This window comes from Hamadaea tsunoensis DSM 44101, assembly GCF_000428945.1.
Lineage (GTDB): Bacteria > Actinomycetota > Actinomycetes > Mycobacteriales > Micromonosporaceae > Hamadaea > Hamadaea tsunoensis.
Map to the genome: position 1 here is coordinate 59330 of NZ_KE386821.1, position 57671 is coordinate 117000.

General features: G+C 71.5%; 50 protein-coding genes and 1 pseudogene (1 of these 51 cut by a window edge). 27 read left to right on the forward strand and 24 right to left on the reverse strand.

All coding sequences use genetic code 11. The annotated features are described in order from the left end of the window. Together G401_RS51535 and G401_RS53910 are read right to left on the reverse strand one after the other, a co-directional pair. Positions 1 to 731, reverse strand: a pseudogene (locus tag G401_RS51535) (hypothetical protein); the annotation flags it as partial. A 57-nt stretch (positions 732 to 788) separates the two neighbouring features. Continuing rightward, on the reverse strand, positions 789 to 3287 hold the full coding sequence (locus G401_RS53910; RefSeq protein ID WP_157546795.1) for an ATP-binding protein: 2499 nt from the start codon (positions 3285 to 3287) through the stop codon (positions 789 to 791). 95 nt (positions 3288 to 3382) lie between these two features. On the opposite strand from G401_RS53910, the gene G401_RS0139335 reads away from it, so the two are divergent. Next, positions 3383 to 4669, forward strand: coding sequence for an alpha-hydroxy-acid oxidizing protein (locus G401_RS0139335; protein ID WP_027346796.1), 1287 nt, complete (start codon positions 3383 to 3385; stop codon positions 4667 to 4669). A 22-nt stretch (positions 4670 to 4691) separates the two neighbouring features. Further along, a complete protein-coding gene (locus tag G401_RS51545) occupies positions 4692 to 5747 on the forward strand; it encodes a glycoside hydrolase family 18 protein (protein ID WP_051367924.1) in 1056 nt (351 codons plus the stop codon). A gap of 31 nt (positions 5748 to 5778) precedes the next feature. On the opposite strand, the gene G401_RS51550 is transcribed toward G401_RS51545, so the two are convergent. Next, the gene (locus G401_RS51550) at positions 5779 to 7224 is read right to left on the reverse strand and encodes an FAD-dependent monooxygenase (RefSeq protein WP_034594520.1); all 1446 of its coding nucleotides are present in this window, start codon (positions 7222 to 7224) and stop codon (positions 5779 to 5781) included. A gap of 84 nt (positions 7225 to 7308) precedes the next feature. On the opposite strand from G401_RS51550, the gene G401_RS0139350 reads away from it, so the two are divergent. The 3 genes from G401_RS0139350 to G401_RS0139360 all read left to right on the forward strand — a co-directional run bounded on the left by G401_RS0139350 (position 7309) and on the right by G401_RS0139360 (position 9897). Then, positions 7309 to 7920 carry a TetR/AcrR family transcriptional regulator gene (locus G401_RS0139350; RefSeq protein ID WP_027346797.1) on the forward strand — a complete coding sequence of 204 codons (612 nt, stop codon included), beginning with the start codon at positions 7309 to 7311 and terminating at the stop codon, positions 7918 to 7920. 119 nt (positions 7921 to 8039) lie between these two features. Further along, entirely contained in the window at positions 8040 to 9251 is a 1212-nt protein-coding gene (locus tag G401_RS51555; protein ID WP_051367925.1) for an MFS transporter, read from the forward strand. Positions 9252 to 9477: 226 nt separating this feature from the next. Then, positions 9478 to 9897: a DUF6086 family protein gene (locus G401_RS0139360; protein WP_027346798.1), complete on the forward strand. Its 420-nt coding sequence runs from the start codon at positions 9478 to 9480 to the stop codon at positions 9895 to 9897. Between the two features lie 22 nt (positions 9898 to 9919). Here G401_RS0139360 and G401_RS0139365 read toward each other — a convergent pair whose 3' ends face one another. Beyond that, a complete protein-coding gene (locus tag G401_RS0139365; protein WP_027346799.1) occupies positions 9920 to 11428 on the reverse strand; it encodes a hypothetical protein in 1509 nt (502 codons plus the stop codon). A 139-nt stretch (positions 11429 to 11567) separates the two neighbouring features. Beyond that, positions 11568 to 12101, reverse strand: a complete 534-nt coding sequence (locus G401_RS0139370) for a membrane protein (protein ID WP_027346800.1) — start codon at positions 12099 to 12101, stop codon at positions 11568 to 11570. A 58-nt stretch (positions 12102 to 12159) separates the two neighbouring features. Here G401_RS0139370 and G401_RS0139375 point away from each other — a divergent pair, with 58 nt between their 5' ends. Together G401_RS0139375 and G401_RS0139380 are read left to right on the forward strand one after the other, a co-directional pair. Further along, complete coding sequence (locus tag G401_RS0139375) at positions 12160 to 12771, forward strand: TetR/AcrR family transcriptional regulator (RefSeq protein WP_027346801.1); 612 nt, start codon at positions 12160 to 12162, stop codon at positions 12769 to 12771. Positions 12772 to 12854: 83 nt separating this feature from the next. Beyond that, positions 12855 to 13160, forward strand: coding sequence for a LysR family transcriptional regulator (locus G401_RS0139380; protein WP_027346802.1), 306 nt, complete (start codon positions 12855 to 12857; stop codon positions 13158 to 13160). Here the strand turns inward: G401_RS0139380 and G401_RS58120 are convergent. From G401_RS58120 to G401_RS0139400, 4 genes are all read right to left on the reverse strand, one after another. Continuing rightward, positions 13153 to 14376 (reverse strand): SAM-dependent methyltransferase, encoded by a 1224-nt coding sequence (locus G401_RS58120; protein ID WP_245602072.1) that lies wholly within the window; start codon positions 14374 to 14376, stop codon positions 13153 to 13155. The genes G401_RS0139380 and G401_RS58120 overlap by 8 nt on opposite strands. Then, positions 14373 to 15254 carry an RNA polymerase sigma-70 factor gene (locus tag G401_RS0139390; protein ID WP_051367926.1) on the reverse strand — a complete coding sequence of 294 codons (882 nt, stop codon included), beginning with the start codon at positions 15252 to 15254 and terminating at the stop codon, positions 14373 to 14375. Before G401_RS0139390 ends, G401_RS58120 begins: the two co-directional genes overlap by 4 nt. Before the next feature lie 66 nt (positions 15255 to 15320). Further along, the gene (locus tag G401_RS0139395) at positions 15321 to 16064 is read right to left on the reverse strand and encodes an SDR family oxidoreductase (protein WP_027346805.1); all 744 of its coding nucleotides are present in this window, start codon (positions 16062 to 16064) and stop codon (positions 15321 to 15323) included. 47 nt (positions 16065 to 16111) lie between these two features. Then, positions 16112 to 17473, reverse strand: a complete 1362-nt coding sequence (locus G401_RS0139400; protein WP_027346806.1) for an NAD(P)/FAD-dependent oxidoreductase — start codon at positions 17471 to 17473, stop codon at positions 16112 to 16114. 135 nt (positions 17474 to 17608) lie between these two features. Between G401_RS0139400 and G401_RS0139405 the strand changes: the two genes are divergently transcribed. The 5 genes from G401_RS0139405 to G401_RS51565 all read left to right on the forward strand — a co-directional run bounded on the left by G401_RS0139405 (position 17609) and on the right by G401_RS51565 (position 21206). Continuing rightward, complete coding sequence (locus tag G401_RS0139405; protein WP_027346807.1) at positions 17609 to 18247, forward strand: TetR/AcrR family transcriptional regulator; 639 nt, start codon at positions 17609 to 17611, stop codon at positions 18245 to 18247. Continuing rightward, positions 18244 to 18876 carry a VC0807 family protein gene (locus tag G401_RS51560; RefSeq protein WP_051367927.1) on the forward strand — a complete coding sequence of 211 codons (633 nt, stop codon included), beginning with the start codon at positions 18244 to 18246 and terminating at the stop codon, positions 18874 to 18876. The genes G401_RS0139405 and G401_RS51560 overlap by 4 nt, the downstream gene beginning before the upstream one ends. 29 nt (positions 18877 to 18905) lie before the next feature. Next, positions 18906 to 19763: an alpha/beta fold hydrolase gene (locus tag G401_RS0139415; protein WP_027346808.1), complete on the forward strand. Its 858-nt coding sequence runs from the start codon at positions 18906 to 18908 to the stop codon at positions 19761 to 19763. A gap of 74 nt (positions 19764 to 19837) precedes the next feature. Next, entirely contained in the window at positions 19838 to 20443 is a 606-nt protein-coding gene (locus tag G401_RS0139420) for a TMEM175 family protein (protein WP_027346809.1), read from the forward strand. 70 nt (positions 20444 to 20513) lie between these two features. Continuing rightward, positions 20514 to 21206, forward strand: a complete 693-nt coding sequence (locus G401_RS51565; protein ID WP_157546796.1) for a hypothetical protein — start codon at positions 20514 to 20516, stop codon at positions 21204 to 21206. Here the strand turns inward: G401_RS51565 and G401_RS56520 are convergent. The 7 genes from G401_RS56520 to G401_RS0139480 all read right to left on the reverse strand — a co-directional run bounded on the left by G401_RS56520 (position 21152) and on the right by G401_RS0139480 (position 29374). Further along, positions 21152 to 21538: a hypothetical protein gene (locus G401_RS56520; protein ID WP_157546797.1), complete on the reverse strand. Its 387-nt coding sequence runs from the start codon at positions 21536 to 21538 to the stop codon at positions 21152 to 21154. The two genes, G401_RS51565 and G401_RS56520, sit on opposite strands and share 55 nt — an antisense overlap. 165 nt (positions 21539 to 21703) lie before the next feature. After that, complete coding sequence (locus tag G401_RS0139430; RefSeq protein WP_027346810.1) at positions 21704 to 22240, reverse strand: hypothetical protein; 537 nt, start codon at positions 22238 to 22240, stop codon at positions 21704 to 21706. Positions 22241 to 23166: 926 nt separating this feature from the next. Then, positions 23167 to 24336, reverse strand: coding sequence for an alpha/beta hydrolase family protein (locus G401_RS0139445; protein WP_051367929.1), 1170 nt, complete (start codon positions 24334 to 24336; stop codon positions 23167 to 23169). A gap of 168 nt (positions 24337 to 24504) precedes the next feature. Next, positions 24505 to 26001, reverse strand: coding sequence for a glycoside hydrolase family 36 protein (locus tag G401_RS0139450; protein ID WP_027346812.1), 1497 nt, complete (start codon positions 25999 to 26001; stop codon positions 24505 to 24507). Positions 26002 to 26109: 108 nt separating this feature from the next. Next, complete coding sequence (locus G401_RS51570; protein WP_211240965.1) at positions 26110 to 27441, reverse strand: ABC transporter substrate-binding protein; 1332 nt, start codon at positions 27439 to 27441, stop codon at positions 26110 to 26112. Positions 27442 to 27478: 37 nt separating this feature from the next. Next, positions 27479 to 28363 carry a carbohydrate ABC transporter permease gene (locus G401_RS0139475; protein WP_027346814.1) on the reverse strand — a complete coding sequence of 295 codons (885 nt, stop codon included), beginning with the start codon at positions 28361 to 28363 and terminating at the stop codon, positions 27479 to 27481. A gap of 12 nt (positions 28364 to 28375) precedes the next feature. After that, a complete protein-coding gene (locus G401_RS0139480; RefSeq protein WP_084558106.1) occupies positions 28376 to 29374 on the reverse strand; it encodes a carbohydrate ABC transporter permease in 999 nt (332 codons plus the stop codon). A gap of 200 nt (positions 29375 to 29574) precedes the next feature. Between G401_RS0139480 and G401_RS0139485 the strand changes: the two genes are divergently transcribed. The 3 genes from G401_RS0139485 to G401_RS0139495 all read left to right on the forward strand — a co-directional run bounded on the left by G401_RS0139485 (position 29575) and on the right by G401_RS0139495 (position 36653). Continuing rightward, entirely contained in the window at positions 29575 to 30972 is a 1398-nt protein-coding gene (locus G401_RS0139485; RefSeq protein WP_027346816.1) for a DUF4832 domain-containing protein, read from the forward strand. 61 nt (positions 30973 to 31033) lie between these two features. After that, positions 31034 to 34051: a fibronectin type III domain-containing protein gene (locus G401_RS58125; protein WP_084558108.1), complete on the forward strand. Its 3018-nt coding sequence runs from the start codon at positions 31034 to 31036 to the stop codon at positions 34049 to 34051. Between the two features lie 88 nt (positions 34052 to 34139). Further along, positions 34140 to 36653, forward strand: a complete 2514-nt coding sequence (locus tag G401_RS0139495) for a DUF4832 domain-containing protein (RefSeq protein ID WP_027346817.1) — start codon at positions 34140 to 34142, stop codon at positions 36651 to 36653. A gap of 232 nt (positions 36654 to 36885) precedes the next feature. On the opposite strand, the gene G401_RS0139500 is transcribed toward G401_RS0139495, so the two are convergent. Then, the gene (locus tag G401_RS0139500; protein WP_027346818.1) at positions 36886 to 38496 is read right to left on the reverse strand and encodes an MFS transporter; all 1611 of its coding nucleotides are present in this window, start codon (positions 38494 to 38496) and stop codon (positions 36886 to 36888) included. A gap of 165 nt (positions 38497 to 38661) precedes the next feature. Between G401_RS0139500 and G401_RS0139505 the strand changes: the two genes are divergently transcribed. Beyond that, positions 38662 to 39414: a TetR/AcrR family transcriptional regulator gene (locus G401_RS0139505; RefSeq protein ID WP_027346819.1), complete on the forward strand. Its 753-nt coding sequence runs from the start codon at positions 38662 to 38664 to the stop codon at positions 39412 to 39414. Positions 39415 to 39495: 81 nt separating this feature from the next. Further along, on the forward strand, positions 39496 to 40662 hold the full coding sequence (locus G401_RS0139510) for an ROK family transcriptional regulator (RefSeq protein ID WP_027346820.1): 1167 nt from the start codon (positions 39496 to 39498) through the stop codon (positions 40660 to 40662). A 29-nt stretch (positions 40663 to 40691) separates the two neighbouring features. Here the strand turns inward: G401_RS0139510 and G401_RS0139515 are convergent, their stop codons facing one another. Together G401_RS0139515 and G401_RS58130 are read right to left on the reverse strand one after the other, a co-directional pair. Then, positions 40692 to 41240, reverse strand: a complete 549-nt coding sequence (locus tag G401_RS0139515; RefSeq protein WP_027346821.1) for a hypothetical protein — start codon at positions 41238 to 41240, stop codon at positions 40692 to 40694. 25 nt (positions 41241 to 41265) lie between these two features. After that, positions 41266 to 41469 carry a hypothetical protein gene (locus G401_RS58130; protein WP_027346822.1) on the reverse strand — a complete coding sequence of 68 codons (204 nt, stop codon included), beginning with the start codon at positions 41467 to 41469 and terminating at the stop codon, positions 41266 to 41268. Between the two features lie 32 nt (positions 41470 to 41501). On the opposite strand from G401_RS58130, the gene G401_RS0139525 reads away from it, so the two are divergent. From G401_RS0139525 to G401_RS51585, 5 genes are read left to right on the forward strand one after another with little or no spacing between them, the layout of a single operon-like run. Next, entirely contained in the window at positions 41502 to 42425 is a 924-nt protein-coding gene (locus G401_RS0139525; RefSeq protein ID WP_027346823.1) for an STM4015 family protein, read from the forward strand. A gap of 12 nt (positions 42426 to 42437) precedes the next feature. Then, positions 42438 to 43508: an STM4014 family protein gene (locus G401_RS0139530; RefSeq protein WP_027346824.1), complete on the forward strand. Its 1071-nt coding sequence runs from the start codon at positions 42438 to 42440 to the stop codon at positions 43506 to 43508. Continuing rightward, complete coding sequence (locus G401_RS0139535) at positions 43505 to 44320, forward strand: STM4013/SEN3800 family hydrolase (RefSeq protein ID WP_245602073.1); 816 nt, start codon at positions 43505 to 43507, stop codon at positions 44318 to 44320. The genes G401_RS0139530 and G401_RS0139535 overlap by 4 nt, the downstream gene beginning before the upstream one ends. Then, positions 44320 to 45642, forward strand: a complete 1323-nt coding sequence (locus G401_RS0139540; RefSeq protein ID WP_034594525.1) for an STM4012 family radical SAM protein — start codon at positions 44320 to 44322, stop codon at positions 45640 to 45642. Before G401_RS0139535 ends, G401_RS0139540 begins: the two co-directional genes overlap by 1 nt. Continuing rightward, on the forward strand, positions 45639 to 46535 hold the full coding sequence (locus G401_RS51585; protein ID WP_051367930.1) for an STM4011 family radical SAM protein: 897 nt from the start codon (positions 45639 to 45641) through the stop codon (positions 46533 to 46535). Before G401_RS0139540 ends, G401_RS51585 begins: the two co-directional genes overlap by 4 nt. A 358-nt stretch (positions 46536 to 46893) precedes the next feature. Here the strand turns inward: G401_RS51585 and G401_RS0139550 are convergent, their stop codons facing one another. From G401_RS0139550 to G401_RS51590, 5 genes are all read right to left on the reverse strand, one after another. Continuing rightward, positions 46894 to 47388 carry an NUDIX domain-containing protein gene (locus G401_RS0139550; protein WP_027346827.1) on the reverse strand — a complete coding sequence of 165 codons (495 nt, stop codon included), beginning with the start codon at positions 47386 to 47388 and terminating at the stop codon, positions 46894 to 46896. An 86-nt stretch (positions 47389 to 47474) separates the two neighbouring features. Continuing rightward, entirely contained in the window at positions 47475 to 48614 is a 1140-nt protein-coding gene (locus G401_RS0139555; RefSeq protein WP_084558112.1) for a DUF6745 domain-containing protein, read from the reverse strand. Beyond that, positions 48614 to 48910 (reverse strand): hypothetical protein, encoded by a 297-nt coding sequence (locus tag G401_RS0139560; protein WP_245602074.1) that lies wholly within the window; start codon positions 48908 to 48910, stop codon positions 48614 to 48616. Before G401_RS0139560 ends, G401_RS0139555 begins: the two co-directional genes overlap by 1 nt. A 92-nt stretch (positions 48911 to 49002) precedes the next feature. After that, on the reverse strand, positions 49003 to 49824 hold the full coding sequence (locus G401_RS0139565) for an HAD family hydrolase (protein ID WP_027346830.1): 822 nt from the start codon (positions 49822 to 49824) through the stop codon (positions 49003 to 49005). 20 nt (positions 49825 to 49844) lie between these two features. Further along, positions 49845 to 52118 (reverse strand): MMPL family transporter, encoded by a 2274-nt coding sequence (locus G401_RS51590; RefSeq protein WP_051367931.1) that lies wholly within the window; start codon positions 52116 to 52118, stop codon positions 49845 to 49847. A 245-nt stretch (positions 52119 to 52363) separates the two neighbouring features. Between G401_RS51590 and G401_RS0139575 the strand changes: the two genes are divergently transcribed. The 5 genes from G401_RS0139575 to G401_RS0139595 form a co-directional block, all read left to right on the forward strand. Beyond that, a complete protein-coding gene (locus G401_RS0139575) occupies positions 52364 to 53527 on the forward strand; it encodes an ABC transporter substrate-binding protein (RefSeq protein ID WP_027346831.1) in 1164 nt (387 codons plus the stop codon). A 72-nt stretch (positions 53528 to 53599) separates the two neighbouring features. After that, entirely contained in the window at positions 53600 to 55417 is a 1818-nt protein-coding gene (locus G401_RS0139580; protein WP_027346832.1) for an ABC transporter permease, read from the forward strand. Continuing rightward, on the forward strand, positions 55414 to 56301 hold the full coding sequence (locus tag G401_RS56525; RefSeq protein ID WP_051367933.1) for an ABC transporter ATP-binding protein: 888 nt from the start codon (positions 55414 to 55416) through the stop codon (positions 56299 to 56301). The genes G401_RS0139580 and G401_RS56525 overlap by 4 nt, the downstream gene beginning before the upstream one ends. Further along, the gene (locus tag G401_RS56530) at positions 56298 to 57023 is read left to right on the forward strand and encodes an ABC transporter ATP-binding protein (protein ID WP_027346833.1); all 726 of its coding nucleotides are present in this window, start codon (positions 56298 to 56300) and stop codon (positions 57021 to 57023) included. The genes G401_RS56525 and G401_RS56530 overlap by 4 nt, the downstream gene beginning before the upstream one ends. After that, positions 57020 to 57671, forward strand: the 5' portion of a protein-coding gene (locus G401_RS0139595; protein WP_027346834.1) for a putative FMN-dependent luciferase-like monooxygenase. The gene runs 359 nt beyond the window's last position; the window shows 652 of its 1011 coding nt (coding positions 1-652); its start codon is at positions 57020 to 57022; its stop codon lies beyond the right edge, outside the window. The genes G401_RS56530 and G401_RS0139595 overlap by 4 nt, the downstream gene beginning before the upstream one ends.

Below are 57671 nucleotides of genomic sequence, written 5' to 3' on the forward strand. Positions count from 1 at the left end.
GTGGCCAGGATCGTGTTGAAGTTGAGCGTGGCCATCGCCTTCGGCACGAAGCCGATGGAGGCGCCGGACACCACGGCCCCGTGGGTACGCGTACCGGAGGAGGCGTCGACGACGCTGTAGGTGAGCCGCCCGTCGGACAGGACGCCGTAGATGGAGGCGCTGCCGGACAGGTCGTCGACGATGTTCTTGTACCGCAGCGCCTTGTACGCCGACGTCGGGTGGCTGGACAGCTCCGCCCAGCTGAACGAGGCGCCGGTGACCTTCGCCAGCGGTGTCGAGCCGAAGCTGTAGTACCAGAAGTGCGTCTTCGCCGAGTCCTCCCAGCCGCCGAAGAGGATCGTGTGCACGCCCGGGTCGTCGAGGATGTCGCCCGGCTTGAGGTCGCTGCGACTGATCGCGGTCGTGTACGTGGAGGTGTTCAGGCCGTCCGTGTTCGGGTCGGCGTTGAGGTGCCAGGACATGTCGACGTATCCGGAGCAGTCCTTGCGGTACTGGCGCTCGTGGGCGGCGTCCCAGGTCCAGCCCTGCTGGTTGTAGCCCATGTCGGAGTCGTTGCGGCGGTTGTACCAGTCGGTGGCGCGGGAGATCACCTCGGAGCGGGTGATCTGCCCGCCGCGGGTCGAGGAGGCATTCGCCGCCGGCGGCGCGGCCAGGGTGGCGCAGGTGGCTGCGGCGACGAGCAGTCCCAGCGCCGCGGCGATCGCCCGGCGGGGAAGGGGTGTCGGAGTCATGGATCGGAGTGTGGCTGTACATCGATGCGTGCGACAGTGACGATGTCTACATTTCACCTATACATTCACGCGCAGCGGCTGCCGCAGGGCGCGTACGTCGAGTCCCAGTTCGTTCAGGACGGCTGTGCAGGCGGCCTGGTGCTCGGCCGCGCCGGATTGGCCGAGTGCCGTGGCCGCCTCCGCGAGGCGGGCGTGCAGGCGGGCGGCCTCCAACGGCATCCGCAGCCGCTGCCAGGTCCGCAGCGACCGCCGGAACGGTTCGACGGCTTCGGCGGGCTGCCGGCGGGCCAGCGCCAGATCGCCCAGCGACCGCAGCGCGTACGCGGCACTCCCGGCGTCGGACAGCCGCTCGAAGGTCGCCAGCGATTGTCCGATGAGGATGCCTGCGGTGTCCCAGGCACCCCGGCGCACGGCGAGATCACCGAGGCGCAGCTCCGCGTACGCCTGGGCCGCCTCGTGCCCGGCCGCGTGTACCAGTGCGAGGGCTTCGGCGAACGCAGTCTCGGCGTCGGCGGTCCGGCCCGCGTCGGCGAGCACGTCGCCGTAGGTGAACAGCCGCAGCGCCATCATGACCGAGGCGCCGGCGGCCCGCTGGATCGCGATGGCCCGCGCGGCGAGCGGGAGTGCCTCCCCCGGCCGTCCGGATTCGAGCAGGGCGGTGGCGACGCACGTCAGCGCCGTCGACAGCAGCAGCGCGGAGGTGCCGTCGCAGACCCGCACGGCTTCCTCGCTGTCCCCGATCGCCCGGTCGAGCCGGCCGCGCCGCTTCGCGTACAGGCTGGATTGCATGAGCGCGCGCACGAGCAGATCACGGTCGCCGAGGGCGCGCGCGGCGACGAGCATCTCCGCGCTGAGGGCGGCCATCTCGGCGTCGAGGTCGTGCTCGATGAGGGCACTGAACAGGGTCTGGGACAGCCGCAGCCGCAGGCGGTGGTGACCGGTCTCCCGCACGGCGGCGAGCGCCTCGCGCAGGGTGCCCAGGTGGTCGTCGCGGTAGCCGCGCACGCGCAGGAAACCGGCGATGCGCAGGGCGAGCGCGGCCGCGAGGTCGGGGCGGTCCCGCCGGCAGGCGTGGCCGACGGCGGCGACGAGGGTGGCGCGCTCGGCCGCCAGCCAGTCCGACGGCACGGCGCGGGCGGTGGCGGCGGCAGGGCCGTCGATCTGGTGGTACGGCAGGTCGTTGCCGTACCCGTAGCCGTAGTCCGAGGCTTCGTCCGCCACGCCGGCCAGTGCGAGCCAGGCGTGCAGCAACCGGTCGCCGGTGTCGCTCAGTTCCTCGGCGGACTCCTCGGCGCGGGCGCGCTCGCGGCCGAACTCGGCGATCAGGTCGTGCAGCCGGTAGCGTTGCTGGCCGACCGCGTCGACGCCGGCCGGCTCGACGAGATGCAGGCTCACGAGCTCGTCGAAGAGCGGCTCGGCGGGTCCGGCCGACAGCTCGTCGGCGACCCACATCGGGAAGTCCGGTGCCCACTGGACCGCCAGGCGACGCAGCAGCCGCTGCTGCGGCGGGCTGAGCGAGTGGTAGCTCAGGCCGATGCTCGCCCGCACGTCGAGGTCGCCGACGGACAGCGCGTCCAGCCGTCCGTGCTCGGCCGTCAGCCGCCGCTCGAGTTCGGCGACCGTCCAATCGGGACGGACAGCCAGCCGGCCGGCGGCCACACAGAGCGCGAGCGGCGAGTACCCGCACGCGTCGACGACCCGCCCGGCGGCGGCCCGCTCGGCCGTGACCCGGTCCGGCCCGGCCAGCCGGCGCAGCAGCTCCAGCGCGTCGGACCGGGCCAGCGCCGGCACCGTCCACCGGGCCGCCCCGAGCAGGGCGCCCAGGTGGCGGCGCGAGGTCACGATCGCCGCGCCGGCGCCGTCCGGCGGCAGCAGCGGCCGCACCTGCTCCTCGCCCGCGGCGTCGTCCAGCACGAGCAGCAGCCGCCGCCCCGAGATCATGCTGCGGTACGCGCCGAGCCGCTCGTCGGGATCGTCGGGCACCTCGGACGGCGGCAGGCCGAGCGCGCGCAGGAACCGGCCCAGCACCGCCTGGGCGTCGGCCGGCTGCTCGTGCGCGCCGCGCAGGTCGGCGTACAGCTGGCCGTCGGGGAAGTCCTCGGCCGACCGGTGGCCGGCGGCCAGCGCGAGCGCGCTCTTGCCGATCCCGCCCGGGCCGACCAGCAGGACCGTCGATCGCGTACCCTCGCGCAGGGTCTCGACGATCTCGCCGGTCATCCGGTCGCGGCCGGTGAGCACGGTGGGCGGCGGCAGCTGTCGGGGCAGGACCCGCGTACGCGGGTCCCCGACGGGTGCTGGTGGCCGGTCGGGGGCCGGCGCGGACGGCCGGGCCGCGGCGGCGACCAGGACGGCCCGCTCGTCGTCGGCCAGGCCCAGTGCGTCGGCGATCCGGCTGACCGTGTACTGATGGGGGAACCGGCGGCTGCCGCGTTCCAGGGCGCCGACCGCCTGGCTGCTGATGGAGGCACGCTCGGCGAGCTGCTCCTGCGTCAGGCCGGCGGTACGGCGATGCTGGCGCAGCAGTACGCCGAACGGGAGCGACAAGAGCTGTTTCACCTCACACCAGACATCGCGGCGGACGCGTCGCAGTGAGGCCGATCGTAGCAACCTGGACAATTCACTGGGAGCTGTCCGTGCCGTCAGGAGGAGCCATGTCCGACCTCGCCCCGGGCCCCGGCCGCGTACGCCAGTCCCGGATCTACCGTGACGGCGTGCTGGGCTCGCGTCCGGCCGTGCCGACCGACTTCGCCGGCCTGGAACGCGCCGCCCGCAAGGCGTTGAGCGCGCAGGCGTGGGCCTATGTGGCGGGCGGCGCCGGCGAGGGCCGTACGATGCGCAACAACCGGGAGGCCTTCGACGGCTGGGCGATCGTGCCGCGGATGCTGCGCGGCGGCGGCGCGCGCGACCTGACGCGTACGGTCCTCGGCACGCCGCTGCCGGTGCCGTTCCTGCTCGCCCCGGTGGGGGCCGGCCAGCTCGTCGACGAGGACGCCGACCTGCACACCGCGCGGGCCGCGGCCGCCACCGGCGTCCCCTACGTCTTCACCAACCAGGCCGGTACGCCGCTGGAGCGGACCGCCGCGGCGATGGGCGACGCGGCCCGCTGGATGCAGCTGTACTGGAGCACGGACGAGGGACTGGTCGACAGCCTCATCCAGCGGGCCGAGAACGCCGGCGCCGGGGCGCTGGTCGTCACGCTGGACACGACCGTGCTCGGCTGGCGCCCGCAGGACCTGAACCTGGGCTCGCTGCCGTTCGCGCGGGGCCTGGGGATCGGCCAGTACACGTCCGACCCGCGCTTCACGGAACTGGTCGACGAGCGGGTACGCCGGGCGCGGCCGGGGGAGCGGCCGAAGGTCACCCTGGCCGCCATCCGCTCGCTGCTGTCGATCACCCGCCACCATCCGGGTTCGTTCCGGGCGAACCTGCGCTCGCCGAACCCGCGGGCGGCCGTGGAGACGTTCCTCGACATCTACTCCAACCCGCTGTTGAGCTGGGAGCACATCGCGACCCTGCGCGGGCGTACGCGGCTGCCGATCGTGCTGAAGGGGATCCTGCACCCGGACGACGCGCGGCGGGCGTTCGACCACGGCGTGGACGGCATCGTCGTCTCCAATCACGGCGGCCGCCAGGTCGACTCCGCCATCGCCTCGCTGGACGCGCTGGTCGGCGTACGCGACGCGGTCGGTCCGGACGCGACGGTCCTGATGGACAGCGGCATCCGGACGGGCGCCGACGTCTTCACGGCCCTCGCCCTGGGTGCCGACGCGGTGCTGCTCGGCCGCCCCTACATGTACGGGATGGCGGTCGCCGGGCAGCGCGGCGTGGAGGAGGTCATCGCCAACGTGGCGGCCGAACTGGACCTCACGATGGCCCTCGCCGGGGTGCGGAGCCTCGCCGAGATCACACGCGACCTGCTCGTGCCCCGCAGGCGATGATCGGCGGCGGTATCCTGCGCGCATGATCCTGGGCGCCTACCTTCCCGCCTACGGCGATCGAGCAGTGGCGGCTGGTGTCCGGGGCGCGGCTGCCGACCAGCTGACACACCTCTTCTACGCCTTCGCCACGATCCGGGACGGCCGGTTGCGCCTGCCGTCCCGCGCCTCCGACGAGCTGGCGGCCATCAGGCGGGCGTACCCGCACCTGCGGGTCATCCTGTCCGTCGGCGGCTGGGGCGCCGACGGCTTCTCCGACGCCGCCCTGACCGCGCGGACGCGTACGCACCTGGTCGACCAGTGCCTGGAGCTCGGCGCCGGCTTCGACGGCATCGACCTGGACTGGGAGTTCCCGGTCTCCGGCGGTCCCGCCGAGGTCACCCACCGCCCCGAGGACCGCCGCAACTGCACGCTGCTCGCCCGGGAACTGCGCGACCGCCTCGCCCCGGGCCGCGAGCTCACCGCGGCCCTCCCGGCCGGGCGGCTGCAGTCCGCCGGACCCTACGACCCGGCCGAGAGCTACGAACTCGCCCAACTGGCCGAGATCCTCGACTTCGTCAACCTCATGACCTACGACTTCGGCACCGGCTTCTCGCCGGTCGCCACGTTCAACGCGCCGCTGGCCGAGGTCGCCGACGACCCGCTCGACCCCGCCCTGCGGCCGTCGAACAACGTCGCCGGCGCGGTCGCGTACTACGAGCGGCACGGCGTACCGCGCGACCGGCTCGTGCTCGGCGTACCGTTCTACGGCCGCGGGTTCACCGTCGCCGCACCCGGCGACCAGGCCGGCCTGTTCCAGACCCAGACCGGCACCGTCGCCGTCGGCGACTGGCGCGACATCCGCCGCGACCTGCTGACCGACCCCGCCTGGGAACAGCACCGCCATCCCGTCGCCCGTTCACCGTGGCTCTACCACCGGGGTACGCGTACCTTCGTCAGCTTCGAGGACGCACAGTCCATTGAGGAGCGATCGGCGTACGCGGCGGGGCTCGGACTGCGCGGCGCGTTCATGTGGCACCTGGCGGGGGACGACGACGAGCACACGCTCCTGACGGCGATGACGCGCCCGTTCCGCGGCTGACCCGTCACCGGGCTTGTCGGGTTGCCGTGGATCAGACCGGGAACCAGTGGTCGACGGCGGTCCGCAACGCCTCGTGGTCCGGCACCGCGCCGGGCGCCGCCGCCCACGCGATCACACCGTCCGGTCGCACGAGGACGGATGACAGGCGCTCGTCGTCCGCCACGGCGGCCCGCACGGCCTTCACCCGGTCGCCGAGGCCCGACCCGTCGGCGGCGGGATGGATCAGCAGCGGCCGGCCGTCGGTGGTGAGCTGCTCCAACGGTGCCCCGCCGACCGTCAGCGGCGGGCAGTGCGTGCCGACCAGCGGATGCGCCCCGGAGTCCGGTACGGGATACCGGTGGCCGACGCCGGACAGCAGCCGAGCCAGGTACCGGTTCACCTCGGGCAGGTCCATGAGATCGCCCATGATGTCGCGCAGGGCGTCGACGTGCGCTCCCGGGGCCAGCAGCGCGGACTGCGCCCGGGTGTTGTGCAGGACGGCCGCGCCGACCGGATGCCGTTCGGCGGTATAGCTGTCCAGCAGCGCGTCGTCCGCGCCGCGTACCGTGGCGGCGAGTTTCCAGCCGAGGTTCACGGCGTCCGTCAGGCCGAGGTTGAGGCCCTGACCGCCGTTGGGGGAGTGCACGTGGGCGGCGTCGCCGGCGAGCACGGTGCGCCCTCGCCGGTACGCGTCGACCTGCCGGGCCTGGTCGGTGAACCGCAGCCCGCCCTGGAAGTCCTCGACGACGACGTCCACCCCGGTGACCCGGCGTACGCTCTCGCGTACCTCGTCGGCGGACAGCGCGCCGGACCGGTCGGCGGTGGGATCGGTGAAGTCGAAGGTGGCGACCACGCCCTCCTCGTGGAACAGCGTGCCGCCGGGCAGCCGGCCGGGCGGCGGCAGCTGATCGCGCTCGCGTACGCGGGCCTGGGCGTAGCGGACGGTCATCAGGGGCGCGGTGCCCGGGAAGCCGAATCCGGCGAGCTTGCGGATGGTGCTGTGGCCGCCGTCGCAGCCGGCCACGTGCCCGGCGGTGATCCGGCGGGTGCCGGTGGGCGTGTCGAGGGTGAGGGTGACCGAGTCGGGGTCCTCCGCCCAGCCGGTGACGGTGTGACCGAAGTGCACCTCGACCCCGAGTTCGGCCAGGTGTCCGCGGAGCAGCCGTTCCAGGGCGGGCTGGCCGATGAGCGCGCCGTGCCGGCCGGGGTCCGCCGTGTCGGGGTCGATCTTGTGAATCCAGGCGAAGTGCGTCCTGGTGGTGCCGTGCTCCCGGGCGAGCGCGGCCAGGCCCTTGTCGTGCTCGTGGTCCAGTGCCGGCCCGAGCCCCCGCCGGCGCAGCGCCTCGGCGGCCAGTACGCCGATGCCGCGGGCCTTCGGCTGCTCGCTGGGGGCGGGCAGCCGCTCCAGCACGATCGGCCGTACGCCGGCCAGGCAGAGCTCGGCGGCCAGCAGCAGGCCGACCGGTCCGGCCCCGGCGATGCCGACGTCGGTGTCCATGGCTCGTCTCCTCCCCAAGACGAGACCGTCTCGTCTTGATATGACCATAACGAGACGAGACGGTCTCGTCTAGAGTCGGGTAGTGTGGCGACCGTGACAGGTACGCCCTCGGCCGGCAAACGCCAGGCCATCCTCGATGCCGCCATCGAAGCCTTCCTACGCGCCGGGTACGCGGCCAGCGTCGACGACATCGCGGCCGCGGCCGGCGTGGGCAAGCAGACCGTCTACCGCCATTTCGGCGACAAGCAGGCGCTGTTCGTCGCCGCCGTCGCCGCCGCGCGGGACACCGCCGGCGTACCCGCGGCCGCCCTGCCGACGGGCACCGGCGACCCGATCGGCGACCTCACCCGCCTGGGCGACCGGATCCTGGCCTCCGCGCTGTCGCCCACGGTGGCGGCCCTGCACCGGCTGACCATCGCCGAACTCGTCCACCACCCGGAACTCGGCCGGGAATGGGGCGAAAGCGCCGCGCCGGTACTGGACGACGAGCTCACCGAGTACTTCCGGCGCTGCGACGCGACCGGCGCGCTGAGCGTCGCGGATCCCGCCCGGGCGGCACGGCAGTTCGCGTACCTGCTCATCACCGAGGGCCGGGTCGCCAGCGCCTACGGCACCCGCCCGCTGACAGCGGCCCGCCGCAAGGCGATCGCGCACGAGACCGCCGACCTTCTCGTACGCGCGCACCGGCCGGCCTGACCGGCCGTCTCGTGTGGATCGAGGCGTTCCGCGGCGCCTCGTGACCGTCGCCCTGCCCGGGTATCGTGCGAAGCTCCGGCGACACCGGCCGGCGCCATCGGGGGACGGGACCTTCGCGGATGAGAGACGAACGCAGGCGCTGGCTGATCCTCGTGGTCGGCCTGCTGGCCATGATCTCCGGCAGCACCTTCCAGTTCGGACTCGCGTACCTCATCCCCGCGCTGCGGCAGGACGGGTTCTCCCTGGAGATGGCCGGAGTCCTGGTCGCCTGCCCGACGGCGGGCGTACTGCTGACCTTGATCGCCTGGGGCGCGGCGGCGGACCGGTGGGGCGAACGCGTGGTCCTGTCCACCGGCCTCGGGTTCGCGGGCCTGGTGCTCATCGCCGCCCAGTGGGCACCCGGTACGGGAGGCCTCGCCGCGTGCCTCGCCCTCGCCGGTGTCGGCGGTGCCTCGGTCCTCGCGAGCGGCCGGCTGATCCTCGGCTGGTTCGCCCGGCACGAGCGCGCCCTGGCGATGAGCATCCGGCAGAGCGCCCAGCCGCTGGGTGTCGCGCTGGCCGCCGCGACCCTGCCCGCGCTCGCGACCGGCGGCCTCGACCGGCCGCTGCTGTTCCTCGGGGCGCTGCTGCTGCTGGCGGCGCTCGCGGCGCTGGTTCTCGTCCGTGACCCGGTACGGCAGGAAGCCGATCCGGGCCCGCAGGAGCCGGCCGTGTCGCCCTACCGCACGCCGATGCTGTGGCGCATCCACGCGGCCAGTGCGCTGCTGGCCATCCCGCAGGTCACCGTGACCACGTTCGCCATCGTGTTCCTCACCGACGCCCGCCACTGGTCGGCCCTTTCCGCCGGGCATCTGCTGGCCGGTGCGCAGGTCTGCGGCGCGCTCGGCCGGCTGGGGGCGGGGTACTGGTCGGACCGCACCGACAGCCGGCTGCGGCCGATGCGGATCATCGCCCTGGCCACCGGCGCGGGCATGCTGGTCCTGGCCGGCGCGGCCGCCGCCGGGTGGAGCCTGGCGGTACCGGTCCTGCTGGTGCTCAGCGTGATCGCGGTGACCACCAACAGCCTCGCCTTCACCGCGGTCGCCGAGCACGCGGGGCCCGCCTGGGCCGGCCGCGCCCTCGGCATCCAGACGACCGGGCAGAACAGCCTGGGTGCCGCCACCCCGCCGGTCCTGGCGCTGACGATCGGCCTCGCGGGCTTCGCCACGAGTTTCGCCGTGGTGGCCGCGCTGCCGCTCGTCGCCGCGCTGCTCGTACCGGTCGCGGCCGAACATGCCGCCACCCGGGACCGCACCGAGGCACCGGACCCGCAACCGGCCTCGGCTCGCTGACCCTGGGGCCAAGATCCCGCTTGGATCAGGTTTTCGCACGTAATCATGGCCCATGATTCGGGTGATTTCCCTGATCCAAACGGGATCTTGGGGCCATGGGCGGCACGGTGCGGTCGCGATCCGGGCGATCGCCGCAGGGGTGCGCTCACGCAGGCGTACGGAGAGCCGTAAGTTCGTCGGCTGTGGAACGTATCGGTCTCACCATGACAACCCGAGGCGGTCGCGTATGAGTCAGAACTTCCGGATCGGGCGCCGGATCCTGTGGAATCCGTCGAACCGCGTCGCCCGGCTGTTCCTGGACGTCGCGGCGGCCGCGGCCGGCATCGCGGAGAAGCCGGTCGGCCTGCGTGACACCGGCGCCGACGAGCACGAGGTCGATCTCGCGACCTTCGAGGCGTTCGTGAACGCGCTGGTCCGCACCTACCTGGGGTCGAACCATCCGATCCTGCGGGCCCTGCTGGAGGACTTTCTGGCGACGGCCCTGGTGCTGGTGAACCGGGCCGGTGGAACCGTGGGCGCCCTCGAGGAGGACCCGGTGCTGTCCGGCCGGGACGTGTCGGCCGGACCGCAGGGGATCGGGCCGCTCGGCGACGCCGCCCGGCTCCTCGGTCTGGCCGCCGAGTACGCCCGCGGGATGCCCGTCTGAGCCGCCCGGCGCATCGTTCCACTCAGGACGCTGGGTCGGCTGGTGGCACGATGTGGCCGCCGTTGACGGCGCGGGCCGCCCGCAGTTGCTGATCCCGGACCGCGTTCACGAGGGTCTTCTCCCGCTCGTGCCGCAGCTGCTTGCGTTGCTGGCGGCCGCGTGCGATCTGGCGCGAGATCGCCAGCACCACGAGCGGCAGCAGGCCGAGCAGCAGGGCGAGCAGGTATTCGTCGTGGTAAAGGCGCCAGTTGAGCATCGACTGGCCGGGATCGACGTCCTTGGCGCTGACCCCGAAGAACGCCAGCAGCGCACCCAGCGGTACGCCGACGATCGCGAACACGTTGAAGGCGACCTCGTTGCGGTGGTTGCGTACGTCGGAGTCGCGCTGGCTGCGGATGTCGATCGCGGTGATCTCCGACTGGATGCTGCCGCCGAGCTGCTCGAACATGCTGCTCAGGCGGCCGGCCTGCAGGTCGAGTTCGAGCACCTCGGTCAGCGCCGAGTGGTAGCTCTCGATACGCATCAGCGGGAACTCGACGCTGAAGGTGAGGTCGAACTCCAGGTTGCCGAGCAGGTCCACGAGGCGTTCGAGGTCGTCGCGGGTCTGGGTGTCGGGGTTCTTGGCCGGCTTCTTGCGCACCGGCGTCTCGTCGTCGGGCGTGTTGTCGCGCTGCTTGTCCCGCCGGAACCGGCGTACCTCGGAATAGGCCTGGTCCCAGATCTGGCGGAAGCGGGCGAGGGTGCCGACGATCTGGACGGTCGACAGGAAGACGCTGTCGCGCAGGGCACGGTCGTGGCCCTGGATGAGGCTGACGTTGGTGGTGACGATGCCGCGGTTCGGCCCGGTGTTGAGCTCGTCCGGCTCCTGGCGCTGGGTGAACTCCTGGCGGTAGCGCGGCTGGTCACGGTAGACCAGCGCGTCGATGACGTCCTCGTCGAGTTCGGGGCTACGGGGCAGGAACACGATCTGGTGCTGCTCGGTCACCTCGATGCGGGGCGGCGGGTCCAGCGGCGGGACGTCCGGCGCGCGCCAGGACCACCACCGCGGGCGGGACAGGGCGGCGGCCTGCCGGGCGGCGGTGTCGTAGTTCTCGGTGCCCATCGGGGCCATGGCGCTCAGGTAGTCCGTCAGCCCCCGGCCGCGGATGGTGAACCGCTGCGCGGTGAACTCGTCGAGCATCACGTCGGCCGGGCCGTGCACCTCGTTCAGGCGCTCGGTGCGGCACTCGACCGTCAGCGTGGCGACGACCTGGTCGGAGGGCAGCACGAACAGGGACGCGTACGCGGCCTCGACGGTGATCCCGGCCAGGTCCTCGTCGAAGGCGATCCGGTCGGGCGGGATCTCCTCGTTGGCGATCGGGCTGGGCAGCCGGGGGAGCAGGTCGCCGAAGTCCTCGCCGAACTGCTCCAGGCGGGTGCCGTGGAACTTGTCCTGCGACGGGGGTTCGATGTCGGCCGGGTAGCGCCACTTGGTCGCGTAGATGCCGACGACCTTCATCCGGTCCCCGCCGTCCGTCGCCGCACCCGTCATCGTTCCGCCTTCCCAGCCTTACCTGGGATTCAACAGCGGGTGACGGTCCGGCGGTGTCCGCCGGACCGTCCGTGACCGTGGGCTGATCAATTGATGTGTATCAACCATGCGTCCACAGTGTTCGGACGCGCGGACGGGATTACGGCTTCGCCTTGCGGGGCGACAGCGTGTAGCTGAACGAGACCACGAAGTCGATGACCAGGGCGATCGCCCAGCCGCCCATCGGGCCCCAGATCGGCAGGACCCGGTCGGAGTCGCCGACGAGCAGGGTGAACATCCCCATGATCGTCACGGCGATCGCGTACGCGAGGAGATGGCGCAGCCACTGCCGCCGCTCGTGGGCCGTGTGGGCCTGACCGTACTTCGGCGGCCGGACGGGGGCCGGACCGCCCGCGAACCGGTGGGCGAACCGGCTGTCGGCCCAGCGGACGATCTGGCCGCCGAAGGCGACCGACACTCCGATGTAGATGGCGGCGAGCCCGTGCGCCACGGTGGCCGTACCGCCGCGGCGCAGGTCGATGATCGATGCGGCCAGCAGCACCACGTCCACCAGCGGTACGCAGATCAGCAGCACCGTGCTGAGCGCCCTGGCCTTGAGCGGGTAGCGAGCGGCGAGTCCGGTCAGCAGCAGTACCCAGAAGCCGACCTCGCACGCGATGATCAGCGGAACCATGACGTCCTCCCCCTATTTAGCACGACCGTGTTTTAACACGACCGTGTCATAATAGCCCGTGCCCAAAATCGTCGACCACGAGCAGCGCCGCCGGGAGCTGGCCGCCGCCGTGTGGCAGGTGATCGTCCAGCACGGCGTGGCCGAGGTGTCGATCCGCACGGTCGCCACCGCCGCGGGCTGGTCGACGGGGTCGCTGCGGCATTACTTCGCCACCCGCGCGGAGCTGCTGGCCTTCGCCTGCGACCATGTCATCGACCAGGTGACGGAACGGATCCAGGCGCTGCCGGTGCCCACCGAGCCCGTCGCCGCGGTACGCACCGTGCTGCTGCAGACGATGCCGGTGGACGACGTACGGCGTACGGAGGCGTCGATCGCGTTCTCGTTCCTCGCCCTCGGCCTCGGCGATCCGGAACTGGCGCGGGTGCAGCGCCGGCACTTCAGCTCGATGTACGGGCTGTGCCTGCAGATGGTCGAAGGGCTGAGCGAGGTCGGCATCCTCGCCCCGGCGCCGGAGGACCTGTCCGCGCGGGCACACCGGCTGCACGCCGTCGTCGACGGGCTCAGCGTCCAGGCGATGGCCGGTCATCTCACGGTCGAGGCGATGATCGCGCAGCTCGACGCGTACCTGGCGCGGTTGACGATCATTCCGGCGCCGCCCGAGAACGGCTGATCCGCCCCGCGGTGTAGCGTCTCCTCACGTGTCCGACGCTGACGGACGCGCGGCTGCGGGGGTGGCGAGTGGATATTCAGCAGATGCGGTACGTGCTGGCGATCGCCCGGGCCGGCGGTCTGCGACCGGCCGCGGTCGGCCTGTACATCGCCCCGCAGACCCTGTCGGAGCAGGTCCTGCGCGTCGAGCGGATCATCGGCGGCACGCTGTTCGACCGTACGCGTACCGGGATGACGCCGACCCCGCTGGGTGAGACCTTCATCGAGCACGCCACGCGCGCGGTCGACGCCTTCGACCAGGCCGCAGCGGCGATCCGCGCGGCCGTGGCGGCGAGCGTGGCCGAGGCCGGGAGTGCTGTCGAGGCCGGCCGGGACCCGGCCGCTATCTGACCGCGACGCAGCCCCAGAACGCGTCCGGTACCGCTTCGGGGTCACCCTCCGGCCGCCATCGCGCCACCGGCACCACGCCCTCCGGTCCAGGGCGCCACCGCCCGAGCAGTGCCCCGAAATCGCGCGGGTCGCGCATGTGGAATCCGTCGCCCATCATGGCCAGTGCCTGCGGGTACGCCGTCAGTTCCGTCCCGTCGAAGTCGACGATGAGCAGGCTGCCTTCGGGTACGCCGGCGTACAGCATGTCCAGTGTGGAGCGGAGCTGGTCGTCGGTGAGGAATGCGGCCAGGCCGAGGAAGACGAGTCCGACCGGGCGGCTGCCCCAGCCGGGCAGGTGGGCGGCCGCCGTCCCGTCGGTGAGCAGGCCGGGGTCGGTGGCGTCGGCCCGCACGTAGTGGACCAGATCGGACCCGGCGACTAGGGCCGCCCCCTGGGCGACGATCTCCGGGTCGGCGTCGGTGTACAGCACGTGCGCCGCCGGCACGACCTCGTGCACGTTGCCGTGGCTGGGAATGCCCGCACCGAAGACGAGGAAGTCGCGTACGCCCTGATCGAACGCGTACGCGACGGTGCGGCCGAGGTAGCTGCGCAGCGACCGGAAGATCTCGGCGCACGGCCCGTACGCGCCCTCGAAGGCGTGCGCGGCGGCGACGTCGACGGGGAAGTGGTCCGTGCCCCCGAGCCAGTAGTCGATCATGCGGGCGGTGCTGGGAGCGCTGGGCTCGACGTCGGCCATGCCCGCCAGGTTACCTGTCCGGGGCGGGTGTTCCGGGCGATGCCAGCGATGCAGCTTGTCGGGATTCAGCACGAGCAGAACCCCGGTCACCTGTCCGTTGTGGACGCTGAGGCCGGCGACCCCGACCGCGTGGCCGGTCTGCCGCAGGACCACGCCGGGCCGGCCGTTCACGGCCTCGACGGTCGCCACGGTCTCGGCGCTCCCGGTGGTCTCGGCGCTCCCGGTGGTCTTGGCGCTTCCGATGGTCTCGGCGGTCGCGGTCGTCTCGGTGGGAGGCTCGGCCGCCGGGCCGGTCCGCAGGTCGGTGAGGAGGTCGGCGAGGACGCGGGCGACGACTGCCCGGCCGCGTGCGGGCGCGAGCGGCAGCGGCCGCCGCCCGCCGTGATCGCAGACCAGTACGGCGTCACCGGCGAGCACCGCCTCGAAGGCGGACGGATCGGCGGCGGCGCAGGCGGCGGCGAACCCGGCGTACGCGCTCATGGGCGTGAGCGCAGCTTGGCGGGGTTCATCATCCACTGGATCTGCCCGATGCCGTCGGCCGAGGCGTCGATCGTGACGACCGCGAACAGCCGGCCGTCCCGCCCCAGCAGGGCCGCCGGCCGGCCGTTGGCCTCACCCCAGCCGATCTCGACGCCGGACCAGAAACGGGCGGCGAACGCGTGGACGTACCTGGCCACCGTGGCCGCGCCGACGACCGGGATGCGGGAGGCACGGGCCGCGCCGCCGCCGTCGGCGTAGCTGACCACGTCGGCTGCGAACAGCTGCTCCAGGGCGGCCAGGTCGCCGTCGCGGGCCGCGGCCACGAACGCCGTCAGCAGCCTGCGCTGATCCGCCGGGGACACCGGGGTACGCCGCTGCGACGCCAGATGCTTGCGGGCCCGGCTCACGAGCTGCCGGGCGGCCGCCTCGCCGACCTGCACGATCTCGGCGATCTGCGGATACGGGTAGTCGAACGCCTCCCGCAGCACGTAGGCGGCCCGTTCGGTCGGGGTCAGCTTCTCCAGCAGGAGCAGCACGGCCAGGCTCAGCGCCTCACCCCGCTCGGCGCCGAGGTACGGGTCCGCGCTGGTGTCCACCGGTTCCGGCAGCCACGGCCCGATGTAGGTCTCGCGGCGTACGCGGGCGGACTGCAGGGCGTTGATGGCCAGCCGGGTCGTCACCGTGGCGAGGAACGCGGCCGGTTCGGCGACCGTCGAGCGGTCGTAGCCCTGCCATTTGATCCACACGTCCTGGAGCAGGTCCTCGGCCTCGGTGACGCTGCCCAGCATCCGGTACGCGATCCCGAACAGCCGGCCGCGTACGCGCGCGAAGACCTCGACGGCATCCGCCCCGGGGACGGCTTCGGGGCGGATGTCCATCGTGTCTCCTGTGTGGACTGAGCGTCTCGTGTGCGGACTGAACGGCTCGTGTGTGGACTGTGTGGGCTATTGAGCGGCGAGCCACTCGGCGTACGTGACGGTGCCCAGGGTCGCCTCGCCGATCGGGACCAGGTTGAGCTCGGTCAGCTCGGCGCCGAAGTACCGGGCGTGCTCGTCGGTCACCACCTGCCGGGGATCGTTCCAGGCCGACAGCGCCGACCGGAAGAACTCGTCCATGCGTACGCGTTGCGGCCCTGCGATATCCGTGCGGCCGTTCAGCGGTGCGCCGGCCGCCACGTCGGCCACCGCCCGGGCGACGTCCTCGCCGGCGATCGGCTGGAACTGCACGGGTGCGATCCGGACGACGTCGCCGTCGGTGGCGTTGTCGGCGATACCCCGGACGAACTCGAAGAACTGCGTCGCGTGCACCAGCGAGTACGGGATCTCCGAACTCTCGATGAGCTTCTCCTGGGCGATCTTGGCCCGGAAGTAGCCGCTGCCGGACAGCCGGTCCGTGCCGACGATCGACAGGGCGACGTGGTGGCCGACGCCGGCCGCCGCCTCGGCCGCCAGGAGGTTGCGCGTCGAGGTCTCGAAGAAGTTCAGGACGGCCGCGGCGTCGAAGTTCGCCGTGTTCGACACGTCGATCACCACCGAAGCGCCCGTCAGGGCGTCGGCCAGGCCTGCACCGGTCAGCGTGTCGACGCCGGTCGACGGTGAGGCGGCGACCATCTCGTGACCTGCCTCGCCGAGTCTCGCCACCAGTTTCGCACCGATCAGGCCGGAACCGCCGATGACCACGATTTTCATGACAAAGCCCTTCTGCCTCCGGGGTCCCGATGCGCCCCGGTCGCCAGCTATGACAGGGCAGCCGGGCCGGTTGTGACGGCTTCCGGCGACTTTTCCGCGGTCTGCCCGCCCGTGACGAACGCCTGCCGCGGGTGCTGCACCGACACCAGCGACACGATGTCCCGTCCGAAGAGCGCGGCGGTCAGCCAGACGGCGAGGACGCGTACCTTGCGCTCCCAGCTCGGCACGGCCAGGACGTGGTAGCCCCGGTGCATCAGCCAGGCCGGGAAGCCCTTGATCACGATCCGCTTGTACTGGAAGATCCCCCGGCCCAGCCCCAGCGTAGCGATCGTGCCCAGGCTGTGGTGCTCATACGGGCGTACCCTGCCGCCGCGCAGTTCGGCGATGATGTTGCGGGCGAGCAGCTTGCCCTGGCGTACCGCGTGCTGGGCGTTCGGCACCGTGGTGGCGCCGGGGGTGGCGGCCGCGAGGTCGGGGACGGCCGCGTCGTCACCGGCGGCCCAGGCGTCCGGGACCGGTTCGGCGTCGGTGCCGATCCGCAGGTCGGCCCGCACCACGATCAGACCGCGCTCGTCGACCGGCAGGTCGGTGTGGTTGCGTACGCCGGGGTTGGCGGCGTTGCCGACGGTCCACACGATCAGGTCGGAGTCGAACTCCTCGCCGGTCGACAGGACGACGTGCCCGCCCTTCGCCGAGACCATCTGCGCGTTCAGGTGTACGCGTCCGCCGCGCCGCTCCAGCGACCGCACGACCCAGGCGCCGGGCTTGTCGGTGACTTCGGGCAGGATCCGGTCGCGGGCCTCCACGAGGTGGAAGTCCAGCTCCGCCGGGTCGAGTTCGGGGTAGCGGCGTACCAGGGACTGAGCCAGCGACAGCAGCTCGCCGAAGCCTTCGACGCCCGAGAAGCCGCCGCCGACGAAGGTGGCGGTCAGCAGCCGGCGGCGCAGCGGCCCGGCGGGCAGCGCGGCCGCCCGGTCGAAGGCGGTCAGCAGCCGGTCGCGGATGGCGACGGCCTCTTCGACGTGCTTCATGCCGATCGCCTCGTCGGCCACGCCGGGCACGGCGAGCTTGCGGGTGACCGCGCCGGCGGTGAGCACGATGACGTCGTACGCGAGCGCGAACCGCGGGCCGTCGGGCGGCTGGACGGTGACCGAGCGGTGTGCGTGGTCGACGGCCGTGACCGACCCCGGCACGAGGGTGGTACGCCGCAGGTGGCGGCGCAGCGAGACGGCGGCGTGCCGGGCCTCGACCGAGCCGGCCAGCACCTCGGGCAGGAAAGGCTGGTAGGTCATGTAGGGGCGGGGGTCGACGACGACCACCCGGGCCTCGTCCCGCCGGAGCTTCTTCTCCAGCTTCCAGGCCGTGTAGAAGCCGGCGTAGCCACCGCCGACCACCAGGATCGTCCGCATGGGTTCCTCCGTTGTCTCAGTCACCTGCATAGACCGGACAGCGCAGCTGATTGTGACACCCGGCCGCCGAAGGTGACGCAGACCGCAGCGGTCCAGCGCTTGACGCTTGTTACTTGCATGAGTAACGTCTTACTCATGCAAGTAACTCCGCCGGTCGACGGCCAGAGCACCGCGAATGCGGCCCGTCGCGCGCAGATCGTCGAATCCGCGATCGAGTGCATCGCCGAGCTGGGCTATGCGAAGGCCTCCTTCGCCCAGATCGCCCAGCGGGCGGGCATCAGCAGCACCCGCCTGATCTCGTACCACTTCGCGGGCAAGGAAGACCTGATCAAGGCGGTCCTGCAGGAGGCGCTGCGGGCCGCCGCCGCGTACATGCGCCCGCGCCTTCAGGCCCAGACCAGCCCGTCGGCGACGTTGGCCGCCTACATCACGTCCAACCTGGAGTTCATCCAGGACCACCCGGCGCACATCCGGGCCGTCGTGGAGATCGCGGCGCACGCCCGCCCCGAGACCGGGCCGCCGATGATCGGGCCGGCCGATCCCGCGTCGCCGATCGCGCTGCTCGAACGGATGTTCCGGCAAGGGCAGGAGGCGGGCGAGTTCCGTGCCTTCGATCCGCACGTCATGGCCGTGACCCTGCGCGCGGCCATCGACACAGCCGTCCACGAGCAGGCCGCCCGCCCCGGCCTGGACCTGACCGCGTACGCGCACGAGCTTGTCACACTCTTCGACCTGGCCACCCGGAAAGACGGACACCCTGGAGGTACGCGATGAAGGCGCCGGTCAGCCGCCGGGCGCTCGCCGGCTCGGTGCTCCTCGACCTCGTCGCGCCGCTCGCCGTCTACTACGGGGCGCGTGCCCTGGGCGTCGGCCAGTGGGCGGCGCTGGCAGCCTCGGCGGTCATCCCGCTGGGCGTCGTGGTGTACCGGTTCGTCCAGCGCCGCCAGATCGAGTACTTCGCCCTGTTCATCGTCACGGCCGTGGCGCTCGGGCTGGTGCTGTCGGCGCTCACCGGCGACCCCCGCACGATCCTCGTGCGCGAGGCGTGGACCGGCATGCTCGGCGGTCTCGCCGGGCTGTGGCTGCTCGGCTCGCTCCTGCGTGGACGGCCGGCCCTGATGGTCCTGTTCCGCTCCTTCGTGCTCGCCAAGTCAGGCCCCGAAGGCCTGCGGACCTGGGCGGCCCGCTGGGACGACGAGCCGCGGTTCCGGCACGGCCTGCGGGTACTCACCGCCGTCTGGGGCGTGGCCTTCCTGCTCAGCGCGGTGCTGCAGCTGCTGTTCGCGTACGCGTTGCCGCTCGACGTCGCGCCCGCGGCCATGAACGGTGCGTGGCCGGTCATCGCCGTGCCGCTGTTCGTCTTCCATCTGACCTACACCAAGCGCCACAGCCTGCGGGCCTGACCGCGCCCTACCCCTGGGAGGAAGATCCGATGTCCCGCCCGACGTTCGTCTTCGTGCACGGCGCCAACGGCAGCGCCGGCGTGTGGAGCCCGGTCGTTGCGGAGCTGGTCGCGCTCGGGCACCGCGCCGTCGCGGTCGACCTGCCCGGCCACGGTCTCCAAGCCGGCTATCCGCCGTCCTACCAGACACCGCAGGACCTGACCGCCTTCGCCGCCGAGCCGTCCGCCATGGCCGGCGTCACCCTCGACGACACCGTCGACCACCTGACCAGCGTGGTACGCCGGGTCGCCGCACACGGGCCGGTGATCCTGATCGGCCAGAGCCTCGGCGGGATCAGCCTCACCGGGGTGGCCAATCGGGCGCCCGAGCTGGTGGAGCACCTGGTGTACGTGTCGGCGTTCTGCTGTGTCGAGCTGCCGACCGTGTACGACTATTACCTCACCCCCGAGGGAAGCCCGAGCGCCGTCCTCGCCGTCCCCAAGGTGGGCGATCCGGCACGGACGGGCGCTCTGCGTACCAACTGGCGTTCGGGCGATCCGGAATTCCTCGCCTCGGCCCGGCGCGCGTTCCTGGCCGACTCCACCGAGGAACACCTGCGCGCGCTCATCGCCGGCTGCCAGCCCGACGAGTCCGTGCTGCTGTCGTTCACCGACGCGCGCATCGATCCGGCGGCGTGGGGACGCGTACCGCACACCTTCGTCCGGCTCGCCCGGGACCAGGCGATCCCGCCGGCCCTGCAGGACAGGATGATCGCCGAGGCGGACCGGGCCGTGCCGCACAACCCGTTCCGCGTGCACACCCTGGAGTCGAGCCACCTCGGCTACCTGACCCGGCCGGCCGAGATCTCGTCGCTGCTGGCCCGGCTCGCCGACGGCAAGGACGCCTGAGCCCGGCGCGGCGGCCGCGATCGGGCATGATCTGCTGGTCCCCTCAGGGACGGCGACCGGAAGGGGTACTGGCGGTGCGGACGAGTCGGCTGGAGGCGTTCAGCGACGGGGTGCTGGCCATCATCATCACGATCATGGTGCTGGAACTGAAGGTCCCGCACGGGCACACGCTGTCCGATCTGGTGCACACGACCGGCGTCGGGCTGCTGACCTACGCGCTGAGCTTCATCTACGTCGGCATCTACTGGAACAACCACCATCACATGTTCCAGCTCGTCGATCGGGTCAGCGGCGGCGTCCTGTGGGCCAACCTCGGACTGCTGTTCTGCCTGTCCCTGCTGCCGTTCACCACCGGCTGGATGGACGAGTCCAGGTTCGAGCACACCCCGGTCATCATCTACGGCGTCAACCTGCTCGCCGCGGCGATCGCGTACTACGTACTCCAGACGACGATCATCCGCCAGCAGGGCCCCGAGTCGCTCCTGCGGCACGCCATCGGCCGCGACCTCAAGGGCAAGCTCTCCCCGATCTTCTACATCGTCGGGATCCTCAGCGCCGCGCTGATTCCCGGGTACGCGGGCGTGGCGATCGCGGTCGGCGTGTTCGTCGCGGCGGCGATCATGTGGATCGTCCCGGACCGCCGGATCGAAGGTGAGGTCCGCCAGGCCGACCAGCCCTGACGATCAAGCCGGGCCAAAAGATCGTTCCCGCGGTGGCGTGCGCGGGCCGTCGTGCGGGTATCGGCTTGCCATGAGAAAGGTGCTGCCCGTCGCCCTGTCCGTGGTGTTCCTCAGTGGCGGGTGCGGCCTGCCGTGGCTGCACGACGGTCCCGGTGACAACGGCGACCACGTGGTCACCGCCGACCGGGCCGGCCGCGACACCGCCACGCTCGCGGTGGTCAGCGGCGCCACCACCGTGACGGTGCGGGCGGCGGACCTGCACGGCGACCTCTTCCGGATCAGCACGCCCGACGACTCCGGCCTGGTCCCGTCGGTTGACGACGACCTCAACGTGCACCTGGCCGACCGGGGCGGTACCGGACCGAAGGCGCTCGACATCCTGCTGTCCGACGACGTGACCTGGGATCTGCGGTTCTCCGGCGGTGCGAACTCGACCCTCGTGGACCTCTCCGGCGGCCGGCTCGCCGCGGTCGACTTCGCCGCCGGGTCGAGCCGGATCGAGGCCGTCCTGCCGCACCCCGCCGGCCCGGTACGCGTACGCATGGGGGGCGGCGCCGGCGAGTTCGTCGTCCGGGCCCCCGACGGCGTCCCGGTACGCGTAGCCGCCGACGGCGGGGCGGCCTCGGTCGACATAGACGGCGAGCACCACACGGGGATCGCCGGCGGGACGGTGTTCGTGCCGGACGGGTGGGACGCCGCCCATGACCGCTACGACGTCCAGAACGAGGCCGGGGTCTCCACGTTCGAGCTCACCCGCGCCTGACCCTTATACGTCGGTTCGAACCAGCCAGGCGCGGACACCGCCGCCGCATACCTGTCGAGGTCGACCGGCCCGACGCCGGCGGCCAGCCGCAGCCCCTCCCAGTACGCGCCGTGAGCGTCGATGACCGCCCGCCCCTTCGCCGAGTCTGCCGGCTCGCCGAGGGCGACGAGGACACGCTGGGCCACCGCCTGGAAGTCCCGATACGGCACGGCGTTACAGGTCAGCGTGCTCTCGTTCCACTGCCAGCCGGGCAGCGGGTACGTGCGTCGTCGCGGGATGACGGGCGACCGTTGAGCCTGCCAGTCGGCAGAGGAGAACGGCCAGATCGTCAAGGGGCCAGGGCGATCTCGACCAGTGACCGTGCCGCGGCTGGACTCCTGGGCACCGCTTCACCGTGCCGGCCGACTCCGCCCTGGCCATCCATACTCCATCGAAACCGGCAGCTGAGCGAGTCGTATCAGCGTCGGTTCAGGGTTTGCACAGCCTTGTGACGGGGCCTACTTGATGATGGCTGCTTGCGCGCGGGTGAGTGCGACCTCCGCGAACGACAGGTGCGCGACCGGTCCAAGTGGGTTGACGTTGACCGGCATGGGCGTGATCTCGAGAGTATCGCCGTCCTCCGGACCGCTGGTGATCACGGCGGCGACCGGGCAGATGGCCAGCGCGCCGGCGACACAGACCCCCTGGAACGTCTCGGTGATCGCAGCGCCGTTGCCGAGGTGGTAGGTTAGCGTGCCCCCGCCGCTGAAGTTCGAGGTCGTCGTGGAGGCCGAGCCACTGAACTGGCCGACGATCGTCACCCGTGACACGCTCACAGCATCGGACCCGACGGTAAGGTTGACGTCGACGCAATTGGAGCCTTCCGAGTGCAGGTCTATGACCGTGCTCTTGGGTAGAGCGGTGAGCGCGGGACTGTAGTCCAGATCGCCGACCACGAGCGTGCAGTGACCGACCGGGCTCGCAGGATCGGCGTGCGCCGGTGAACTCGGAAAAGCGAGCAGGCCGATCGCCGTCACTGCGGTGGCGGCGATCATTCGAGACCTGAGCATTGTGATTTCCCTTCGCCTACGGCACACCATCGTGCCCTTGAGGCGCCTATGGTCGGTCCGCGCGCCTTCGAGGTGCTGCCGTCCGGCATCGGGTATCGATCAGAATGATCGATTCTCTATTTAGGAGGATGCACGTCACGCACACTGAGAGCGTGACGTGCATCCTCCTGCAGGTCGTGCGGCGGTAAGCCTGACGCGTCCCCGCCCCGGGTCAGTCGCGACCGGCGGTGGGATCATCGCCCATCGCGCTCGCGTCGAACGAGATCAGCTCCCAGGAGTGGCCATCCGGATCGTCGACGGCCCGGTTGTACAGCCACCCCAGGTCCTGCGCCGACCGCGGCTCGACCGCGCCGGCGGCCAGCGCCGCCCAAGGTCGGTTCGGGCGGCCGATACAGCAGCAAAGTACAGTAGCGCGCTCCCAACAGCCGTCGACGAGTTGGCCCCTGACGGCGTGAACTCGGCGTCCGTGTAGGTCAGGCATCGGCTTCCGGAGGCTTCAGCAGCGCCTGCTGTGCGTGTTCCATGTCGTGAGCCGCTTCAGCCGGATCTTCATCATCTTCAGACGGAGACGCTGCACGCCAAGACGAGTCGTCCTGTCGAGCGCCTTGCGATTTCGACCCGCTGAAGGTCGGAACTAGAACGGCGGTAAGGGCTTGATCTCGTCGAACGCAGCTAAGAAGCGTCTGTTGCCGAAACGGTCTCTTCTAGATCAAGGCGCCGCGCAAGCGCGGCGTGTACGCCCCAGAGACTTTGGACCGAATCCTCCGCACGATGACCGGACCGCCGGCGGCGACGGCGTCCAGGACGACAGAGCCGATGGCGCGCCTCTGGCAGGGGCGCTCGGCAACAGGATGGTGGCGACCGTGAGCCATCATCGACCTTCCGGGCCGAAATCCGTAGTTCGGGGCGCTTTACCTTCTCAGTTCGGGGTAGCGTCCGTCGAGCCGGTCGGGCGCCGGGCCGGACCGCAGCACGTGGTCGAGGAACGCCAGCACGCACCCGCCCGTGATCTCCAGCGCCCGGCGGCCGTCGATCGGGCCAAGCTGACCGAGCAGGTGCGTGATCGGCGGCAGCAGGAAGTACGCGGCATAGTCGGTGAAGTCGAAGTGCTCCGCGCCGTCGACGGCGTACCACCAGGACGGTCCGGTGGACGCGGCGGCCAGCCGGCGGGCGGCGGCCTCGATCTGGCGTTCGTCCGCGGAGGCGCCGGGCCGGCAGGTGCCGGTGAGGCAGCCGTTCTGGGAGCTGAGCAGCAGCATCGGCCGGTCGAGTCCGCCGGTGGCCACCGGACCGAAGGGCGTACCGTCGAGGTCCACGGCGCCCGCGCAGGCCGGATCATCGTGGCAGGCCTGCAACGACGAGGCCCCGCCGAGCGAGTGCCCGATGTAGGCGACCCGGCCGGTGTCGACGTGCCCCGCCAGTCGGTCGGCCGGGCCGAACTCCGCGACCTGCCGGGCGGCAAAGCGCGCGTCGGCCGACCACACCGCGACCAGATCGCCGCCGTCCTGATCGGTGAAGTCGCCCGGGTTCCCGGCCGGCGTACGGCCGATCACCGTGCCGTCGAGCACCGTGATGTTCGCGCTGTAGGTGGGCGTCACCCCGGCGACCACGTAGCCGTGCGACGCCAGCTCCTGCGCCAGCGTCGTGAACTCGGGCGCCGCCAGACCGAGCCCGGGTTCGAGGACCACCAGCGGAAACCGGCCGGCCGCGACCGGCGCCTCGTCGTACTCACCGGTCCGGATCCGGTCCAGCGGCCCGGCCAGGAAGCCCTGCTGCTGCATCCGGCTCCACAGACCCGGCGCGTACGCGGCCGTCGGCCCGGACGTCCCGGTGGCCGGATACCACAGCCACACCGACAGCGCCCGGCCCTGACGCGGCTGCGGGGCCAGCGCGTCGACCCGCGTCGGGTCGGTCCACTCCCTGATCGACCGGCCGACGGCGAACGGCCCGGTCGGCGCGGGCAGCGTACGCGGCTGTTCGCGGGCGATCCCGGCGACACTCACCAGCGTGCTCGCGAGCAGGACGAGGCCGGCGAGGACACCGGCCGACCAGCGCAGCCACCGACGGTTCACACGCACCATCCGACCACGGTAGGACGAAGAGGTACGCGTACCCGAATGAGGCTCAGCGGGTACTCAGTAAGTCGCGGACAGGATCCCAGGAGTCTGCGCGACGTTGGGCTGACCCGCGCGACTGGGCCGTGCCTGGTGGCGCCGGATCGTCCGGCGCCACCACCAGTCGGCCCCGAGTCACGAGATCGGGTAGAGCTGCCCGGCGTTGTGCACGGTGGCGGAGAAGTCCACCTTCCTGCCGTCCACTGTGTACACGTACCGGTCGAGGCGGCGGATCTCCGGCCGGTGTTCGAGGTACGCGGTCATCGCCTGGATCTCGGTCGGCGTCAGCCAGTGCGGCGGGTCGGAGATCGCCCGGAAGCCGCAGATGTCGGCGAGGTCGCGCAGCAGGTCGGCCTGCTGGTCGGTGAGCAGGTTCAGCCGGCTGCGGAAGTAGACGACGTCGGGGTCGATCTCGATCAGCCGGGCCTGCCACAGCCGGTGGACGGCGTTGACGACGGCGTTGCGGGCCATCGCGTCCGACGGGTCGGTGGAGGCGTAGTTGTCCCACATCGGCGCCACGTCCGGCCCGGTACGCAGCCCGTCGAGGATGCCGAGCGACGGCAGCAGCATCCCGCCGCTGCCGAGCAGGTAGACGTCGTCGCCGGCGGCCGCCCGGATGAGTTCGAGGCCCTCCCGGTACGCCTGCTCGCGCCCGTACCCGTCGGGGCGTACGCCGGGCGCGGCGGCGGCGTTGATGAAGTCCAGTTTCAGGTAGCGGAATCCCCAGTCGTGCACCACCCGGCGGATGGTCTCGGCGACGTGCTCGCGCGCCTCCGGCCGGGCCATGTCGAGGGCGTAGTACGGGCCGCCCCAGTTGTTCCCGGCGACGGCCGGGTCGCCGTTCCCGTCGCGCAGCAGCAGCTCCGGCCGTCGCCGGGCGATCCGCGAGTGCGGCAGTGCGATGAAGGGCGCGACCCACAGGCCCGGGACGAAGCCGGCGTCGGCGATCCGGGTGGCCAGTTCGGTCATGCCGCCGGGGAACTTGGCGTTGGGGTGCCAGTCGCCGACGAGTTCCTCCCAGCCGTCGTCGACCTGCACGACGTCGAACGGCAGCCCGCGCAGGTCGGCCACGTCCTTGGTGAGGTGGTCCTCGCTGACCGTCTCGTAGTAGGCGTACCAGCTGCACCAGACGTTGCCGGCCCGGCGGTGGGTACGCCCGAGCCGCTCGCCGAGCAGCCGCGCGTAGTCGGCGAACACCTGCTCCTCCGGCCCGTACGCGAGGAACCAGTCGGCGCCGCCGGACTCGTACCAGCCGGCGAGGGTGTCCTGGTCGGCGACCAGCCGGGGGACGTCGAGGCCGAGCGCGCCGAGCAGGAGCACCTGGCCGTGCTCGTCGCTGAGGGCGGCGACCGCGGAGGAGTGGTGCCGGTTCGGGTCGTCCCACTGCGGGTCGTCGGCGGTGACGAGGCGGTCGGGGTTGGCGATGCGCAGCGGCGGTTCGGACAGCCGGCGCCAGCCGCAGGGGCTCCACGAGTTCCAGCCGTGCCGGTAGAACAGCGCGTCGCCCATGCCGTGCAGGACGGCCACCCGGCCCGGCGGCAGCAGCAGCCCTCCCTCGGTCGGCTGCGGGGCGCCCGGCCCGGTCAGTTCGACCGCCAGGGTCCGGCCAGCCACCTCGACGAGCGTTGCCATGCTTCTCCTTTGGTAAGAGGTGCGGCGGGGCGCGTACGCCCCGCCGCACGACAGGTTGTGCGGGGTCGTGCTACTTGAACAGCGCGTTGACCTGGTCGTTGGCCTTCTTCAACGTGTCACCGGCGCCGGCCTGGCCGAGGACGACCGACTGGATCGCGTCTTGGATGGCCTGGCTGACCTCGTTGCCGTGGTCGGTGATGGGCAGGAAGAAGGTGCCGCCGGACGCCTTGGCCTCATCGGTGAAGACGTGCACGTCCTGGCCCTTGGCCTGGTGGGCGGCCAGCGCCTTGTCGGTCGCCGAGCTGATCGCCGGGAAGACGACCGCGTTGGCGGCCACCAGGTCCTGGCAGTCGGTGGAGCCGAGGAACTTGACCCACTTCCACGCCTCCTCCTGGTGCTTGGTGCCGGCGTAGATGGCGTCGGACAGCCCGTTGATGGCGGACTTGCGGCCCTGCGGACCGGTCGGCAGCGGGGCGAAGGACCGGTCGGCAGCGGGGCGAACGCGTACTTCTGCTTGGCGCCGGAGCCGAGGTAGGAGTTGATGGTCCAGGAGCCGACGATCGTGAGGGCGCCCTGGCCGGCGTCCATCACGGCGTCCCGGCTGAGGGTCGACTGCTTGTCGAACTTGGGCGCGTAGCCCTTGTCGATCAGGTGCGTGAACCAGGTGATGGTGTCGGCGAGCTTGGGGTCGTCGAAGTTGTAGTGCGTGCCCCACGGGTTCTTGTCGAGGTAGGTGAACCCGTTGCTGACGGCCAGGTCGCCCCAGCCGTTCTGGCCCTGGGAGCCGTCGCCCCACTCGGGCAGGAAGCCGTAGACCTTCACGTGGGCCTTGTCGAAGGCGGGGTCGAGACCGTTGTGGCCCTTGGCGTCCACGGTCGCGGCCGCGACGGCCTGCTCGAAGCTGCCGCCGTCGGTCGGGTTCCAGGTCAGGTTGGCGAGGTCCACGCCGGTCTTGGGGGCGAGCGCGGTGTTGTAGACGATCGCCATCGTGTCCCAGTCCTTCGGCAGGCCGTAGCGCTTGCCGTCCTTCACGAACAGGTCCGCGAGCCCGGCCTGGTACTGGTTCAGGTCGACCTTGTCCCGGTCGATGAACGGCTGGATGTCGAGGATCTGGCTGCTGGACACGAACTGCGGGTAGTACGAGGCGTGGTCGGTCCACACGTCGGGGGCGTCACCGGAGGCGAGCTGCGTGGTGAGGTTCTGCCAGTACTGCCCCCACGCCGTCTGGGTGAGCTTGACGGTGATGTTCGGGTTGGCCGTGTGGAACGCGTCCGCGCAGGCCTGGTACGACGCCTTCTGGTTGTCGTCCCAGAGCCAGTAGTTCAGGGTCACGGCTCCGCCCGAGCCGCCGTCCTTCGAGTCGTCGGAGCAGGCCGCAAGGGTGGTAGCGCCGAGCACGACGGCGAGCAGCGTCGCTGCCGTCTTGTGTCGTCGGTTCATCGGTGTCCTTTCCAAGGGGTGTATCCGGGCGTGCGGGTCACTTGATGCCGGTGAAGTTGAGGGACTGCACCAGCCGCTTGCCGAGGAAGATCAGCAGGATCAGCACAGGGACGACGGACAGGGTGGAGGCGGCCATCAGGCCGGTCCAGTCCGGTTGGGTGTTGGGGGATTGCTGCAGGAACACGCCCAGGGCCACGGTCAGCACCCGGGTCTTCTCCTCCCGGCCGACGAGCAGCGGCCAGAGGAAGTCTTTCCAGGCCCACACCGTGGTGGTCAGGCCGATGGTGATCAGCGGGCCGCGGGTCATCGGCATGACGACCCGCCAGAACAGCCCCCACTGGCCCACGCCGTCGAGGACGGCGGCCTCCTCGACCTCGGCCGGGACCGACAGGAAGAACTGGCGCAGGAAGAACACCGCGAACGGGGTCATCAGCAGGGAGGGCGCGGCCATGCCGAGGAAGGTGTTCATCAGGTCGAGGTTCTTCACCAGGGTGAAGTTGGGCAGCAGGGTGAAGATCGGCGGCACCATGAGGGCGCCGACGAGGATGCCGAACAGCAGGTCGCGGCCGGGGAAGCGGAGCCGGGCGAAGGCGTACCCGGCCATGGCGCAGAAGAACGTCTGCACGCCGGCGATCAGGCCGCAGTAGATCACCGAGTTGAGGGTGTAGCGCAGGAAGTCGATCTGCGCGCCCGAGCCGCCGGCCGCGCGCGCCTCCTCCGCGCTGACCAGCCCGAGTACGCGTTCGAAGTTGATCAGCGTCGGGTGCTGCGGGAACAGCCGGCCGTTGTCGGCGAAGAGGTCGTTCGCCGGGGTCAGGGCGGTACGCACCATCCAGAGGAACGGGAAGATCGTGATGATGATCGAGAAGCCGAGCGCGCACCAGGCCAGCAGCCGGCCAGGGGTCATCGTGGGGCGGTTCATGGCGGTGTTCTCCTAGCCCAGGTCGGAGCGGGAGGCGCGTAGCAGGCGCATCTGGACGAAGGTGAGGATGCCGAGGATCACGACGAGGACCATCGCGGCGGCCGAGGCGTACCCCATGTGGAAGTACGTGAATGCCTGCTGGTAGATGTAGTAGTAGATGACCCGCGTGGCGCCGACCGGGCCGCCCTTGGAGGTCACCGCGACCGTGTCGAAGATCTGGAACGAGCCGATCATCGACACGACCAGCACCAGGGCGATGATCGGGCGCAGCAGCGGCAGCGTGACGTTGCGGAACATCCGCAGCTCGCCGGCGCCGTCGAGGGCGGCGCTGTCGTAGAGGTGCTGCGGGGTCTGCAGCATGCCCGCGTAGAACAGCAGGGCCGTGTAGCCGGTGTACGCCCAGGTGTTGACCAGCGCGACCGACGGCATCGCCCAGCTCGGCGAGGTGAAGAAGCCGATGTTGTCCAGCCCGACCGCGGTGAGCAGGTGGTTGACGAAGCCGAGGTTGGCGTCGAGGAGGAACAGCCAGAGCAGGCCGACGGTCACGTTGGGCACGAGCCACGGCACGAGGAGCATGGCGCGGACCCAGACCGACCTGGTCAGCCGGTGCATCAGGGCGGCCAGGCCGAGCGCCAGCACCGTCTGCGACCCGATGTTGATCAGCACGTAGTACGCGGTGACCTTGAGCGAGTCCCAGAACTGGGGGTCGTGCACGAGCTTCGTGTAGTTGTCGGCGCCCACGAACGACGGCGTGTTGAGCAGCGAGTAGTCCGTGACCGAGAACCACACGCCGCGAATCGTCGGGTAGACGTAGAACAGCGCGAAGCCGATCAGCACGGGGAGCAGGAACAACGGCGCCACCCGCCGGTCGTCCCGCTTGCGGCGCGCGGCCGCGCCGGCGGGCTGGGAACGGGGGCCGGACCGGCCGCCGCCGGGGAGGTCGGGCCGGCCGCGGCCGGACGCGGCCGTCGCCACGTTCGTGCCGGGGGTGCCCTGCGGCTGGGTCAACATGATCGAAACCTGTCTGTGATTGGGCTCTTGCCTTCGTCGAAGACTCGCCCTAATAATGCAATGGCTCAGCGAAACTTTGTCAACACCTCATCGTCTCAAGTCGGAAACGGTCCGGACTGGACCGGCTCTGACGATCCGTGTATGCCCAGCTCCGCTAGCACATGCCTGTCTCAAGTCCAGCTCTGGAGGTCCGGCACAGCATGGGTACCTCGACGCGAAAGCGCGGCCTCGCCGTGCTCGTCGCACTCCTCGCCACCGTGGCGGCCGGCGTACCGGCGACCCCGGCGGCAGCCCAGCAAGCCCCTTGGCGGCCGGTGCCGCCGGGACCCGCCCCGGTCGTCAACCCGCTCACCGGCTTCATCCCGTACGCCGGGAGCTACAGCACGTTCCCGTACTCGATGGAGTGGTTCTACCTGCCGGTCAACGCGGTCATGTCCGGCCCGGACCGGCTCGACTGGTCCGCCGTGGAAAGTCAGCTGAACGCGATCGCCGCCCGCGGGCACCAGGCCGCGTTCCGCTTCTACCTGGACTATCCGGGCAAGCCGTCCGGCGTACCGCGGTTCCTGCTCGACGGCGGTCTCGTGACGCATTCCTACGACGACTACGGCAACGACGGGATCAGCGTGTCCCCGGACTACGACGACCCGGCCCTCGACACCGCCCTCGACACGTTCATCGCCGCCTTCGGCCACCGGTACGACGGCGACCCGCGGATCGGCTTCATCCAGCTCGGCCTGATCGGGTTCTGGGGCGAGTGGCACACCTACCCGTACGACGGCTGGGCGAAGCCGGAGAACTGGCTCGCCTCCGCCGCCGAGCAGGCCCGGGTCGTCAACGCGTACACCAGTGCGTTCCGGCGTACGCGGCTGCAGGTCCGGTATCCCGGCGCGGACAACGCGGCGGCGCCGGTCGGCTACCACGACGACTCGTTCGCGGTGGAGACCCTGCCCGGGCCCGGCTGGCACTTCATGGACAAGATGACCCAGGCCGGGGCGACCGGCAAGTGGCTGACGCAGTCGATCGGCGGGGAGCTGCGCCCGGAGATCCAGGGCTGCATCTTCGACGCGCCGGCGGACTGCCCCGTCATCGAGGACTTCGCCGACAACGACTTTCCCGGCGGGGTCGCCCAGACGCACGTGTCCTGGCTGCTCAACCAGTACGCGTTCGCGCCCGGCTACACAGGTGGCAACTACGACCGGGCCCTCGCCGGTGCGCAGTCGATGGGCTACCGGCTGCAGGCGACCGGCGTGCGTACCACTGTGGACGGACGGCGGCACGAACTCGGCGTCGACGTGCGGATGCAGGATCTGGGCGTCGCCCCGTTCTACTACGACTGGCCGGTGCAGATCGCGGCCGTCGACAAGCACGGCCGCATCGCGAAGACCTGGACCACGCCGTGGCGGCTGACGACGGTCACTCCGCAGGCCGCCGCGCAGTTCAGTACCCGGCTACCCCTACGCGACCTTCGTCCGGGCGCGTACACGCTGGTGTTGCGGGCGGCCAACCCGATGCCCAACGGGGTGCCGCTGCGCTTCGCCAACGCCGGGCAGGACCAGACCCTCACGGGCTGGCTGACCCTGGGCGGCATCCGCCTCTAGTAACACCCACAGACTCCGCGTCCCGTCCCAACCCGCCCCTCTACCCGGAGGTTGGTTTCGCATGCGCAGTTCATCCCTGCGACGAAGGCTGTCAGCGGCGCTGCTGACGACCGCGCTCGTCGCTTCCGTCCTCACCGGCGGCCCCGCCGCGGCGTTCACCCCGACGCCGCACGGCGTACCGGCCCGGCCGGCGGCGCCCGCCACTCCCGACCCGGCCCTGACGGCACACGCCCTCGCGTACGCCGACGGGGCGCTGGACAACCCGCTCAAGGGTTTCGCCCGCTACTACTTCCCCGGCGACAACGAGAACTCCGGCTACCCGCACTCGTTGCAGTGGAGCTACTTCGGCCTGTCCGAGGTGATGACCGACGCCGCCAACTGCAACAGCTACAACTGGACCGTCCTGGACAACGCGCTCAACGAGATCGCGTCCTACGGCAACCAGGCCGCGATCCGCTTCTACCTCGAATACCCCGGCGGCAGCGGCACCCACCCCGGCAACGCCATCCCGCACTGCTTCGACGGGCACGTCACCTACCGCAACAACACGTACTGGGGCACCGTCAGCCCCGACTACGACAGCGCGTACCTGCTCACGGCGCTGGGCAACTTCATCGCCGCGTTCGGCGCCCGCTACGACGGCGACCCGCGGATCGGCTTCATCCACCTGGGTCTCATCGGCCTCTGGGGCGAGTGGCACACCTGGCCGTTCGACACCGACACGACCGGCGACAGCTACCCGAACCTGATGCCCACCGACGCGCACGCCGCGCAGATCATCACCGACTACGACAACGCCTTCAACAAGACCAAGCTGGAAGTACGCTACCCGGACTCGGGCGGCGGCGGCGCCAACAACCTGGACGTCGGCTACCACGACGACTCGTTCTGCTACAAGGAGGGCAGCCCGCTCGCGGGCGTGACCCTGCCGCAGTCCCTCGGCGGCGCGAACTACGCGCAGCTGCAGCGCGCGCTCAACGTGGGCGTGGAGAACAAGTGGACCACCGACTCGATGGGCGGCGAGGTCCGGCCGGAGATCCAGTCCTCGGCGTTCTCGTTCTGGCCCGGCGGCTCCGGGCAGGTCGACAACATGAAGGCCTGCATCGAGCTGGAGCACACCACCTGGAAGATCAACCAGACCAGCCAGAGCTACGCGGCGACCGACGCCAACGTCGCGGCCGCCGTCCGGCTCATGGGCTACAACCTGAGCGTCAGCAACGCGTACTTCAAGAACTCGGCGACCGGCACGACCAACGTCGGCGTGCAGATCAAGAACGACGGCGTCGCCCCGTTCTACTACCCGTGGACGGTCACCCTCGGCGTCAAGGACAGCACCGGAGCCGTCGTACGCAGCTGGGACACCTCCTGGGATCTGCGTACCGTGCAGCCGCTGAAGATCCGGGCGTTCCCGGACTGGGGCGTGGGATCGGACCCGACCTACCTCGACTACGGCTATCCGCAGTACTTCCAGTCGGCGGTCGACCTGTCGGGGCTCGCTTCCGGCGCGTACTCCCTGGTGTTGCGGGTGAAGAACCCGCTGGAGACGGTGTCGGCGAGCGCGAAGAAGTTCCGGTTCGCCAACGCCACCCAGGGCAGTGACGGCTGGGTCGGCCTGGGGTCGATGTCGGTGGGTTCGGGCGGCGGCGGGGACACCGCGGCGCCGAGCGTGCCCGGTGGCCTGGCGTCGCCGAGCCAGACGAGCGCGTCGATCAGCCTGACCTGGAACGCCTCGACGGACAACACCGGTGTCACCGGCTACCGCGTGCTGCGCAACGGTACGCAGATCGCCACCACCACGACGACCGGCTACACCGACGTCGGGCTGGCCGCCGGAACGTCGTACACCTACACGGTCGCGGCGTACGACGCGGCCGGGAACGTGTCGGCGGCGTCGAGCCCGCTGACGGTGTCGACGCAGACGGCCGGCGGGGGCGGTTCCCCGGCAAGCTACGAGGCCGAGGCGAGCGGCAACACCCTGGCGGGCGGGGCGGCGGTGTCCGCGTGCGGCCCGTGCTCGGGCGGTTCGAAGGTCGGCTACCTCGGCAACGGCGGCACGCTGACCTTCACCGGCGTGGCCGGCGGCAGCGGCGGCAGTACGCCGGTGACCGTCTACTACGCGTCGGCCGAGGCCCGGTCGGCGACCCTGTCGGTCAACGGCGGTACGCCGACCACGGTGAACTTCGCGGCCAGCGGCGGCTGGACGACGGTCGTCTCGGCGACGGTCAACCTGGCCCTGGCGGCCGGGAACAACACGATCACCGTGGCCAACGCGAGCGGATGGGCCCCGGACGTCGACCGGATCACGGTCGGGACCGGGGGAGCGGGGGACACCGCCGCGCCCAGCGTCCCGACCGGCCTGACCTCGCCGAACCAGACGACCACGACGATCGGCCTGTCCTGGACGGCGTCGACGGACAACGTGGGCGTCGCGAGCTACCGGGTCTACCGCGGCACCACCCTGGCGGGAACGGCGACGACGACCTCGTTCACCGACACCGGCCTCACCGCCGGTACGCAGTACAGCTACACGGTCCGGGCGGTCGACGCGGCGGGGAACGTGTCCGCGGCGTCGAGCGCGCTGAACGTCAGCACGTCGTCCGGCACCACACCGCCGCCCACCGGTCTGGTCGTGGACGACTTCGACGGCGTACCGACGTATCCGAGCACCGCGCTGAACGACCTCGGCCGGTGGACGGGCGGCAACTGCTTCCTCAACGGCGGCGGTTCCGGCGTCGAGTCGGGTGGCGCGCTCGCCTTGCAGTACAACAACTGCGGCTGGTTCGGCAGCGACGTGGCGACCGACGTGTCCGGCTACACCTACCTGGTCGTGCGGATCAAGGGGGCGGCCGGTGGCGAGCAGACGCACTTCACGCTCGGCCTCGGCGGCGTCACCCTGCCGTTCAACCAGTTCACCCTCAGCGGTGGCGGGCATCCGGTGATCACGACGGCCTACCAGGACGTCAAGATCCCGATGGTCGCCAACGGGATGAGCCGCACCAGCCCGGGGCAGCTCGCCCTGGCCTTCTGGTACGGCGGCGCGAGCACGGTCTCCATCGATTCGATCAGCTTCACCAACTGATTCCACCGGTTCCGACCACTCAGCCGGCCCGGGGGTGCTGGGAGCGCACCCCCGGGCCTCTTCCGCTCACGGAAAGGGATCCGTGTCCATGAAGCCCCGTCTTGCCTTCTTACTCCTCGCGGCGGTCACGGCGCTGGCCATGACCGTCACCGGTCCGGCGGCCGCCGACACCGGTACGCGTACCGTCACGTTCACCGGTGACCTCGGGACCGTCTTCCCGAATCCGGACCGGGGATTCCACAACCGGTACGAGATCATCAACGACCCGACGGTCAACGACTACGCCACCAACAACAGCATCGCCGGGTTCTCGCCGGACATGCTCGACCGCACCTTCGCCCGGGCCAAGGGCGACGGCGACACGTTGATCCACAGCTACGTCCACCTCGACAAGTACAAGACGGCCGATCTGCCGCCCGCCCTGCTGGACAATCTCGGCACCGGTCTCGCCGCGATCCGGGCCCAGGGGCTGAAGATCGTGCTGCGGTTCGCGTACGCGTGGTCGGAGTCCACGGCCGTCACCGAGGCGCAGATGAACCGGCACCTCGACCAGCTCGGCCCGGTCCTGACCGCCAACGCGGACGTGATCGACCACCTGGAGGCCGGCTTCCTCGGCGCCTGGGGCGAATGGCACGACAGCCAGTTCACCGACGCGTTCAACGCCGACCAGGCGCTCGTGCGCTACCGGCTGATCAAGAAGATCATGGTGTCGACCCCGGCTTCGGTCCCGGTCGCCGTCCGGTACCCGATCTTCAATTACGAGTTCCTGCAGCGCACCACGCCGCCGTCGCCGTGCTCGCTGCCCGACAACTGCCTGCTGACCACCCAGGACAAGGATCGCCTGGGCTTCCACGACGACTGCTTCCTGTCCGACAGCGCCGACATGGGCACCTACGACCAGAACTCGTGGCTCGGCTGGTTCGACACCAGCGCCAAGAAGCAGTGGGTCTACAACATGGCCACCTCCACCGGCGGCAACCAGTTCGTCGGCGGTGAGACCTGCGACTCCGCCGGCGCCGACGACGCCGCCGGGGTCAACGCCCAGTACGAGCTGTCCCACCAGCACTGGACCGAGATCAACGAGGACTACGCGCCGGTCAACATCAACATCTGGAAGGCGGCCAACCTCGCCGCCGCCGGCAACGACCCGGCCGAGACCCTCTTCACCCGGGCCAAGCGCAAGCTCGGCTACCGCCTCCGCCTGATCGACGCCACCTTCACCAGCGCGCCGACGCCCGGTTCCGCCTTCACCTTCGCCGCGCATCTTGCCAACGACGGGTACGCGTCGCCCATCCAGCAGCGCCCGGTCTACCTCGTGTTCGACAGCGGTACGCATCGCTACGACATCGCGTTGCCGGGCGTGGACGCGCGTACGTGGGTGCCGGGGGCGGTCACGATTCCGACCCAGACGGTCACGTTGCCGTCGATGGCCCAGGGCTCCTACACCGTGGCCCTCTGGCTGCCCGACCAGTACGCGAGCCTGCGCTCGAATCCCGCGTACGACGTCCGGCTGGCGAACACCGGCACGTGGAACGCCACGACCGGCTACAACACGCTGGCGACCGGGGTCACGGTCGGACCGTGCCCGGGGGACTGCGATCCGCCGAGCACCCCGACCCTGTCCAGCCCGAGCCACACGACGACCGCGGTCTCCCTGTCCTGGACGGCGTCGACCGACAACGTCGGCGTGACCGGCTACGACCTCTACCGCAACGGCACCAAGATCACGACCGTCACGGGGCTGACGTTCACCGACAGCGGTCTGGCGCCGGGCGGGTACGCGTACACGGTCCGGGCCAAGGACGCGGCCGGCAACGTGTCGGCGGTGAGCAACACGGTGACGGTCAACGTCGGGTGCACCGACTGCGCCGCCCCGAGTACGCCCACCGGCCTCACCTCGCCCAACCAGACGGCGAGCACGATCGGCCTGTCCTGGACGGCGTCGACCGACAACGTCGGCGTCACCGGCTACCGCGTCTACCGGGGATCCACCCTGGCCGGCACGGTCGCCGCGACCACGTTCACCGACACCGGGCTGACCGCCTCGACGGCGTACGCCTACACCGTCGTGGCCGTCGACGCGGCCGGGAACGCCTCGGCGGCCAGCTCTCCGCTGACCGTCAGCACCACGGCACCGCCGCCGGCCGGGCGCGTTCTCGACGACTTCGACGGGACGCCGGCGTACCCGGGATCGGCGCTGAACGACCTCGGGAAGTGGACCGGCGGGAACTGCTTCCTCAACGGAGGCGGCTCCGGGGTCGTGTCCGGCGGGGCGCTCAGCCTGCAATACAACAACTGCGGGTGGTTCGGCAGCGACGTGAACACGGACCTCTCCGCGTACACGTATCTGGTGGTCCGGATCAAGGGCGCGGCCGGCGGCGAGCAGGCGCACTTCAACCTCAACCTCGGCGGGGTCACGAAGGTCTTCGGTGACTTCACCCTGGACGGCGGCGGGCATCCGGCCGTCACCACCGCCTACCAGGACATCAAGATCCCGATGGTCGCCAACGGCATGAGCCGGACCAGCCCGGGGCAGCTCGCGATGGGCTTCTGGTACGGCGGCGCGAGCACCATCACCATCGACGCCATCTCGTTCCAGTGACCCGCCTCCCGGCTCGCCGCCCGTCGGCGAGCCGGGCCGGTTCGGCTCGACGTCCATGATCATGTCGCGCATATCTGTCGAAGGTGATGGCCAGACCTTGATCATGTCGCGCGTATATGTTGCGACGGCCGGATTTCGACGTATACGAGCGACATGATCAAGGCCGGCGGGCGCGCTTGGCGGGTTCGGGTGAAACGGTGACCGATCCGCGGTGGACGATGCGTCGCCCCACTCAGGTGGCAGTGGAGTCCCCGGAGCGCAGCGATAGGGGCGGAACGGTCTCCCGCGGGAGGAGCGGAGGCGAGATCGACGAACCCGGGACACCATGCCCAAAAAGATCTTGATCATGATCAGACGCTCTGCGGAGGGCGGCGAGCGCGACCACGGCGGCGAGCAGCATGATCGCGGCGCTGGTCCAGACGGTGGTGTGCATGCTGGCGACGAACGCCTCCCGGGCGGACCGCAGCAGATCCGCGGCCGCGGTCGGGGACAGGCGCCCGGCGGTGGCCACGGCTCCGCCGAGGGTTTCCCGGGCCAGGGCGGGTGCCGCATCGGTGATCCGGGCGCGGTAGACCGCGGTGGCGACGCTGCCGAGGATCGCTATTCCCAGCGCGCCGCCGAATTCGCTCGCGGTCTCCATCAACGCCGACGACGCCCCGGCGCGCTCAGGGGGAACGGTGCCGACGGCGAGCTCCGTGGCCGTCGACAGCACCACGACGATGCCAGCCACGTAGAGCGCGGATCCCACCAGCCACACGCCGAGGCCCGACGTGACCGGCACGGCGCTGAGTACGGCGAACCCGGCGGCGGCCACGACGAACCCCACGGCGATGATCTTCGCCCGGTCCACGCCGCGCCGGGCCAGCGTGGCCGCGATCGGGGCGGTCGCGCCGACCCCGGCCGACGGCACGAGGCTCCACAGTGCACCCCGCAGTGGGCTCATGCCGAGGACCAGCTGCAGGTACTGGGTGGACAGGACCGCGAAACCGATCATCGCGAAGGTCGCGAGCAGGCTCACCGCGACCGAACCCGCGAACGCCGGTCGGCGCAGGATCGCGAGGTCCAGCATTGGGTCCGCACGGCGCCGCTGCCGCCGGACGAACACCGCCGCGATCACCAGACCGGCGAGGCCGGCGGCGGCCCGGGTCAGGTCGGCGCCGTGCGCGGCGATCTCCTTGATCGCCCAGATGACCGGCAGGACCGCCACGATCGAGAGGACGGCACCGGCGAGGTCGAACCGGCCGGCCGCCGGGTTGCGGTACTCCGGCAGCAGGACCGGCGCCAGGGCCAGCAGCAGCACCATCGCCGGAATGTTGATCAGGAAGACCGATCCCCACCAGAAGTGTTCGAGCAGCAGGCCGCTGACGATCGGGCCGAGCGCGATACCGCCGGTCATCACCCCGGTCCAGACCGCGATCGCGGTGGCGCGCTGCTTGTCGTCGTGGAACATGTTGCGGACGAGCGCGAGGGTGGAGGGCATCAGGGTCGCGCCCGCCACGCCGAGAATCGCCCGGGCGCCGATCAGCATCGGTGCGCTGCCCGCGTACGCGGCCAGCGCGGACGCCGAGCTGAAGCCCAGCGCCCCGATCATCAGCAGGCGGCGGCGTCCCATCCGGTCGCCGAGCGCGCCCATGGTGATCAGGAATCCGGCGAGCACGAACCCGTAGATGTCGAAGATCCACAGCTGCTCGGTGCTGCTCGGCGCCAGGTCCCGGCTGATGAACGGCACGGTGAAGTACAGGACCGAGACGTCCATCGAGACCAGCAGCAGCGGCAGGATCAGTACCGCGAGCCCGATCCACTCGCGCCGGCCCGCTCGCGGCGGGGTCGTCGTGTCTGGCACGGCTTCCTCCTGTTGTCCGGCTGTTCCATGGCCATCGCACACGCGCGAATCTACTGCGTAAGGCTTATGCGTTACTGTTTAAGTATTACGCAGTACTAGAATGACGGTCAAGCCCCGCGCAGCGAAGGCGGCGTCACAGCAGGCAGCGTCGAGAAGGCAGCGTCGATGACCGAGACCGGCCCGGTGCCCCCGGCCCTGCAAGCGGCCTGGGGTCTGCGGGAGCGGCCCACCAAGGGGCCGAAGCCGACCCTGAACGCCGAGCGCATCGTCGCGGCCGCCGTCGACGTCGCCCGTGCCGAGGGCTTTCCCGCGGTGTCCATGCCCCGGATCGCCCAGCAGTTGTCGACCTCCGCGATGGCGCTCTACCGCCACGTCGGCAACAAGGATGAACTGGTCCTGCTGATGCTGGAGGCGGCGGCGGGCGAGCCGCCGCCGCCGAAGGCGGCCGGTGAGACCTGGCGGGCCGCGGTCGAGCGGTGGGCGCACGGCATGGCCGCCCTCTTCCAGGAGAGCCCGTGGATGGTGCAGGTGCCCATGGCCGCGCCGCCGGTCACCCCCCGGCAGCTCGCTTGGATGGAGGCCGGTCTGCACGCCCTGACCGGCACCCCACTGGCGGAGGTGGAGAAGCTGTCCCTCCTCATGCTGATCAACGGCTACGTCCGGCACGGCGCCCTCATGCAGGGCCAGATGGTCGAGGCGGCGCGGGCCGGCGGGCGGAGCCCCGACGCGGTGATGGCCGAGTTCGGCGGGTTGCTGCGGCACCTGGTGCAGGCCGATCGATTTCCCTTGCTGCGCAAGGCGATCGACGGCGGCGCGATGGACCGGCCGGAAGATCCGGCCGCCGATTTCTCCTTCGGGCTGGCCCGCATCCTGGACGGCATCGCCGCCCTCATGGCGACCCGCGCGGGGAGCGTGTGACCTTGAGATCGGCCCCCTGACGAGGGTCGGGGAATCAGGTAGAGTTCGTAAAGACTACAGCGATATTCGGAGGGGGTACTCGTGACGGGGGCCATGACCGGCACCGACCTGGCCCGCTTGCGCGAGCTGAACTCCCTGAGCGTCGTACGCGCGCTGCGCGGCCAGCCGCCGGCCACCGTCACCGAGTTGGCGCAGCGTACCGGCCTGTCCCGGCCGTCGGTCGACGTCATGGTGCAAGGACTGATCGCCGAGGAATGGGTCACGATCGTCGAGCCGACCGGCAGCATCGTCGGCCGCCCCGCCCGCCGCTACCAGTTCCGGGCGAGCGCCGGCCATGTACTCGGCGTCGACATCGGTGGGCACAAGGTGCTGGCGATGATCGCCGACCTCGACGGTACCGCTGTGCATTCTGTACGCCATCCGGTCGCCCCCGACGCCGATCCTTCGACCCGGCTCGAGGCGGTCGACGCGGCGATCGCCGAGGCGCTGGAGTACACGAAGATCCACCCGGCGGACATCTGGGCGATCACCGTCGGGGTCACCGGCCCGGTCGACGCGAGCGGCCGGACCACCCTGTTCACTCCGCTGCCCGGGTGGTCCTCGGTCAACCCGGTGGAGCACCTCGGCCGGCGGTTCTCCTGCCCGATCCAGGTCGAGAACGACTGCAAGCTGGCGGCCGTCGCCGAGCGGTGGCACGGGGTGGCCCAGGACGCCGACGACATCGTCTACGTGCTGGCCGGAATGCGTACCGGCGCCGGTTTGATCATCGACGGGACGCTGCGGCGCGGCTTCGGCGGCGCCGCCGGTGAGATCGGCGCCCTGCGCGCCGTACGCTGGCTGGACGCCCCCTCGCATCTGCAGGGCTGTCCGGGCGTACCGGAGTCGGTGGGGCCGGACGACGCGGCGGCCTGGGTGTTCGCGGCCGCCCGCGCCGGCGACCCGGCCGCCAAGACCGCGGTACGCCGATACACCAAGGATCTCGCCGTCGGCACGGCCGCCCTCGTGCTGACCCTCGACCCGCAGGTGGTCGTGATCGGCGGCGGCTTCTCCCGGTCGGCCGACCTGATCAGCGACGTGCTGCGCCGCGAGCTGGAACGGTTGTGCCTGCGCGTACCGGAGATCCGGGCGTCCACATTGGGCGACGAGAGCGTGGCGCTCGGCGCGTTGCGGCTGGCCCTGGACGAGGTGGACCTGCGGCTGTTCGGCGCGGGCCTGTCCGCACCGGTGGCGCCGCGCCGCGCGTCCTGATTCCTCCTCACGAGGTCTCGGCGCCGCCCTCATCGCGGTAGCGGGGCCGGGGCCTGCGGCCGCATCGCGGCCTCGACCTGCGCAGCGAACTCCGGCGCGGCCCGGCGGACCCGGATCTCCCCGCCGTCGCGGCTGACCTGTGCCCGGGCGATCACCGCGCGGCGCGAGAAGAGCAGGACGATCCAGCCGGCCAAGCCCGCGACGATCAACCCCACCGCCTGGCCCGCGTCGAGGCCGAACTGCTCGACATCGTGCTCCGGGTGGGTGGTCAGGGCGATGCCCAGCGCGAATCCCGCCACCATCAGTCCGATGAGGACCCAGCCCGCGGTGAGCAGCGTCGTCCGCCGCCGCCCGCACCGGTCGCAGTACGCCCACCGGGGCACGTCCACCACCCGGCGCGTCGCCGCCCGGATGGCGAGGAACACGACGCCGCCCAACGGAAGAGTCGCCCAGGTCCACGGCGCCGGGGCCGACTCGAACCTCGTCGCCGGGGTGCGGGTGGCGGCAGCGCCGTGACGCGTACAGACGGTCGTGTGGAAGCCGTTCGCGACCCAGTACGCGGGGATCGACACCTGCACAGCTGCTCCTTCTCGTGGATGCGGCTCAGCCGGCGGCGATGACCTCGATCTCGACCAGCCAGTCGCCGACCAGTGTTTCGGCGACGATAGCGGTCGTCGGCACCGGCCGCCCGCCGAGGGCCGCGATCCGGGCGGCGGCGTTCGCCTCGGCCCACTCACGACCGGCCAGGAAGCGGGCCCAGTCGCGGCGCCGGGGGTGTCGCAGGCGCCTGTTAATGTCCGTGCGCACGCGACACCCTCGACCTCACCGGGAGAACCGCCGTGGCCATCGCCCACCACATCACGACCTTCGCGGGCCTGCCCGTCGTCGACTACCCCGCCGGTGCGCCGGTGGCGGACCCCGCCGCGGTCGCGTGGCGCATCGACGACCCGGAGTACGACGGCAGCGGCGCGTTCGAGCAGCACTTCTCCGCGCTGCTCGCCGAGGAGTGGGCGGGCGAGGTCACCACGCTGGTCATCGGCAACTGGGGCAGCTCCTACGACAGCCCGCCGCCGGTCGACCGGATCGCCGGCGGGGCCGCCCGGCTGACCTCGCTGCGGGCCCTGTTCCTCGGCGAGATCACCTTCGAGGAGTGCGAGATCTCGTGGATCCAGCACACCGACATCACGCCGATCTTCGAGGCGTACCCGGGGCTCGTGACGTTCACCGTCCGGGGCGGGCAGGGCCTGCTGTTCAAGGCCCTGCGGCACACGTCGCTGCGCAGCCTGACGTTCCAGGCCGGCGGCCTCGGCGCCGAGGTCGTGCGCGCCGTCGGCGACTGCGACCTGCCCGAGCTCACCCACCTGGAGCTGTGGCTGGGCACCAGTGAATACGGCGGCAGCGCCATCGTCGACGACCTCGCCCCGATCCTGGCCGGCAGCCGGCTGCCGAAGCTGACGGCACTCGGCCTGAAGAACGCCGAGATCGCCGACGAGGTCGCGGCGGCCGTCGCGTTCGCGCCGGTCGTGGCCCGCCTCGAAGAGCTCGACATGTCGATGGGGGTCCTCACCGACACCGGCGCCGCGGCCCTGCTCGCCGGCCAGCCCCTGACCCACCTGCGCCGCCTGGACCTGCACCACCACTACCTCACCGAGCCCGTGATGCGCCGGCTGACCGCCGAGCTCGCCGAGGCCGGGGTCGCCGTCGACCTGTCCGAGCTGGTCGAGGACGACGACGGCTGGCGCTACGTCTCGGTCGCCGAGTGAGGGTCGCGTGACATGCGGCTGACCGTCGTCGCCAACCCGGGCAGCCGCCGGGCGGTGCTGTTCGCCGCCGCGGCGGCGCGGGCCGGCCTGCCCGAACCCGAGATCGTCGCCTGGCACGACGTCGCCGCCGGCGCCGCGCTCCGTCTCACACCCCATTCCCTGGTACGCCTGGAGTCCCCCGGCGAGGACCCGGAAGTGGACCGGCTGCTGCGCGGCGCCGCCGTGCCGCTCGAGCACGGCGAGCTGGCCGGCGGCCGGTCCTGGTACGCCGGATTCCGCCGGGCCGTCGAGCGGGTCGCCGACGCCGCCCGGGAACAGGGCGCGTACCTGTGGGGGGACCCGGCCGAGGTGGCGGTCATGTTCGACAAGGCGGCCTGCCACGCCCGGCTGTCCGCCGCGGGCATCCCGGTCCCGCCCGCCCTGCCGGAGTCCCCCGTGGACTGGGCGGATCTGCGTACGCGGCTGACGGACGCGGGGTGGCGGCGCGTCTTCGTCAAGCCCCGGCACGGGTCGTCGGCCGCGGGCGTGATCGCGCTCGAATTCGGGCCCGCGGGGCGGCTGTCGGCCACCACGTCAGTGGAACCGGCCGGCGGCAAGCTGTTCAACTCCCTGCGCGTACGCCGCCATCGCGACGAACAGACGGTCGCGGCGATCGTCGACCGGCTGGCCCCCGACGGCCTGCACGTCGAGCGCTGGTTCCCGAAGGCGGGGCTCGGCGGGCGCGTCATCGACCTGCGGGTCGTGGTGATCGGCGGCGAACCGTCGCACGTGGTCGTGCGGGGCAGCACCTCGCCGATGACCAACCTGCACCTCGGCGGCGTCCGGGGCGACCTGGCCGAGGTGCGCGCCGCCGCCGGCCCCGAGTACGCGGCGGCCCTGGACACCTGCCGCCGGGTGGCGGACGCGTTCCCGGGCAGCCCGCACGTCGGCGTCGACCTGATGCTCGGCTCCGGCTGGCGCTCGCACGCCGTCGCCGAGGTCAACGCGTTCGGCGACCTGCTGCCCAACCTGCTCGTCGACGGCCGGGACACCTATGACGCGGAGCTGGCCTCGCTGGCGGCGAGCCGGTGGGTGACCGCGTGAGCCCGGACATGACGGCGGTCGTCGGCTCGCACGACCTCGCCCTGATCACCCTGGACACGCTGCGCTACGACGTGGCCGCGGACCTCGCCGCCGCCGGGCGTACGCCGAACCTGGCCCGGGTCCTGCCCGGCGGGGTCTGGGAGCGGCGGCACACGCCGGCGAGCTTCACCTACGCCGCGCATCACGCGTTCTTCGCCGGCTTCCTGCCGACCCCGGCCGGGTCCGGTCCCCACGCCCGGCTGTTCGCCGCCCGGTTCCCCGGCAGCGAGACGACCGCCGACGGCACCTGGGTGTTCGACGCGCCCGACCTGGTCGCCGGGCTGGCCGACGCCGGGTACCACACGCTGTGCCTGGGCGGCGTCGGCTTCTTCAACCGCCGCTCGGCGCTGGGCAGCGTCCTGCCGGGACTGTTCCGCGAGGACCACTGGCGGCCGGAGTTCGGCGTCACCGAACCCGATTCGCTGCGCCACCAGCTCGACCAGCTCCAGGCGAGCATCGGCGGGCTGGCACCGGCGCGGCCGCTGTTCACGTTCCTCAACGTGTCGGCCCTGCACCAGCCCAACCGGCACTACCTGCCGGGCGCCGACGCCGACAGCGTCGACAGCCACGCCGCCGCGCTGTCGTATGTGGATGGACGGCTGCCGCGGCTGTTCGCCCTGCTGACCTCGCGCGGCCGGCCGTGCTTCGTCATCGTGTGCGCCGACCACGGCACCGCGTACGGCGAGGACGGGCACCAGGGGCACCGCGTCGGCCACGAGGTCGTCTGGACGGTCCCGTACGCCCACTTCACCCTGCACCCCGGAGACTGGTGATGATGCTCGACGGCTCGCCGTACCAGGGCTACCTGTACGCGTACCCGCACAAGACGGCGTACCGGCGGCTGGAACCGCGGCCGGCGTTGAAGGACGTGTGGCGGGACGAGCCGCGCGACGGGCTGTTCCTCTACGTGCACGTTCCGTTCTGCGAGATGCGCTGCGGCTTCTGCAACCTGTTCACCCGCGCCCGGCCGCCCGCCGAGCAGGTGTCGGCGTACCTGCGGCAGCTGCGGGTGCAGGCCGAGGAGGTCGCGTCGGCGGTCGGCCCGGCCGCGTACGCCCGGGCGGCCTTCGGCGGCGGTACGCCGACCTACCTGACGGCCGCCGAGCTGGCCGACCTGTTCGCGGTCACCGAAGACGTGCTGGGCCTGCGGCCGGCCGCGGCGGGGCTGTCCGTCGAGACCTCCCCGGCGACCGCGACCCCCGACCGGCTGGAGATCCTGGCCGCCCACGGTACGCAGCGGGTCAGCATCGGCGTACAGAGCTTCCTGGACACCGAGGCGCACGCCGCCGGGCGGCCTCAGCACCGGGAAGACGTCGACCGGGCGCTGGACGCGTTGCGGGCGGCCGGTTTCCCGATGCTGAACCTCGACCTGATCTACGGCATTCCCGGGCAGACCGCCGACACGTGGGACTACTCGCTGCGTACGGCGCTGGGCTGGCGGCCCGAAGAGCTCTTCCTCTACCCGCTGTACGTGCGGCCGCTGACCGGTCTCGGCCGGCGCGGCGCGCCCGACGGGCCCGACGACGAGTGGGACCGGCAGCGGCTCGACCTCTACCGGCAGGGCCGCGACCTCCTGCTGGCGGCCGGCTACCGGCAGCTGTCCATGCGCCACTTCCGCCGGGCCGACGTCGCCGATCCGGGCGGCCCGGACTACTGCTGCCAGGACGACGGCATGATCGGACTCGGCTGCGGCGCCCGCTCCTACACCCGGGACCTGCACTACTCCTTCGATTACGCGGTCGGCATCGCCGAGGTGCGCGGCATCATCGAGGACTACCTGGACCGGCCGGCCGGCGACTTCGCGTACGCGGAGGTGGGTTTCGCCCTGGACGAGCGCGAGCAGCGGCTGCGCTGGCTGGTGAAGACGTTGCTGCGGACCGACGGGCTCGACGCGGCCGCCTACCGCGCGCGGTTCGGCACCGAACCGGGCGCGGACCACCCGCACCTGGGTGAGCTCGAAGACCGGGGCTGGGCGGCGTGGGACGGCGACCGGCTCGCGCTGACCCCGGAGGGTGTCGGCCGCGGCGACCAGATCGGCCCGTGGCTGATCTCCGACACCGTCCGCGCCGCGATGACCGGGGCGGCCGTACGGTGAACCTGCTCATGCTCTACCGGGGGCCGCTTTCCAGCTGCAACTACGACTGCCCGTACTGCCCGTTCGCGAAGCGGCGCGACAGCCCGGAACAACTGCGCGCCGACCGCGCGGCGCTGGACCGGTTCGTCGACTGGACGGTGGCGAACCCGTTCGGCGACAAGCTTTCCGTGCTCTTCACGCCGTGGGGCGAGGGCCTGACCCGGTCGTGGTACCGCGACGCCCTGGTACGCCTGTCGCACCAGCCGCACGTCGAACGGGTCGCCATCCAGACGAACCTGGCGGGCCGGCTCGGCTGGGTGGCCGAGGCGGACGCGTCCCGGCTCGCGCTGTGGGCGACCTACCATCCCGGCCAGACGACCCGGGAGCGGTTCCTGCGCGCCTGCGCGACCCTGGACGGGCACGGCATCCGGCATTCGGTGGGCATGGTCGGGCTGCCCGAACACCTCGACGAGGCGAGGGCGATGCGGGCCGCCCTGCCCGCCGGCACGTACCTGTGGATCAACGCGGCCGACGGGCACGGGTACACCGCCGACGAAGAGACACAGTGGACGGACATCGACCCCCTGTTCGGCTACAGCGTCCGCCCGCACGCCTCGGCCGGCCACGAGTGCTGGGCCGGTGAGACGGCGGTGTCGGTCAACGGAGACGGCCTCGTACGCCGCTGCCACTTCCTGCCCGAGCCGCTCGGCAACCTCTACGACGGCTCGTTCCGGGCAGCCCTGAAGCCGCGGGCGTGCCCGGCGACCAGCTGCGACTGCCACATCGGATACGTGCACCTCAAGCGGCTCGGCCTGCACGAGGTGTTCGCGGGCGGGGTCGCCGAACGCATCCCCGCCAACCTGCCCACCTGGGGTACGCCCCACCAGTCCATCAGATCGGCGGCACACCTCTGACGCGGTCTCCGCTCGTGATCGAGGCACGCCGAATGTGGATCGTGACGGATGCCTGGAAAGTGACGTCATTCCGGCCAGAATGATGTTTCTCTCCGGACATCCGTCAAGATCCGGTCTGCTGCGGCCCGCTCCAACTCGGATGAATGCGGAAAGGTACCGACTGCCGGCGACATGATCTTGACCGATGTGGCGAAACCGACCCTACCGGCGGCGGGAAGCGTTGATTTCGCCACATCCGTCAAGATCCCGCTTGCCCTTCGACGCCATCCCGGTGACGGCGTGATCGCCGGATCCCGGCGAAGCGACGCCGAGGAAGGCAGGGCGGGCCGATCCACACAAGCGACCGCAGAGCCGCGACCTACAGGCCCAGCGGGACCGGAGCCGTCGGCGTACCGGTGGTGAGCAGCGCCGTCAATGGTGTGGCGAGGTCGCGGGGCGAGAACAGGTCAGGGCCCGTGTAGCCGACGATCTCCGAGAGCCGCCACCAGCGGAACGCGGCCAGGTTCTCCTCCGCGGCGAGCACGTCGTCGGTGAACTCGCCGCGGGGCTCGAAGTGGCTCACTCGGACGAGGAAGTAGTCGTTGACGATCCCGTCGAAGCCCGGCGCCGAGTCGGCGAAGAGGATTTCCTGGTGCCAGACGTGCGGTGGGTCCGCGATGATCGGGAGACCGGTCTCCTCGCGTAGCTCGCGGCGCAGGGCCGTCAGCGGATCCTCGCCGGATTCGACGCCCCCGCCCGGTGCCGCCCACACGCCCGTCGCCTGGCTCGGCACCGCCGGGTGCGGAGGGACGAACCGGCACAACAGGATGCGGTCGTCCTCGTCCACCATGATCGCCCGGACGGCCCGGCGCAACCTCGGCGTCGTAGTCCGCCGGGTGGGGCGATGATCTCCGGACACTACGATCACCTCGTCTGGTCGCTGCCGTACATAGGCGAACGTCAGGTCTGCTGCTGCGGCGCGTACTCGTCGGCGGTGAGGTCGAACGTCCACGCCACACCCTCCCGGGCGGTACGCACGCTCGGCGGCACCCGCAGGAAGTAGGTGCGGCTGGTGCCGTCCGGTTCCGGCGTGGAGTTGACGACCTCGACCATGACCAGCGGCTCGTCGCCGGGCAGGTCGACGCGCCACAGGATGCCGTAGTCGTCGGACTGGACCCGGGTCGCGTCGGACTCGCTGAGGTAGCGGTCGAAGCCGAAGTACTCCAGCATGACCCGGCGGATCTCGGCGTTCTCCTCCGTCCGGATCCGTTCGGCGGTCAGGTCCGGCAGCTGCGCGGCGACGTCGTCGGGGACCGGCATGCCGCGCCACGCGTACATGCTGAAACCGTCCGGGTAGGACAGTGCCGGGCCGCCCGCCTGGTGCAGCCGGCCGAGGTTGTCGCGGTGCAGCTGCGCGGGCCGCTCGGTGACGACGGCGATCCGCTCGAACGCCCACCACCAGCCGGCGGACCGGGCGACCTGGGCGAGCCCGGCCAGCTCCGGCTGCTCGTCGTCGAACGCGGCCAGCCACGCCGCGTCGTACTGGCCGTGGATGACGTCGAGCAGCGCGTCCCGGGCGGCCTCGCCGAGGTCGCCGTCGGCCGAGAAGTCGGCGTCGAGCCGGGTGCGGACCGGGCTGACGATCCGCTCGGTCAGCTGCTGCCAGCAGCGGCGGGTCGTCGCCACGCTGTGCCGCGCGTAGCCGACCGGGCCGAGGGCGCCGGCGATCGCGGACCGGGCCCGCGCCCACGGGCCCGTACGCACTTTCGACCGCACGCTCGCGCCCAGCGTCACCTCGCCGGGCACGACGCCCTGCTCGGCGAGCCAGTCGGCGACGTAGGGATCGCCGGATTCGCCTCTCGACAGCATGGCCACGGCGGCGGCCCCGGCCGCGGGGGAGCCGAGCCACACGATGTGCTCGGGCTCGGCCAGCCCGGCGGCCCGGTACGCGGCGCGGACCCCGGCCTCGGCGGCGGGACGGTCGGCCGGTGCGGTGGACAGCCCGTGGGCGAGCCATTCCTCGGCCCGCTCGGCGAGCCGGGCATCGTCGATCAGCGGGTCGGTCGGCGCATCGACGGCGGTGTCGGTCGGCTGGCCCATCAGTCGGCCACGAACCGGATCGCGCCGGGGAAGTACTCGCGCTGCCGCACGACGCGGTACGCGCCGGGGCTCAGCGACACCGGGCCGTGCTCCTCGTGCACGAGCCGGCCGTAGCCCTCGATGACCAGGTAGAGCCGGTCGGGTTCGTCGGGCGGGCACAGCAGCGACACCCGGTCGCCGGTGGCCACGTGCGCGTGGCCGGTCGCCTCGCCCAGGGCCAGCACCATGCGGTTGCGGCGGTCGCGCGGCGCGGCCACCAATCCCGCCGGAAGATCCGCCTCGTCGAGGGGGACCACCAGAACGTCACCTTGCCTGTGCATCGCGCTCCCACATCCGAGACTGACCCACACCCAAGGACGGACCCACGTCCGTCGGGAATGGCCACAGGCTACGCGGCGGGTACGACAGTTCCGTCCGGGACCGCACGGGAGGCCGCCAGCCGTTCCAGGACGAGCGCCACCCCGTCCTCGTCGTTGCTGGCCGTCACCAGGTCGGCGCGTTCGCGTACCTCTGGGTGGGCGTTGGCGACCGCGACCGACAGGCCCGCCCACTCCAGCACCGGCAGGTCGTTGGGCATGTCGCCGAACGCGACCACCCGGTCCGCGGTCACCCCCCACCGCTCGCACAGCGCGCGTACGGTGGCGGCTTTCGAGACGCCCGCGGCCGCGATCTCCACCATCCCGGCCGCGCCCGAGTAGGTCACCGACAATCCGAGCGCCGCGCGCCACCGCTCCAGCGCCGCGGTGGTCACCTCACCGCCGGTCCAGCCCAGCAGTTTCACGCACTGTTCGGCGTCCCAGAGTTCTTCCACGGTACGCACATCCAGCCGCGCCGGATCACGCCGGGCGCCGCGGCGCCAACCTGGTCCGGCCAGTGCTCGCGTACCGGTCTCGACCGCGAAAGCCATGTCCGGTGCGATCGCCGCCATGGTCTCCGCGGCGGCCCGGGCGACGTCCGACGGCAGGGCGGCCAGGACCTCGGTGACGCCGGTGTCCATGTCGTGCAGGACGGCTCCGTTGCAGCAGACCGCGAGGCCGCCGAGTCCCGCGCCGGCGATGAGGACGGGCAGGAACCGGGGCGGCCTCGCGGTCGCGACGACGATCCGCATCCCGGCCGCCCGGGCCGCCGCCAACGCCGCCCGCGTCCGCTCCGACACGGTGGCATCGGAGCGCAGCAGGGTTCCGTCGAGGTCGACGACGGCCAGATCCATCGGGTCAGACTACGGCGCGCTCATTCGTCGTCGGTCGCGTACGCGGGCCGCCGGCGCCGGATCAGCTGGCGGCCCGGCCACTGGCTCGCCGTGCCGATGACGCTGAGCAGGGCCGGGGCCAGCAGCGAGCGGACCACGAAGGCGTCGATGAGGATGCCGACCGACAGCGCGAAGGCGAGTTCCTGGAACGGTCCGAGCGGGATGAGCAGCAGCAGGCCGAAGCTGACCGCCAGGGTGATCGCGGCGGTCCGGATCGCCCGGGCGGACTGCGGCAGGGTGAGGGCGAGCGCTTCGCGCAGCGGTCTCGTCCCGGCCTCCTTCCAGGCCGGCCCGATGCCGAAGATGTTGTAGTCCGAGCCGAGCGCGACCAGCAGCACGGCAGCGGCGAACGGCACGTAGAACGTCAGCCCATCGTGGCCGAGGATGTCCTGGAACAGCCGCGTGGTCAGGCCGAGCGTCGCCCCGATGGCCAGGACGCTGCACGCCAGCAGGGCGATCGGGGCGATCAGCGCCCGCAGGTACAGGGCGAGGAACAGCAGGTTCGCGGCGAGCGCGGCGATCGCGATCCGGCCGAGGTCGTGTGTGGTCTGGTCGACGACCACCTGGGCGATCGCCGTGTCCCCGCCGAGACTCGTGCGCACCCCGGTCAGCCCGGCGTGCTGGGCGAGGCCCGGCAGGTCGTCGCGCAGCCGGTCGAGCGTACGCACAGCCGTCGCGCCGAGCGGTTCGTCCTTGAGCACGATGAGGAACCTGGCCGCGGTGCCGTCGGGCGTCTGGAACAGCTTGCGTACCTGGGGAGCGGCCTCCGGTGGGACGCCGACCTGGCCGGGTCCGATGACCGCGGCGACCCCGGGCTCGTGGCGCAGCGCGGCTGCCAGCTTCGCGAGCTGGCTCTCGTGCGACGGCAGGTCGGTGCCCTCGACGAGCAGCTCGGTCGGGGACAGGATGCCGCCGGCGAACCCGGCCTCGGCCTGGTCGGCCGCCTGCCGGGTGGGGTCGTCGGCGGGCAGCGACGAGACGAACGAGACCCCGAGCGACATGTGCTGGATCGGCGCGGCCGCCCACAGCAGGCCGCCGACGCAGGCGACCAGCACGACGAACGAGAATCCCGGCCACGTCAGTACGCGCGCCCACCAGCGCCCGGACGCCGCGACCCTTTCCTCGGCGGGGTCGTCGCGGACGTCGCGGCGCGGCGACCACAGCACGACCCGGCCGAGGATGGCCAGCAGCGCGGGCACGAGGGTGACGGCGACGATCATGCCGATCAGCACGGCGACGGCCATCCCCGGGCCGAAGGCGCGGAACGTCGGCGAGCCGGCCACCAGCAGCGCCCCGGTCCCGGCGGCGGCGGTCGCCCCGGCGGTGGCGATGATGGGGGAGAAGCGGGCCGTGGCCCAGCGCGCCGCCGTGATCCGGTCGGCGCCCGCGGCGAGCTGTCCGCGTACGGCGGAGAGGTAGAAGACCACGTAATCGGTGACGACGCCGAGCAGGAGGGCCACCAGCAGCGGCTGGGTCTCCTGCGGGACGGCCACCCCGAAATGCGTGGCCAGCGCCCCGCCGACGTGCAGGGTCAGCAGTGCGGACAGGCCCGCGACGGCCAGGGCCAGGATCGGTGCGACGACGGACCGGAACGCGAACGCCACGATGAGGAAGACCGCCGCGACGGTGGCCGCCTCGACCCAGCGTACGTGGGACAGGACGATGTCGCTCTGCTCGACCCGGGCCGGCACCGATCCCGTGACGCCGACGACCTTGTCACGCTGGTCGTAGTGCTTGTCCACGAAGTCGTGCGCGGCCTGCACCTGCCCGGCGAAGGTCACGTCCGGCCCGGTGAACAGGTACGTGATGATCGTGGTGCCGTCCTCGCGCGACCCCGGCACCAGCTTGGCCGTGTTGGTCACGGGCACGGCGGCGAGGATCGGCCCGGCGTCGGGGTCCTTGCCCTGGCTGACGTCCCACGCGCGGGTGGCCGCCTCGGCCTGTACGTCCATCGGCAGCCCGTGCGGGTCGCGCTGGACGATCGCGACCCGGCTGAGCAGTGGGAAGCCGAACTTCTGATAGGACGCGAGTTCACTGTGGACGGCCGGGTTGTCCAGCGACACCAGCTGTTCGAGATCCTCGCCGCCCTGCCCGACCGCCGGCAGGAAGGCGACGGCGGCCCACGCCGCGACCACCCACCCGGCCACGATCACCCAGCGCGAGGCGACGATCAGGCGCGCGTACACGGCCAGGAGGGTGCTCGGCCGCCATCGGGGGCGAGGGGCGTCGAGGTCGTCGTCGAGCTGGGGGTTCAAGACCGCCCTCACCTTCCGCGGTCACCCGCTGTACGCGCGGGCGGGGTCCCGGCGCGCGGTCGCGGATACCCGGCGCCGGCGGAGCCGAAACCGGCGAGGTGCGGGCATCTTCCCGCCCGGCGATGTGAGTGAGCTCTCGGTGTGCTCGGCGGGCCTCGTGTCGCTATAGTCTACTAAACCAATGGGAGATGTGGTGATTCGGCTTACGGGCCGCCGCCGACATAGCAGTCCTAGGAGGATTCGTCGTGAGTACCGTGCGCAGGCGTGCGCTGGCCGCCGGTGCGGCCGCGCTGATCGCGGTGGCGCTGACCGGTTGCAGCCTCAGTGAAGGCGGCAGCGGCTCCGGTGGCGCCTCCCCGGGCGGCACCGTCTACTTCGGAGTGTCGGCGCCGGTCACCGGCAACCTGGCCGAGTACGGCCGGTTGTGGAAGCTCGGCTTCGAACTCGCCCTCGACAAGATCAACGCCGACGGCGGGATCGACGGCCGGCCGGTCGGCCTGAAATGGGAGGACTCGCAGTCCGACCCGAAGCAGTCCGTCGTGGTGGCGCAGAAGTTCGTCGCCGACACGAGCGTCATCGCCGAACTCGGCGACTTCTCGTCGAACGCGTCGATCGCGGCCAGCCCCACGTACACGGCCGCGAAGCTGGTGCAGTTCGGCTTCACCAACTCCAACCCCGACTTCACCGCGAAGGGGACGGACTACCAGTGGTCGACGTCGCTGACCCAGGACTTCTTCCAGGACTGGAACGCCCGGACCGTGAAGAAGTACGCCACCACGGTCTCGGTCGTCTACCAGGAGACCGACTGGGGCAAGAGCGCGTTCGGGTTCTTCGCGGCCGCGGCGAAGAAGTACGGCCTGAACATCGCGTACTCCTCGGGCTTCGACCCGAAGGGCACCGACTTCCGGCCGACCCTCATCCACGCCCGTGACGCCAAGCCGGACGCCGTCGTCCACATCGGATACGGGCCGGACGGCGTACTGGTCGCCAACCAGCTGCGCGACGTCGGCTACACCGGCCGGTTCTTCGGCGGGCAGAACGTGCCGGAGTTCACGTCGGGCGCGGCGAAGTCGGCCGACGGCGACGTCATCTCCGGCGCCTTCGTCACCGAGGACCCCGCGGCCGGCGTGCAGTCCTTCGTCACCGCGTTCCGGGCCAAGTACCCGTCCGAGGAGCCGAGCGATTTCATCGTGTACGCGTACGACGCGCTCAACACGATCGTGCGGGCGGCCCGCAGCGGCGGAGCGAGCCGGGAGGGCGTACTGAAGGGCTTCCAGCAGTCCACGACGTTCCCGAGCGTCCAGTGGGGCGACTTCTCCTTCAACCCGCAGACCCGCCGGCCGAACAACCCGACGCTCAAGGCGCTCGTGCTCAAGGACGGCAAGTTCGTCCTCGACGCCAACGACTGATCCCGCACCCGTGGCCGGGGCCGGACGACACCGTCCGGCCCCGCGACCCGGCCGACCCCGCCGAGGACTCCGTTGCTCGACACACTGATCGCCGGCCTGCTGCACGGCAACGCGTACGCGCTCGTCGCGGTCGGCATCTCGCTGATCTTCGGCGTGACGAACGTCGTGAACTTCGCCCACATGTCGGTCTTCGGCCTCGGGGCGATGTGCGCCTGGTTCTTCATCGCCGACCTGCGCTGGCCGTTCTGGGCGACCCTCGCCGTCGTCGTGGCCGTCACCGGCCTCACCGGGCTGCTCATCAACCTGCTCGTCGTGCGGCCGCTGGCCCGGTACCTGCCGATCGCCGCCCTGCTGGCCACCTACGCGGTGGCCCAGATCCTCGACAGCGTCTCGCAGTGGGTCTTCGGCCCGCGCGTACGCCCGTTCCCCGAGGTGCTGCCGACCGACGACCTGCACATCGGGCTGATGCGGTTCGGCACCTCCGACGTCGTCATGCTCGCCCTCACCATCGCGGTCATGGCGGCGCTGGGCCTGTACCTGAAGTTCGGCAAGTCCGGCCGGGCGATCCGGGCGACCAGCCAGGATCCGGAGGCCGCGCTGCAGATGGGCATCCCGGTCGGGCGCATCCAGCACCTGTCGTTCGTCATCGCCTCGGCGCTGGGCGGCGTCGCCGGGGTGTTCGTCGCCCTCTACACCGGAACGGTCTCCCCGACCTCGGGCGCGACCGCCGGCCTGACCGCCTTCGTCGCCGCCACCCTCGGCGGCCTCGGATCGATCCCCGGCGCGGTGATCGGCGGCTTCGTCCTGGGCGTGGCGGAGGCGTTCGGCGTCTCGCTGTTCGGCGGCAGCGTCGACGACATCATCATGTTCGCGATCCTCATCCTCGTCCTGCTCGTACGCCCCGGCGGACTGCTCGGCCGGGTCCCGGTCCTCGCGCCGGAACCGATGACCGGCACGTTCCTCGGCCGCGGGCGACCCATCCGGCTCGGCCGCTGGGGTCTGGTCGCGGTGCTGGCCGTCGGCGGGGTCGTCATCCCGGTCCTCGGCAGCCGTACCTTCCTGACGATCGGCACGCAGGTGCTCATCTACGCGATCATCGGCGCCGGCTTCACGGTCACGGCCGGGCAGTCCGGGGTGATCGCGCTCGGCCAGGCCGGTCCGATCGCCCTCGGCGCGTACGCGTCGGCGCTGCTGGCCCTGCTCGCGCACTGGCCGTTCTGGGTGTCGCTGCCGGTCGGCGGGCTCGTCGCCGCGGTCGGCGCCTCGGTGCTGGGATCGGCGCTGTGGCGGGTGAAGGGGCACTACATCTCGATCGCGACCCTGGGCATGGGCATCGTCACGGTGGCGATACTGCGGGTCGCCGAGCCGCTGACCCGGGGCGTGTATGGCCTGTACGGCATACCGACGCCGCACATCGGCGGTCTGGCCCTGGACACGCCGCTCGCGTTCTACCTGATCGACTTCCTGGTCCTCGTGGGTACGCTGGCCGTCGTCGTCCGGCTGCGCTCCTCGCACCTGGGCCGGGTCATGTCGGCCGTGGGCTCGGACGAGGTCGCCGCGTACGCGTCCGGCATCCGCGTACGCGACTACAAGGCGCTGGCGTTCGCCGTGTCGGCGTTCTTCGCCGGAGTCGGCGGCGCCCTGCTGGCCCACCAGTACACCTACATCGACCCGGACCTGTTCGGCCTGACGATGTCGCTGCTGGTGCTGACGATCGTGGTGCTCGGCGGGGTGAACGTGCCGTTCGGCGCCGTGATCGGCTCGATCGTCCTCATCGGAGCGCTGGAGGTCTTCCGGGTCACGCCGCAGCTGCGGGTGATCCTCTACGGACTCGCGCTGATCCTCGTGGTGCGGTTCCGGCCGGGCGGGGCCTGGGTGAGGCGGGCATGACCGAGACGCAGGCCGCGACCGCGCAAACCGTTGCGGGCACCGCCATCCCCCCGCTGCTGTCCGTACGCGGTCTCCGGCGCACCTTCGCCGGGCTGGCGGCGGTCGACGCGGTGAGCTTCGACGTCGCGCCGGGCGAGGTGGTGTCGATCATCGGACCGAACGGCTCGGGCAAGACCACCACGCTGAACCTGGTGACCGGGGCGATCCCGGCGGACGCGGGGGAGATCCTGCTGGACGGGCGCCGCATCGACCGGCTGGACCCGGCCCGGATCGCCGAGGCGGGCATCGCCCGGACGTTCCAGAACGGCCGCGTGTTCGGCGCCCTCAGCGTCGCCGACAACGTCGCGGTCGGGCTGCACACGACGCTGCGCGCCGGGCGGCCCGCCCGCCGGCTGTCGACCTGGTTCCTGCTGCGGTGGATCCCGCTGCTCGCCGAGCTGGCCGTCGCGCTGGTGCCGACCCGGGCGGCGCGCCGCGAGCAGGCCCGGATCGAGGCCGCCGTCGCCGCCGAACTGGACCGGTTCGGCCAGCGTCTCGCACCCCGGCGCGACGACTTCGCGTATACGTTGAGTTATGCCAACCGGCGGCGTACCGAAATCGCGCGGGCCCTGGCACCGCGGCCGAGGCTGCTGGTGCTCGACGAGCCGACCGCCGGCATGAACCCGTCGGAGACCGCCGAGGTGCTCGACCAGCTGCTCCAGCTCAAGGCCGAGGGCCAGGCGATCCTGCTGGTCGAGCACAAGATCGACCTGGTGATGACCGTCTCCGACCGGGTCGTCGTCATCGACGGCGGCCGGGTGATCTCCGAAGGGCGTCCGGACGCCGTACGCCGCGATCCGTTGGTCGCCGAGGCGTACCTCGGCCGGCGCAGGGGGAAGGCATGACGACGCTGTTGCGGCTGGCCGACGTCAACGTGTACTACGGGGCGTTCCACGTCCTGCGGGACGTCCGCCTGGAGGTCGGGGCCGGCGAGATCGTCTCGCTGCTCGGCGGGAACGCGTCGGGCAAGTCGACCACGATGAAGACGATCCTCGGGCTGACCAGGCTGCGAAGCGGCACCATCACGTTCGACGGCGTACCCGTCGAACACCGGTCCACGCCTGCCCGCGTACGGGCCGGTATCGCGTCCGTGCCCGAGGCGCGCCGCGTCTTCCCGCAGCTGACCGTCGACGAGAACCTGCTCGCCGGCGCGTACACGCGCAAGGATCGGGCCGGTGTCGCCGAGGACCTGGAGCGGATGCGGGAGCATTTCCCGCGGCTGGCCGAGCGGCGGCGGCAGGAGGCCGGCACGCTGTCGGGCGGTGAGCAGCAGATGCTCGCCTTCGCCCGGGCGCTGATGAGCCGGCCCCGGCTGATCTGCATGGACGAGCCGACGATGGGCCTGGCGCCGAGGCTGGTCGACCAGGTCCTCGACGAGATCGCCCGGCTCAACCGGGAGCTCGGCGTGGCCGTGCTGCTCGTCGAGCAGCAGGCCGAACTCGCCCTGTCCATCGCGAGCCGCGGCTACGTGCTGGCCACCGGCGAGATCGCGGTGCAGGGCACGGCGGACGAACTCCTCCGCGATCCCCGGATCCAGGAGGCCTATCTCGGCAGGAGTACGGCATGACGGTGCCACGGCTGGGGTTCTTCACCCGGCTTCTGGAGGACGCGTCCCCGGCGGAGCGCTACCGGTTCGCGCTGGAGCAGATCCGTACGGCCGAACGGGTCGGATTCGACTCGGCGTGGGTGGCGCAGCACCACTTCCACGCCGCGGAGGGCGGCCTGCCGGCGCCGCTGCTGCTGCTGGCCCAGGCGGCGGCGCTGACCTCCCGCATCGTCCTGGGTACGGCGATCGTGACGCTGCCGCTGGAGTCGCCGGTACGCGTCGCGGAGGACGCGGCGGTGCTCGACGTGCTGTCTGGCGGCCGGTTCGAACTCGGCATCGGCAGCGGCGGTACGCCGACCTCCTTCCCGCCGTTCGGGCACGACCCGGCCGACCGGGCCGCCGTCTTCGTCCGGCACATCGAGCAGCTCGTCACCGCCCTGCGCGGCGATGTGCTCACCACCGACGGCGGAGCGCTCTACCCGCCCGCGCCGCACCTGCTCGACACCCTGTGGCAGGCGACGTTCTCCGCGGAAGGAGCCGCCCGCATCGGCGCGGCCGGCTTCGGGCTGATGCTGTCGAAGACGCAGCCGCACACCGCGGCCAACCTCGCCGACACGCAGCGGCCGCTCGTGGACGCGTACGTCGCGGCGCTCCCGGCCGGGGTCCGGC

What these genes read in the sequence shown, in the direction of transcription:
- G401_RS0139390 (WP_051367926.1), bottom strand. Translation starts at nt 15,254, where the DNA reads ATGGACATCCGCCCCGAAGCCGTCCCCGGGGCGGATGCCGTCGAGGTC.
- G401_RS56525 (WP_051367933.1), top strand. Translation starts at nt 55,414, where the DNA reads ATGACCGAGACGCAGGCCGCGACCGCGCAAACCGTTGCGGGCACCGCC.
- G401_RS0139360 (WP_027346798.1), top strand. Translation starts at nt 9,478, where the DNA reads ATGAGTCAGAACTTCCGGATCGGGCGCCGGATCCTGTGGAATCCGTCG.
- G401_RS0139505 (WP_027346819.1), top strand. Translation starts at nt 38,662, where the DNA reads ATGACCGAGACCGGCCCGGTGCCCCCGGCCCTGCAAGCGGCCTGGGGT.
- G401_RS51545 (WP_051367924.1), top strand. Translation starts at nt 4,692, where the DNA reads ATGATCCTGGGCGCCTACCTTCCCGCCTACGGCGATCGAGCAGTGGCG.
- G401_RS0139565 (WP_027346830.1), bottom strand. Translation starts at nt 49,824, where the DNA reads ATGGATCTGGCCGTCGTCGACCTCGACGGAACCCTGCTGCGCTCCGAT.
- G401_RS0139450 (WP_027346812.1), bottom strand. Translation starts at nt 26,001, where the DNA reads ATGGCAACGCTCGTCGAGGTGGCTGGCCGGACCCTGGCGGTCGAACTG.
- G401_RS0139540 (WP_034594525.1), top strand. Translation starts at nt 44,320, where the DNA reads ATGATGCTCGACGGCTCGCCGTACCAGGGCTACCTGTACGCGTACCCG.
- G401_RS58120 (WP_245602072.1), bottom strand. Translation starts at nt 14,376, where the DNA reads ATGAGCGCGTACGCCGGGTTCGCCGCCGCCTGCGCCGCCGCCGATCCG.
- G401_RS0139380 (WP_027346802.1), top strand. Translation starts at nt 12,855, where the DNA reads ATGCGGTACGTGCTGGCGATCGCCCGGGCCGGCGGTCTGCGACCGGCC.
- G401_RS0139445 (WP_051367929.1), bottom strand. Translation starts at nt 24,336, where the DNA reads ATGGTGCGTGTGAACCGTCGGTGGCTGCGCTGGTCGGCCGGTGTCCTC.
- G401_RS0139400 (WP_027346806.1), bottom strand. Translation starts at nt 17,473, where the DNA reads ATGCGGACGATCCTGGTGGTCGGCGGTGGCTACGCCGGCTTCTACACG.
- G401_RS0139555 (WP_084558112.1), bottom strand. Translation starts at nt 48,614, where the DNA reads ATGGGCCAGCCGACCGACACCGCCGTCGATGCGCCGACCGACCCGCTG.
- G401_RS51560 (WP_051367927.1), top strand. Translation starts at nt 18,244, where the DNA reads ATGAAGGCGCCGGTCAGCCGCCGGGCGCTCGCCGGCTCGGTGCTCCTC.
- G401_RS0139530 (WP_027346824.1), top strand. Translation starts at nt 42,438, where the DNA reads ATGCGGCTGACCGTCGTCGCCAACCCGGGCAGCCGCCGGGCGGTGCTG.
- G401_RS0139475 (WP_027346814.1), bottom strand. Translation starts at nt 28,363, where the DNA reads ATGAACCGCCCCACGATGACCCCTGGCCGGCTGCTGGCCTGGTGCGCG.
- G401_RS0139395 (WP_027346805.1), bottom strand. Translation starts at nt 16,064, where the DNA reads ATGAAAATCGTGGTCATCGGCGGTTCCGGCCTGATCGGTGCGAAACTG.
- G401_RS51565 (WP_157546796.1), top strand. Translation starts at nt 20,514, where the DNA reads ATGAGAAAGGTGCTGCCCGTCGCCCTGTCCGTGGTGTTCCTCAGTGGC.
- G401_RS51570 (WP_211240965.1), bottom strand. Translation starts at nt 27,441, where the DNA reads ATGAACCGACGACACAAGACGGCAGCGACGCTGCTCGCCGTCGTGCTC.
- G401_RS0139405 (WP_027346807.1), top strand. Translation starts at nt 17,609, where the DNA reads ATGCAAGTAACTCCGCCGGTCGACGGCCAGAGCACCGCGAATGCGGCC.
- G401_RS51555 (WP_051367925.1), top strand. Translation starts at nt 8,040, where the DNA reads ATGAGAGACGAACGCAGGCGCTGGCTGATCCTCGTGGTCGGCCTGCTG.
- G401_RS0139370 (WP_027346800.1), bottom strand. Translation starts at nt 12,101, where the DNA reads ATGGTTCCGCTGATCATCGCGTGCGAGGTCGGCTTCTGGGTACTGCTG.
- G401_RS0139365 (WP_027346799.1), bottom strand. Translation starts at nt 11,428, where the DNA reads ATGACGGGTGCGGCGACGGACGGCGGGGACCGGATGAAGGTCGTCGGC.
- G401_RS0139415 (WP_027346808.1), top strand. Translation starts at nt 18,906, where the DNA reads ATGTCCCGCCCGACGTTCGTCTTCGTGCACGGCGCCAACGGCAGCGCC.
- G401_RS51550 (WP_034594520.1), bottom strand. Translation starts at nt 7,224, where the DNA reads ATGGACACCGACGTCGGCATCGCCGGGGCCGGACCGGTCGGCCTGCTG.
- G401_RS0139485 (WP_027346816.1), top strand. Translation starts at nt 29,575, where the DNA reads ATGGGTACCTCGACGCGAAAGCGCGGCCTCGCCGTGCTCGTCGCACTC.
- G401_RS0139430 (WP_027346810.1), bottom strand. Translation starts at nt 22,240, where the DNA reads ATGATCGCCGCCACCGCAGTGACGGCGATCGGCCTGCTCGCTTTTCCG.
- G401_RS56530 (WP_027346833.1), top strand. Translation starts at nt 56,298, where the DNA reads ATGACGACGCTGTTGCGGCTGGCCGACGTCAACGTGTACTACGGGGCG.
- G401_RS0139495 (WP_027346817.1), top strand. Translation starts at nt 34,140, where the DNA reads ATGAAGCCCCGTCTTGCCTTCTTACTCCTCGCGGCGGTCACGGCGCTG.
- G401_RS0139335 (WP_027346796.1), top strand. Translation starts at nt 3,383, where the DNA reads ATGTCCGACCTCGCCCCGGGCCCCGGCCGCGTACGCCAGTCCCGGATC.
- G401_RS0139480 (WP_084558106.1), bottom strand. Translation starts at nt 29,374, where the DNA reads ATGTTGACCCAGCCGCAGGGCACCCCCGGCACGAACGTGGCGACGGCC.
- G401_RS58125 (WP_084558108.1), top strand. Translation starts at nt 31,034, where the DNA reads ATGCGCAGTTCATCCCTGCGACGAAGGCTGTCAGCGGCGCTGCTGACG.